Raw genomic sequence first — 57671 nt, forward strand, 5'->3', positions numbered from 1 at the left:
ACATTCAGGACATGCAAAGCGGATCCGTCATGCCTACAGGCGGCCATGGGCGCAAAAATCCGCTGGAAGTGCTGCGAAGGATCTATGGTTATCCGTATTCGGCGCATTCGAGCATGCCACTCAACAGATAGCTCGGCCGGTGGGTTCTGTTCAGCCGGTTGGTGGTCGTGCGGGAGAAGTTGTCCAGCGCCGTCAGTTGCCGTTCCTTCACACGCGCCCACAGTTCGTCCGAAACGATGGGCATGGCTGGAACCTCTGTCACGACCCAATTGCTTTTGTCGTTGAGGCGCGCTGTTCTGTGTTCGGTCTCGGGGCTCTTGCGGTAGTTTTGTTTGTTCCAGGTGATCCGGCCGATATAGAGTTCGTTATGGAGGATGCCGGTCTGGCGTTTGCCGTCGCCGCGCCAGTACTTATGCTGTGGCGCCGGCACGGCACGGGCATTCAGGTTTTGGGTAATCGCCGCCGGGCTAACGCCGTCGGCATACTGTTCGAAGATCCAGCGCACGATCTCCGCCTCGGCCGGTTCGATCTCTCGAAGGCCCTTGATCCGGTCGCCGTTGGCATCGCGCTGCTGGCCAAGTCGGTAGCCATAGCTCACGCGGGTTGTCGCCTTGCCTTTACGGGCCGCAGTCTTCATGCCTTCGCGGGTGCGATAGCGGATCTGCTCGACCAGTTCATGGCTGAGCGTGGAGCGCATATGCAGTTCCATAGGGCTGATCTCCTGCCCAGCCTGAACCGTCCAGATTGCTGTGTAGTGGTAGTTAAGTTCCTTGAGGATCTTGGAACCATGCTCGACATCGCGCGACCGCCGATCGGCGGTAACACAGAGCACGACATCGATCTGCTCGCGCTTCACATGGGTCAGAACCTGCTGAATGCCCGGGCGTAATGCGAGCGAGGTTCCGGTGATCGCTGCGTCGGTATAGGTTTCGATAAGCTTCCAGCCCTTCGCCGCGACGAACGTTTTGCCGAGCTCGATCTGCGTTTCGATCGAGCCCTGGTTCTGACGGCTGGTGGTGCAACGGGCGTAAAACAGAACTTTCTTGGTCGTAAGGTCCTCGCGGGTCGTATGGGGACAGAAGGGGACATCGTAGCCTGGCGTGGATCGCTTGGGAGCCCGCGCCATTGCCAGGTCATCATGTCCTGACGGTGGTGCGTGATGGAGCAGTGTTGAGCGCGCTGCCCCTAGATCGAGAATTGAGGGCGAGGTGGTCTTGCGCGGCAATAATTGTCGCGCGGAGGTGGCTAGTATCCCATCGCCGTGCGATAGGCGGCGGCCGCGTCGGTGTTGCCGGCGAGACGGTTGTCCGAACCCTGTATCAGGATCTGATCCTTGACGTTCTCGCGGCTGCCAAGCCAATACCAACCCGTTTCATTGGGCCGGGTCACGAAAACCTCGTGCGGCATGATCTTGATGCGCGCGGCGTTGGTCTCCGCCTTGATCGCCTCGCGGAAAAGCCGCTCGACCTTAACGTCCGCGCTCGTCTTGGGCGCGGGTGTTCTGTCGCCACCTTGACGACCCACCCACGCCGGAAGGTCAGAGCAAAAAAAAGCGCCACCGGGAAAACAAGGTACCAGCCCATGTCCCGCCAGCGGTCACTACTAGACGCGGACGCGGCTGCAAAATTCGTGGCAACCTCCCGCGAAACCCAGCGGATGTCTGCGTTATCGTCGGTGGCCGTTGCTACGGGGGAGCCTCTGGAGGCAGCCAGGTTTTTCAATGCCTCCAAATCAACGCCACCTTCAGCCGTACCGAAGGTGAGGATGACGGTGCTGCCGTTCAGCGCCTGTTCTGCTGCCGCCTCGACCCCGTCCGTGAGCAGAAGGACCGTGCCAGCTGTTCCATCCGCCGACATCAGGGTAGTCGCCAGCTTCAGCGCGGCAGTTGTATCCTTACCCGGTTTCGGCATGACGCGTGTGGCAAGCGCATCGGTATAGGACGCGATCAGGTCCGTGTCATTCGTCAAGGGCACCACGAGGTGGGCAGTTCCGGCGTAAGCGATGACAGCAGTCCGCGCGCCGGATCGGGAGGCAAGAATATCCCTGATTTTCAGCTTGGCGCGCTCGATCCTGCTCGGGCTAACGTCTCTCTCGTCCATGGTCCTCGACAGATCGACGGCAATCACGAGGGAAGCCGTGTCGGACACAAACGGTGGGGGCTCACGCTGCCATGTCGGTCCCGCGACGCCAAGGATCGCCAACGCGAGGACCGCAGCCAGCAACAACGACGGGCGGGCATGGGTCTTTGCATCGGGCTCGACGATCAGGTTGTGCAGCAGATGCGGTGCGATCAGACTTTTCCAGCGTTCGTGCAGGTCTTCGGAGCGGGATGCGAGCCAAGCCACTAGGGGGGGCACAAAAAGGGCGAGCAGCCACCAAGGGCGCAGGAAGTGGAAATCCGCGATCATGCAACGGTCCTCCGCCTTCGCATGAGACCTGCTAACCCCGAAAGGACGTACCAACCCGTCAGGAGGATCACGGATGCGCCGAGCGGCCAGGCAAATAGCTCAATCCGAGGACGCCAGGACATCGTCTTTCGATCTTCAGGTGTGATCCGGTCCAGCTCGTGGTAGATCGTAGCAAGTTGCGTGGAATCTCCGCCAAAGAAATAACGACCGCCTGTCTTTGCGGCGATCGTCTCAAGCGTCGTCGTATCGAGCTTGTCTTCGCCCGTGGCGCGAGGGTCGCCTATGCCGACGGCATGGACAATCACGCCCTTTGATTTTGCGATGTCCGCCGCCTTGAGCGGTGGCATCTTGCTTGCCGTGTCGTTTCCATCCGTCAGGATAATGAGCACCTTGTCTGGCACTGTCGTCCTTTCGAACATGCGAATGCCGAGCCCCAAGGCATCCCCGACCGCTGTTCTGGGACCGGCCATCCCAGGCACCAGATCGTCGATCATCGTTCGCACTAGCGCGTGGTCCATGGTGAATGGAGCGAGTGGATAGGGCGCATCACCGAAGACTATCAGACCGATGCGGTCGCTGGGACGCTTCTCGACGAAATTGGAAACGACATCGCGGACGGCGTCGACTCTGGCCGCAACCGTGCCATCAGGGGCTTTGAAATCCTTTGTATCCATCGACTGCGATAGATCGAGGGCAAGCAGGATATCGCGCTGTGGTTCGACCTTTTCGATCGGCGGTTCGACGAATTGCGGTCGTGCCAGAGCGACCACGACCAAGACCCAAGCAAGCGCTTCGATCACCGTTTGCCAAAAGGCTCGCCTTGGCATCACCGATCCCTCTGTAGGTGTCACACCTGCCGCCTTCGCTACCTTGTCAAAAAAGGGCAGGCGTATCGAAGCGGATGTCTCTCGATGAGGGGGAAACAGCCACCACACAAGCAGCGGAAGCGGGAGCGCAAGTAAAAGCAGAGGCGTCGCGAGTTCATACATGATGTTTCTCGATCCATCGTCTCGCATCTCCTCCAAGCCTCTCGGGAGGTGGCCTCATCATCGTAGCGTCACGATATTCGAGATCGTCGACCATTCTTCCGAGAAGCCCGGAGTCGTGTCCGTTTCCGTGTTTTTCCAGAAACCGTGACCACGTTTTGCCCGACAATCGACTGACTGTTCTGCGATCCCATGCTGCGATGGCGACACGCTTCAGGATAACGGCGATATCCTCGACTGCGGTCTGGCGGGTCTCAAGTTGTTCGAGCCGTTTTTCGATTCCGTCGAGCAACGCAAGCGCCTCCCTGCGGTAGGCGTTGCGACGATAACGGCGCAGCATGGCGAAGATCCACACGAGGAGCACGGCTGCGACCACCACTACGAGGAGCAACCATCCCCATGTTTGCGGCCACCAGGAAACTGGCGGCGGCAGAACGATGTCCTTCATCGACCGTAGGGAAACCTGCGCCAGAGGATCGACAACGGCAGATTCTTCCATCACCGCCTCCTTTGCTGCCAGGCAGACTGCGCCAGAAGGTGACGCAGCTGAGGCGAGGTCTCTTCCGCAGCAGAGATCGGGAGCATGGGAAGGCCAAGCTCTTTCTGCCAGGCGCGCAGCTCCCGACCGCGATTGCGGGCAAAGGCATCAATTGCGGTCCGGGTTTCCTGCTGTTTGAGAGGAAGTACGGCCTGCAGCGCGCCGCCGCTGACGACGAGATTGGCGGATGCCGGCAGATCGAGTAGAAACGGATCGAAGACAAGCAAGCAGATCACGTCGTTGTGCAAGGACATCCGCAGCAGAAGATCCCGCGTGCGATCCGTGTGCCCGTCAAAATCGGTTATCACCACAATGAGATGATCGTGATGCGCGATATTCGCGACTGTGCTCAAGATCTCATCGAGCTGATCAGCCGTGGAGATGGACGTCGCGTGCGCATTCAACGTCGAGTTCCGTTTTGAAATACGGTCGGCGAGCGCGATGACGGCGTTACGGCTGCGATGTGGCTTGATCTCGTCAATATCGACATCGCCGAAGACAACCCCCCCGACCCGATCACCAGAGCCGAGAACCCGCCAGGCACAGAGCATCGCCGTCTCTGCGGCCGTTACTGATTTCATCGAACGACGGCTTCCAAAAAACATGTTGATCCGCTGGTCGACGACGATGAGCGCCGGGCGTTCTTTTTCCTCGGAATAGACGCGGACGGCGGGCCTTGAGGTGCGCGCCGTCACCCTCCAGTCAATGGAACGGATGTCGTCGCCCGGAAGATAGTCGCGCAACTCCTCGAATGTCAGCCCCCGGCCCCGCATTGCAGAATTCATCCGCCCGGCAAGCTGCTGGTGATTGCGCGCCTTCTGAACGAAGCTCAGGTCGCGGGCTTGCGCTTCCAGTGCCACGAGTTGGTCGGTTGAGACATGAACGCCTTCTGGGAGAGCTGTCGGTTTCATCTGGCCTCCCTCATGACACCGCGACGAGTTCGGTGATCCTGTCGATCACCTTGTCGGGCGAGGTGTTGGAAGCATGGGCCTCGTATGAAAGGATCAGACGGTGACGGAAGACGTCGTTGACGATCGTCTTCACATCGTCCGGTGTGACATAGTCGCGACCCTTCAGCCATGCGTAGGCGCGGGAAACCTTGTCGAGACCGATTACGCCGCGAGGGCTAACACCGACCTGCAGCAACTTTGCCAGATCCTTGTCGTAACGGCCCGGATAGCGTGTCGCGAAGACGAGGGCGACCATGTATTTTTCAACCGGGTCTGAGACGGTTACCGCCCCGATTTCCTTCCGCGCGTCGAAGACCGCTTGCGGGTTCAACTTTTGCTCAACTGGCGCTTTGCTGGCGCCATGAGCCTCATTTTCCTCATTTCGATTGAGCCTCATGATCGCTGCTTCCGATGCCTCGTCCGGATAGCCGACCTCGATATGCATCAGAAAGCGGTCAAGCTGGGCCTCGGGAAGGGGATAGGTACCCTCCTGTTCGATCGGATTCTGGGTCGCCATGACCATGAACAGAGGCGGGAGTGGATAGCTTTTGCCGCCAACAGTAACCTGCCGTTCCTCCATGGCCTCGAGCAATGCCGACTGAACTTTGGCGGGTGCGCGGTTAATCTCGTCGGCAAGGATGAGATTGGAGAAGATCGGGCCTTGCTGAAACTTGAACTCCCCTTTGCCTCCCTCGGAGAAATAGACGTCCGACCCGGTGATGTCGGCCGGAAGGAGGTCAGGCGTGAACTGCACGCGGGAAAGCTCGGCATCGAGGTTTTTCGCCAGGCTTTTGATCGCTCTCGTCTTGGCTAACCCCGGCAAGCCTTCCACGAGAAGATGGCCATTCGAAAGCAGGCCGAGCAGCAGACGTTCGACCATGGCCTCCTGGCCGATAATCGACTGGCTCATGCGTTTGCCGAGGTCGAGAATATCGTCGCGTGCTGTCATTGATGCCTCGCAGGATCGAGATCGGGTGCGCGCCACCTTGGCGATGGCGCGCGTCCAGCCTAAGGAGGTTACTTCTCGATCCCGCGGTCACGGAAGGACTGATCGATCGCTTTGTCCACCTGGGCGCGCACGCCCTCGATGTTGAAGCTGGCGACCCGCTGGCTCGGTGGATACTTCACGAACGTCTCGAGAAATGCCGCGCCTTGCAGCTGACCTTTGACGAGGAGATAGTCGTTCCTCGCCAGGAAGTCGTTGTACTGATCAGACACGATGTCGGCCCGCTCGTAGGGATCCATCCGAAGGTTGAAGAGCTTCGGAATTCGCCATGTGGTAAATGGCGTCTGCCAAACCGCGAAGCCGCCGGGTGCCGGCTGCTCCTTAAAGACGACCTTCCAGTCGTCGTAGCGGGTCGCGACCAGATCGCCGTCGTCATCGAAATAATAGAAGTCCGAGCGAGCACTCTTGTCGCTTTTACCTGTCAGGTAGTCGATCTGGTTATAGCCATCCAGGTGATTGCGGAAGCTGGTCGCGCTGCCGGTCGGCGTCCAACCCGACAGAAGACGGCTTTTGACGTCAGGGTCGCCTGCTGCCGCCAAAAGTGTTGGAAACCAATCTAAACCGGAAAACATCTGGTTGGATATTTGGTCTGGCTTGATGTGCCCGGGCCAACGAACCATGGCGGGCACACGGAATGCGCCCTCCCAGTTGGTGTTCTTCTCGCTGCGGAATGGCGTTGTCGCAGAATCCGGCCACGACCACTGGTTCGGCCCGTTGTCGGTCGTGTAGACGACGATTGTGTTATCGGCGATGCCCAGATCGTCCAGGGCTTTAAGGAGCTTTCCGACGTCGCCGTCGTGTTCGACCATGCCGTCCGCATAGTCATTGCCCACCATTCCGCTCTGTCCGCGCATCGATTCACGCACATGAGTGAAGGCGTGCATGCGGGTGGTGTTCATCCACGTAAAGAAGGGTTTGTTTGCCTTGGCCTGCCGTCCGATGAAGTCGATCGCGGCGGCCGTCGTTTCGTCGTCGATCGTTTCCATACGTTTCTTGGTCAGAGGACCTGTATCCTCGATCTTGCCGTCAGCCGAGGCTTTGACCACTCCGCGGGGCGAATAAGCCTTTAGGAACTCTGTATCGTCCTTGGGCCAGAACGGCGCCTCCGGCTCTTCCTCGGCGTTCAGGTGATAAAGGTTGCCGAAGAACTCATCGAAGCCGTGCCTGGTCGGAAGATACTCGTCCTTGTCGCCCAGATGGTTCTTGCCGAACTGTCCGGTTGCGTAGCCCAACGGTTTCAGAGCTGCAGCGATGGTGATGTCACCGGCCTGCAGGCCCACAGGGGCGCCGGGGGCGCCGACTTTGCACAGGCCAGTACGCAGGCAGGTTTGCCCGGTAATGAAGGTCGACCGTCCTGCCGTGCAGGAGTTTTCGGCGTAGTAGTCGGTGAACTTCAGGCCTTCCTGGGCGATGCGGTCAATGTTTGGCGTCTGGTATCCGACGACCCCGAACGAGTAGGCGCTGATGTTTGTCTGGCCGACGTCGTCACCGAAGATGACCAGTATGTTCGGCTTTGCATTGGTGGGGGCGCCGGGCGCTGTCGTCGCAGCCGGCGCAGTCTGTGCCAGCGCAGGAAGTGGAGCGAGAGACGTCGAGGTCAATGCGATCGTGAAGGCGGCGCTCGCTGTGAGGATGCGTTTCGGGAGGCTGGTCATTGCGCTCCCCCGTCGTTGCTGACTTCGTAGGCCATTCGCGTTCTCCTTGGTTAAGCCGAAGGCGTTTGCTGACGGGACCTTCTGAAACAACGGACGTGAATTGAAGTACGCAACGGTTACGGCAGGGTAACATCGACACCTCTTACCGAAGTCGCGGCCTGATTTTCACTGCGTGAGGGGCTGAGAGTCGTTGGCACTCGTCAGCGTGTCGTTGACGTCGATAGGAGGTGGGCGCGAAGGGCTATCGAGACCGGTGGCCGGAGCGGCGGCAGCAGCCGCCGCAACGTTGCCAAGGGTGCGGACAGTCCCGCCGACGACCGCGGTCGCCCCTTCTCCGAATGTGACGTTTGAATCTGTCAAAGGCTGACCGGTCATCAGCCGCTGGCCGATAAGCTGCACGATCTCCGGGCTCTGGGCGAACTTGCCGTGGTGAAGGCTGTCGTCGGTCTTCACTTTGGTGAGATCGATAGCGGTGATGCCGGCTCTTTCCAGGCGCGACCGGTATGGCTCAATCGTCGGATCAATGCCGCCCAGCCGCGCCACGCGCCCGGTGATCAGGCTCGACGCCGCCAGCGCCCGATCGTCCTGAGACACGAATATCGTGAACCTCGGCTTTGGTGCTCCCATCTCCACATACTGTTTGGCGAACACCTGGATATCGATATCGGGGGAGGCGAAGATGACATTGTTGATCTTCGAAACGACATGACCGTCACGGATACCCATTTGCCGCAGCGCCTCCATCGCCAGCCACGTACCCATCGAATGTGCGAGCACAGTGATGTCTTTGAGGTTCGGGTCCTGGGCGAGAAGCCGAAGCGATTGTTCGAGCGCTGTTCTCGAGTAGTTCGTGCTCTCCTTGTCGTATTCGTAGCCTAAGAGGCTCGCGCGTGATGGCCATGTGAACAGGATCGGCGTCGCCTCCATTTTTGAATCGTGGACGATCTGGGCCAGCCGGAACACGGAATCCTCATAGGTGTTGTTGAAGCCATGGATGAACACCAAGGCATGGCCGCCTTGTACGTGCGCGCGAAACCATGCGCGGCCCTCGGATAGGGTGCTGATCTGCTTGACACGGGTGACAGCAAAATTCGTGGCGGGATCCGGTGGCAGTCGCTTCGGCCACCGTACCGATTCTTCCGGCCGCTTCGGCGGAATAGAGACGGCGACCTCCGTCATGTAAGGCTTCGGGCTACACTCGCCGCTGAAGAGCGTTCGGGGATCGCCCGAATGCTGACGTGTCCGTGGCAACCAGCATCTCCACCTTCGTCACCCCCTGCGTCGTCGCGGTGGCTGCCACTGGCTGCATCACGACAGTGGGGTGTCCGCAGGCTGTGAGGAAGAGGCAGGATAGGGCTGGCAGGAGCGCTTTCGCATAAGCCGTAGTCTTTCCCGAGATCGACCACGTCATGGGCACACTAGGCTGGTCCGGGCGGTGTCAAAGTACGTAACGGTAACATTCGATGTTACGGCCTTTGTAACCGTTGCGTACTTCCAAATCACGAGTGCGATCGGCACGCTCTCGCTGGGCACATATCGTCCAAGGAGTAGAAAAATGTTCGTATCGAACAAAATCGGTATAGCGTTGATTGCGGCCTCATTCCTGATCCCCTTGCCGAATGCTCAGGCGGCATCGCTGAGCGACGAGCAAATCAGTCAATCTTATATCTACCTCCTCGGTCGTTTGTTGATCACACGTCAACAGCAGCTCGACTTTCAGGAAGGCTTCGAATGGAACGAGCTAGTTCACCGGAAGCCTGGCGCCGTCGACTGGCCGAATCCCAACCTCGATGTTGCCTATTCGGAAGCGTGGGTGGCGGTGGACGAAACGAGCTGCACGATCGTCACAGTGCCCAAGATCGAGGACCGCTATTACACGGTGCAGTTTCTCAACGGATGGGGAGAGACGCTTGCCAATATCAACGAACGCGTCTTTCCAAACAGACGTTCGGGTGAATTTGCGGCGTGTCTGCGCGGAGCAGATGTCGATCTTCCGCCGGACATGATGCGCATCGATCTTCCCGTCGGGCATTCACGGGTCCTTGCACGCGTTGCGCTGGGCAGCGATCCCGACCGTGCCGTCGAACTGCAGCACCAATTCAAGCTGGCGGCCACAGGAAGCCCGAAACTGCCCGATATACCGAAAACCCCAATCTTCGAGCTGGAACATCTTCCGGCTGTGGAAGCGTTCGAGGCGGCAGAGATAGCTCTTGATAGCGAACCCGATCTCAGTCCCGGGCTGGAGCAACTGCAGCGGGACGCCCGCGCTGTTGCGGCGATCGTCAAGGACGCGGGAGAGCGCGACCGGATCGATGCCGTCATCAGGCAACACGCATTCCCTGAAATCGTAAGGGCAGGCCTGACAATCGGTCATGGCGTGATCCAGAACGGTTGGGCAAGACCCGGCGTCGTTGGCGAATATGGTCTGGACTATATCGCGCGCACACTGGTCAATAACGGTGGCATCTGGGCGAACGTCAAGCCGGAGGTACTGTATTATCGCGGCGGAAAGGATGACCGTGGGGACGATCTTACTGGGGATCACGCCTACAAGATGACCTTTCCCAAGGATGCGCTACCGTCGCGGTTCGCAAACTACTTCTGGTCGGTCATTGCTGTCGACAACGTTCGCTTCCGGGTCCTGCCCAACCCGATCAATCGGTTCCTGCTCAACGAGCAAACGAATCCCAAATATGGCCGCGATGGGTCGCTGACCCTCTACTTTGCAAACGAAAAGCCCGCGGATGCTCCCGATGGAAACTGGTTGCCGATCCCGAAAGGCCAGAAGTTCAGGCTGACATTTCGATTTTACGGGCCGCTCGACGGTGTCGCCAACGGGACGTACTGGCCTCCGGTACTCGTTAAAATCAATTGACGTCTGGACGTCGCGAGACTGGCCGATCGACCGGGGTCGCGACGAAAGCACCTCGTGATCCAACCTTCTGAAGGGAAAAACTGATGAAGTTCGAGGTTGCAGTTCTTGGACTTATCTCTGCATCGGTCCTGTCGATCTCGCCGGGCGCTGTTGCGGATCCCCTGCCACTATCGCCAGTCTGGCACTCGCAAATGCCGGACGGTCCCGACACGACGACAAAGATCACCGAACAATACGCACGCTCGGTGGCCCGGGACGCCTATTTCTGGGCGTGGCCGATGATCAACATCTATAACCGCCGGCTTGCGTTCAGTCAGTCTCCAAAGGTTGGTCTGATGAATGGGGTACTTCCGTTTGCCCCGATCAACTCGATGGCGATGCTTTCCGATTATGTGAAGGCTGATCAGCGTTGGGTGGCCTGCCCGAACCAGGACGTTGTCTATGGGGCAGGTGTTGCTGCCCTTGAGCAGACGCCTATGGTGCTGCAGGTGCCGGATTTCGGGGATAGATTTTGGGTCTATCAGATCGTTGATATTCGAACGGATAGCTTTGCGCAGCTCGGCGCGATGTACGGCTCAAAACCTGGATTCTATCTGCTCGTTGGACCGGATTGGAAGGGTGAGGTCCCCAAAGGGATCACCAAGGTTTTCCGTGCAAAGACCAATACGGCCTTCATTGTGCCGCGGGTCTTCCTGGACGACACGGTCGAAGATCGGGAAGCGATCCAGAAGGAAATCTCGAAAATCGACATGTACTCGTTGGGGCAGTTCGACGGAAAAATCAAAGAGCACGACTGGCGCACGTTGCCAGCGCTGGGTTCCCCCACGGCTGAGGGTGGGTCTGCCGAAACCAAGTGGGTCTTCCCCGAGACCTTCTTCAAGCAATTGCCTGAGGTCATGAAGGACGCCCCTCCATTGCCAGGTGAAGAAGCCCGGTATGTGCAGATTGGGGCAGTAGTTTCTGCGGCGGAACGCGATCCGGCGCTGATGGCGGCGATGATTGAAGAGGCCAAGAAGGCCGAGGCGGACCTGATCGATCCGTTGCTACAATTCCGGAATTGGGGGGTACAACTCGACGGTCACTGGTCGACGACCAACAACAATGCGGCGTTTGGAGCCGATTATTTTACCCGCACGGCGGTGGCAAAATCCAACATCCTCGTCAATGCGCCGACCGAAACGAAATACTTTTATCAGGACCTAGATGCGAATGGCCGCCGGCTGAATGGAGCGAGCAGCTACAAGGTAACGTTCCCCAAGGACAATACGCCGCCTGTTCATGGGTTTTGGTCGCTGACGGTGTACGATGCCCAGCACTTTTTCTCCCCCAATGAGCTCGGTTGCTACTCGCTGGGTACCAAGAACAAGACGCTGAAGATCGATGACGACGGGTCGCTGACGATTTACGTTCAGCCCACGTCACCAGGGAAGGATCTCGAGACCAATTGGCTTCCAGCACCCGCAGGCGATTTTTCTCTCTATCTTCGGGCCTATTGGCCGAAGATAGAGATTGTTGACGGTAGCTGGACGCCGCCATCGGTTAGGAGATAATGAGGATGGAACCAGGTTGAATCGATGTTAAAGCGAGAAATCGAACGCCGTTAGTGTTGGCGGATTTCTGTGAAAAAACAATGTTGCTATTCTCGCAGATTGTCGTGGTCGACGGTTCCAATCCCATCAAGAGCTTAATGGTTGCTTATCGAGTAGCGGCGTATATCCCATTGACATATCCTTCGTCGCACATTAATTTCGGGATATCCCATCTGTAGATGCCAGAGGAGTATGTCATGGAGCAGGGCGCGGTATTTCAGAGTAATCGTAGCCAGGCCATCCGGCTTCCAAAGGCAGTCGCTCTTCCGGATGATGTGAAGCGTGTCGATATCGTCGCGGTCGGGCGTACTCGAATCATAGCCCCGGCAGGTGAGGTTTGGGACAGCTGGTTTGAAGGCGCTGGCGCAACCGCCGACTTCATGAGCGAGCGCGATCAGCCTGCGTTGCAGGAGCGCGAAGCCTTCTAATGTTAAAATACATGTTGGATACCAACATCTGCATTTTCACCATCAAGAACAAACCACAACAGGTACGTGATGCGTTCAATCGCCACAGCGGCCAGCTTTGTATCAGTTCAGTAAGCTTGATGGAGCTGGTTTATGGCGCAGAGAAGTCGGCTAGCCCAGAAAGAAACTTGGCCGTGGTCGAGGGCTTAGCAGCTCGCCTGGAAGTTATGTCTTATGACGAGCTAGCAGCCACGCATACTGGCCAGTTGCGTGCTGAACTTGCACGAAACGGAACGCCCATTGGTCCATATGATCAACTTATAGCTGGACACGCTCGGTCGCGCGGATTGATCGTCGTCACAAACAACCGCCGTGAGTTTGATCGCGTGGCAGGCTTACGCGTCGAAGACTGGACCGTCTAACTCACTGCTGGGTTCCTGACCTGTTGTCCAACCTGACTGGGCTAGACTGAAATCTAACGGATCAGCGGTTCTGATCCCATCAAGACCAGGCGCCATCGGCCGCGTGCAGAAACTCGCGTGCAGCATTTCTCACCGCTCTCACCACGGCAGCGCACTGGACCTATACCTACTCGCTCAACGGCAACCTGCTAAGGCGAACCAACATGGGCACCCTATACCTTCCGGTTGGCAATGCGGTGCGTCCGCATGTGGCGACTGTGGTCGGCACGAAGTCGGTCAGCTACGACGACAATGGCAACAGGCTGGCCGACGGCACGCGCAAGCTTATCTGGCCAGCTTTGGCACTGGTGACCCAGTCCTGGTGCAGAAGGCAATCGAGATCATCCGGCAGGCAGTCGCGACAGCGATCCTCTCAGGCGTCGCGTCCGACATGTCGAGTGCTGAAGGCGTGGCGAAGCTAATTGCTGCTCCCAGAGTCGACATCCTTGTAAACAGCGTCGGAGCTGGCCTGTTTAGATCCTTCGAGGACCTCGCGAATGAAGACCGGCGTTCATGTATCACTTCAACGTCATGAGCGGCATGCGGCTTACCAAGCCATATCTGCGGGGAAGTTTGAAACGAGGCTGAGGCGTGGCGTGTTCATCAGCAGCGAGTTTGCTTTGCATCTGCCGAAGGAAATGATCGACTGCCCGAAGTTCGGAGCTTGGGATCACACCCTGGTGACCGAGTGGCACGCAAGCTATGGTCGGCACTGCTTCATGATCCGCTAGCAAGTCGAAAAGCGAGCCACCTGCATCTATACCGCCACGGATCGCATCCTAGTTGACGCACCCCTATATCTAAGGATTGCCTACCACTTCCGCTTGCATTTATCATGACACTCTGTCGGATATTTGAGTGTATTTGAGGACACAGCATGCGGCAAGCCTTACTAGGAGCAGGCGCCTTCTCCAGTATCATCAATGTTCTTGGGTTCGCCGGACCTCTGTTCATGTTGGAAGTCTACGACAGGGTCATACCAAGTGGGAGCCTGCCAACGCTTGTAGCTCTTCTGATCCTTACAGTCGGGCTTTATGCTTTTTCTAGTTTCCTTGAGGTCGTGCGCACGCGGGTTCTTTCACGAATGGCCGGACTGGTAGACACATCACTGTCGATCCGGGTGCTCGGCAGTATCGCAGGCGCGTCCCTAAAGACCAGAATCACTGGCGACGTCCTTAAACCCGCCCAGGAGATGGACCAGATCCGGGCATTTCTCGGCGGAGCCGGGCCGGGTGCTCTCTTCGACCTCCCGTGGATGCCGGTCTACCTCGCCGTATGCTTTTTCTTGCATCCGCTGATCGGCTGGCTGGCATCCGGCGCGATGCTCATTCTTGTGTGCCTGACGGTCGCGACCGATATTCTGACGCGCTCCCGCACGAAGGCCGCGGCCATGGCCGCCTCCGTACGCAACCGGTTCGGCGAAGCTGCACACCGTAATGCTGAAGCGATCGCAGCAATGGGAATGCTTGGAGAAGTGCAAAAGCTCTGGAATGACACCCATTGTCGCCTGACAGCATTGCAACGTGAGACGGGCGATGTCGCGGCGATCTTCGCCGGTGCATCCAAGGCTCTCCGTCAGGCGGTGCAGTCCGGATCCCTTGCTTTGGGAGCATATCTTGTCATTCAGGGCAACATGAGCGGCGGGATGATCATTGCAGCATCAATCATTGTCGCCCGTGCGCTCCAGCCGATTGAACAGGTGATCGCCAACTGGCGAAACATGGTAAGCGCGCATCAGTCCTGGGTGCGCCTGCAGGACCTGTTTAAACTATTTCCCGATGTGTCGGAGCGAACGGCGCTACCCGTTCCCGAAAAAACGCTGATGGTCGAGGCAGTGTTCGCCGCTCCGCCCGGCGAACGCCAACGGATTACCGTGCAGAATGTCAGCTTCAAGGTTCATGCCGGGACGGTGGTCGGGATCATCGGACCGAGCGCTTCGGGGAAATCATCACTTGTGCGGGCAATAACGGGCGTTTGGCCGCTGGCCCGTGGCAAGGTCAGCCTAGATGGCGCCAGTCTAGATCAATGGCCTGCGGGCGAGCGTGGAAAGCTTATTGGCTACATGCCGCAGAGCTCCGACCTTTTTCCGGGGACTATAGCCGAGAATATTGCTCGACTTGATCCACGCGCCCATGATGGCGCAATCGTCGCGGCGGCGCAGGCCGCTGGCGTGCACGACATGATTGTTGCGTTCGCTGAGGGCTATGAAACACAGGTCGGTGATGGCGGGCTGAGCCTTTCAGCTGGTCAGCGCCAGAGGGTCGCTCTTGCACGGGCGCTGTATGGGGATCCCTTTCTTGTTGTCCTCGACGAGCCGAATTCCAATCTTGATGCGGATGGCGACAAGGCATTGGCAGAGGCGATCAGCGCCGTCAAACGCCGTGGCGGCGTCGTCATCGTCGTTGCTCACCGTAACAGCGTGTTGGCCCAGATCGATCTCCTGTTGGTGATGGAAAGTGGGTTCGCAAAAGCATTTGGTCCACGCGATGACGTTCTGAAGGCGATCCAGCAACAGAGAGCAAGGCTACCCCGCTCTACACCCGGTCCGAACCTGACGGTCATCGAAGGCGAGGCCCAGCCATGACGGACAACACCGATACGGACGCTTTGCTGTCGCGCTCTTTGCGCCGCAACCTGATCGCCGGGACAGTGGGAGTTGCCGTTCTGTTCGGCGGCGTCGGCGGCTGGGCTGCCTCGACGGAACTGTCCGGTGCGGTCATCGCCAACGGCATCCTCGTCGTCGACGGCAATGTGAAAAAAGTCCAGCATCCTACCGGTGGCATCGTCGCGGACCTCCTTGTCAAGGAAGGCCAGTTGGTCAGCGCCGGCGAGGTGATTGTCCGTCTCGACGCAACAGTGACACGCGCCAACTTGGCAGCCGCGTCGAAGAACCTCGACTATTTCTATGCCCGACAGGCCCGGCTTGAGGCGGAGCGAGACGGACTTTCAGGTGTAGAAACCCCCATGGTCTTGTTAGAGCGGCTTTCGGCCGAAAAAGCTGAAGCGGTGATGATCAGCGAGCGCCGTCTGTTGTCTGACCGGCTCGCATCGAGAGATGGACAGAAGGCGCGGCTGAGAGAACAAGTGCAGCAGCTTCGCGAGCAGATCAGTGGTCTCGATGTTCAGCAAAGGGCGAAGGGCGAGGAAATCGACCTCATCGAGAAAGAGCTTGAGGGGCTTCGTCGGCTATATAACATCGGCGGCATCACCATGAGCCAGGTTAACGCTCTTCAACGCAATTCGGCTCGTTTGCGCGGAGAGCGTGGGCAACTCATCGCGTCGATCGCCTCCGCGAAAGGGCGTATTTCCGAGATCGAGCTTCAGCTTCTTCAGGTTGATCAGACGATGCGGGCGGAGGTCGCGGCCGAACTTCGCGATGTTGCGAATGAACAGGCCAAGCTTGTCGAGCAGGAAGTGAAGGCGCTCGACCAGCTGAAGCACATTGAGATCGTCGCGCCGATCGGTGGTACTGTCCATCAGCTTGTCATCCATACGGTTGGAGGCGTGATCACCCCGGCTGAGGTGCTGATGCAAATTGTTCCGCAGGGGAGCGCGCTCTTGGTCGAGGCCCGTATCGCGCCGCAAGACATCGACCAGCTCGGCCTCGGACAAGCCGCACTCCTGAGGCTTACGGCGTTTAATCGAAACACAACGCCGGAACTGACCGGCTCAGTCGTTCGCGTTTCCGCCGACCTGGAGACGGACCAACACACCGGCTTCAGCTTTTACCGGGCCGCGTTATCAATCCCTGACGAAGAGCTATCGCGATTATCAGGCTTGGCGCTCGTTCCGGGGATGCCAGTGGAAGCCTTCATCCGCACCGGAGAAAGGACCGTCGTGTCGTACTTCGCAAAGCCCATTCGCGATCATCTGCAACGTACCTTTAGGCAGGAGTAGCTTGGATGCATGGGATAAACATTACGGAGTCTGAACAGACCCATCTTCTTTCAACAAATTTCCACAGGACCTCGCCAGACCTGTCTTCAGCGTGATGGTTGCTGAAAATTTTACGACGATAGAACTATGCACCAAATTGAATTTAACCTCTCCCTGAGAGAGCGTAAACCGGAGAAAGCCAGATGAATATCACTGGAACAAACGCGAACGACACTCTCACTGGCACTGAAGGCGTAGATGAGATTTACGGTCTCAATGGAGACGATGTTCTTAACGGGGCGGGGGGCAATGACACATTGATTGGTGGCGCCGGTGCTGATCAGTTGATCGGTGGCGAGGGTATCGACACTGCCAGTTACGAAACTTCCGTTACCCTGAACTTCAAGACGGGCGTCCATACCGGCGATGCTGCCGGAGACACGTTCTCCGGTATCGAGATATTCAAGGGTAGCGCCAATGATGATATTTTTGTCAGCGACGCCGCAGCGCATAAGTTTGATGGTGGTAATGGTAATGGTGTCGACACTGTCGACTATTCGGGTTCCTCGTCTGCCGTCAATGTAAACCTGATTACGGGTATCGGGGCAGGAGGCGATGCGGACGGCGATAGCTATACCGCGATAGAAGTTGTCAAAGGTTCAGCCTTCAACGACACGCTCACGGGATCTTGGCATATCTTGGAAGGAGGGGCTGGAGACGACATCTATGTGGTGAGCAACAGTTCGGCCAAGATCGTCGAAGCAGTGGGCGGCGGTGACGATGAGATCCGCACCAGCGTGACATTCGCCATGGACAACACCATGGCCAATGTCGAGCGGCTGACCTACACGGGGACAGGTGCTGCCACACTCACAGGCAACGATAGCGACAATATCATCACCGGCGGCGTTGGCAACGACACGCTGAAAGGTGGCGCCGGTGCTGATCGGTTGATCGGTGGCGAGGGCATCGACACGGCAAGTTATGATGGCATTTACAAACCTGTCACTTTGAACTTCAAGACGGGCGTCCATACCGGCGATGCTGCCGGAGACACATTCTCCGGTATCGAGATCTATAAGGGCAGTTGGGGCGATGATGTCTTCATCAGCGACGCCGCAGCGCATAAATTCGATGGTGGGGATGGCCGCGACACTGTCGACTATTCAGGTTCCTCGTCCGCCGTCAACGTAAACCTGAGCACGGGTATCGGGTCAGGAGGCGATGCCGAAGGCGATGGCTATACCGCGATCGAAATCGTCAAAGGTTCTGCCTTCAACGACACGCTCACGGGATCGTCCGGGCATACCCTGGAAGGAGGGGCTGGAGACGACATCTATGTGGTGAACGACAGTTCGGCCAAGATCGTCGAGACAGTGGGCGGCGGTGACGATGAGATCCGCACCAGCGTGACATTCACAATAGCCAACATGGCCAATGTCGAGCGGCTGACGTACACGGGGACCGGTGGCGCCACGCTTACCGGCAATGATAGCGACAACATCATCACTGGTGGCACTGGCAACGACACCCTGATCGGTGGAGCTGGAGCGGATCAGCTGAATGGTGGCGCTGGCGGCGATATGTTGAACGGTAGTGCTGGTGCCGATCTCCTTAACGGAGAGGCTGGCAACGACACGCTGAAAGGTGGCGCCGGTGCTGATCAGTTGATCGGTGGCGATGGCATCGACACGGCAAGTTATGATGGCATTTACGAACCTGTCACTTTGAACTTCAAGACGGGCGTCCATACCGGCGATGCTGCCGGAGACACATTCTCCGGTATCGAGATCTACAAAGGCAGTTGGGGCGATGATGTCTTCATCAGCGACGTCGCAGCGCATAAATTCGATGGTGGGGATGGCCGCGACACTGTCGACTATTCAGGTTCCTCGTCCGCCGTCAACGTAAACCTGAGCACGGGTATCGGGTCAGGAGGCGATGCCGAAGGCGATGGCTATACCGCGATCGAAATCGTCAAAGGTTCTGCCTTCAACGACACGCTCACTGGATCGTCCGGGCATACCCTGGAAGGAGGGGCTGGAGACGACATCTATGTGGTGAACAGCGTTTTGCCCAAGATCGTCGAAGCAGTGGGCGGCGGTGACGATGAGATCCGCACCAGCGTGACATTCACCATGGCCAACATGGCCAATGTCGAGCGGCTGACGTACACGGGGACCGGTGGCGCCACGCTCACCGGCAATGATAGCGACAACATCATCACCGGCGGCACTGGCAACGACACCCTGATCGGTGGAGCTGGAGCGGATCAGCTGAATGGTGGCGCTGGCGGCGATATGTTGAACGGTGGTGCTGGCGCCGATCTCCTTAACGGAGAGGCCGGCGACGACACGCTGAAAGGTGGCGCCGGTGCTGATCAGTTGATCGGTGGCGATGGCATCGACACCGCAAGTTATGATGGCATTTACGAACCTGTCATTTTGAACTTCAAGACGGGCGTCCATTCCGGCGATGCTGCCGGAGACATATTCTCCGGTATCGAGATCTACAAAGGCAGTTGGGGCGATGATGTCTTCATCAGCGACGCCGCAGCGCATAAATTCGATGGTGGGGATGGCCGCGACACTGTCGACTATTCAGGTTCCTCGTCCGCCGTCAACGTAAACCTGAGCACGGGTATCGGGTCAGGAGGCGATGCCGAAGGCGATGGCTATACCGCGATCGAAATCGTCAAAGGTTCTGCCTTCAACGACACGCTCACGGGATCGTCCGGGCATACCCTGGAAGGAGGGGCTGGAGACGACATCTATGTGGTGAACGACAGTTCGGCCAAGATCGTCGAGACAGTGGGCGGCGGTGACGATGAGATCCGCACCAGCGTGACATTCACAATAGCCAACATGGCCAATGTCGAGCGGCTGACGTACACGGGGACCGGTGGCGCCACGCTCACCGGCAATGATAGCGACAACATCATCACCGGCGGCACTGGCAACGACACGCTGGTCGGCGAAGACGGGAATGATCAATTGATCGGCGGCGTTGGCAACGACACGCTGAAAGGTGGCGCCGGTGCTGATCAGTTGATCGGTGGCGATGGCATCGACACCGCAAGTTATGATGGCATTTACGAACCCGTCACTTTGAACTTCAAGATGGGCGTCCATACCGGCGATGCTGCCGGAGACACATTCTCCGGTATCGAGATCTACAAGGGCAGTTGGGGCGGTGATGTCTTCATCAGCGACGCCGCAGCGCATAAATTCGATGGTGGGGATGGCCGCGACACTGTCGACTATTCGGGCTCCTCGTCCGCCGTCAATGTAAACCTGAGCACGGGTATCGGGTCAGGAGGCGATGCCGAAGGCGATGGCTATACCGCGATCGAAATCGTCAAAGGTTCTGCCTTCAACGACACGCTCACTGGATCGTCCGGGCATACCCTGGAAGGAGGGGCTGGAGACGACATCTATGTGGTGAACAGCGTTTTGCCCAAGATCGTTGAAGCAGTGGGCGGCGGTGACGATGAGATCCGCACCAGCGTGACATTCACCATGGACAACACAATGGCCAATGTCGAGCGGCTGACCTACACGGGGACCGGTGCTGCCACACTCACCGGCAATGATAGCGACAACATAATCACCGGCGGCACTGGCAACGACACCCTGATCGGTGGAGCTGGAGCGGATCAGCTGAATGGTGGCGCTGGCGGCGATATGTTGAACGGTGGTGCTGGCGCCGATCTCCTTAACGGAGAGGCTGGCAATGACACATTGATTGGTGGTGCCGGTGCGGATCAGTTGATCGGTGGCGAGGGTATCGACACTGCCAGTTACGAAACTTCCGTTACCCTGAACTTCAAGACGGGCGTCCATACCGGCGATGCTGCCGGAGACACATTCTCCGGTATCGAGATCTACAAGGGCAGTTGGGGCGATGATGTCTTCATCAGCGACGCCGCAGCGCATAAATTCGATGGTGGGGATGGCCGCGACACTGTCGACTATTCAGGTTCCTCGTCCGCCGTCAACGTAAACCTGAGCACGGGTATCGGGTCAGGAGGCGATGCCGAAGGCGATGGCTATACCGCGATCGAAATCGTCAAAGGTTCTGCCTTCAACGACACGCTCACGGGATCGTCCGGGCATACCCTGGAAGGAGGGGCTGGAGACGACATCTATGTGGTGAACAACAGTTCGGCCAAGATCGTCGAGACAGTGGGCGGCGGTGACGATGAGATCCGCACCAGCGTGACATTCGCCATGGACAACACCATGGCCAATGTCGAGCGGCTGACCTACACGGGGACCGGTGCTGCCACACTCACCGGCAATGATAGCGACAACATCATCACCGGCGGCACCGGCAGCGACACGCTTAAGGGCGGCAATGGTGGAGATTTATTGATCGGCGGCGCTGGCAACGACACCCTTATCGGTGGCGCCGGTGCGGATCAGTTGATCGGTGGTGAGGGTATCGACACTGCCAGTTACGAGACTTCCATTACCCTGAACTTCAAGACGGGCGTCCATACCGGCGATGCTGCCGGAGACACGTTCTCCGGTATCGAGATCTACAAGGGTAGTAACGACGATGATGTTTTTATCAGTGACGTCGCCGCACACAAGTTCGATGGAGGGTCTGGTATCGACACAGTCGATTATTCCGCTTCCGGTTCAGCGGTAACCATCAACCTGAGCACAGGTGCAGGCTCCGGCGGCGATGCCGAAGGCGATAGCTATACCTCGATCGAAACCGTCAAAGGTTCCGCCTTCAATGACACGCTCACGGGATCGTCCGGGCATACCCTTCAAGGAGGGGCTGGAGACGACATCTATGTGGTGAACAGCAGTTCAGCCAAGATCATCGAGGCGGTGGGCGGCGGCAACGATGAGATCCGCACCAGCGTGACATTTACCATGGACAACACTATGGGCAATGTCGAGCGGCTGACCTACACCGGGACCGGTGGCGCCACACTCACCGGCAATGATCGTGACAATACTATCTCCGGCAGCATTGGAAACGACACGCTGGTCGGCGAAGATGGGAACGATCAATTGATCGGCGGGGCTGGCAACGACACCCTGATGGGTGGAGCTGGAGCGGATCAGCTGATTGGCGGCGATGGTACTGACGTCGCTAGCTACCAGCAGTCATTGTCTGAGGTAATTCTTGATTTCAAGACGGGCGTTCATACCGGGGATGCAGCCGGCGACGCGTTTTCCGGTATCGAGAGCTACAAGGGTAGTAGCTACGATGATATATTCATCAGTGACGTCGGCGCACACAAGTTCGACGGCGGGGCTGGTATCGACACAGTCGATTATTCCGCTTCCGGTTCGGCAGTCACTATCAACCTGAGCACAGGTTTAGGCTCCGGCGGCGATGCGGAGGGTGACACCTTCTCAGCTGTAGAGGTCGTCATCGGCTCCGACTTTAATGATACGCTTTCGTCGGCAACAAGCGGGCACATTCTCAGGGGGCATAACGGCGACGATCACTACATCGTTGGGCATCAGGGGGTTGTCATCGACGAAGACGATTCCGATGGCGATGATGAAATAATCACAACAATCACAACCTTCAGTATGGCTAGTTACGGGGGGGTTGAGCGCTTGACCTACAACGGCGCCTCTGCAGCGACCCTTACAGGGAATGCCAGAGATAACGTCATCACCGGTGGTAGCGGTGGTGATACCCTTCTGGGCGGTGACGGCGCAGATCAGTTTTTTGGTGGCAATGGCTTTGACACGGTCAGTTATTCCGACAGTGCGGAAGCCATGACCTTCGATTTCGATTGGGGCGAATTTACAGGAATTGGTCGGTGGGATACTTTCAATAGTATTGAGAGTTTCCGTGGAACTAACTTTGGCGACACCTTTATAGCAAGCGTCAACGTTGAAAACATCGACGGCGGCAATGGCGTTGATTTGCTGAGTTATCGAGAAGCGACGGAAGGCGTATCAATCAACCTCGCAACCCGGGAACATACCGGATACGCTTTGGGGGATATCTTCACCAACATCGAAATTATCGAAGGCAGCGAATATGATGATTCTTTTGTCGGGAGCACTGCCGACAATATCTTCATAGGTGGATACGGAGCAGATAGCTTCGATGGTGGATCCGGTGTTGACAGCGTATGGTACGTTACAAGCGGAAGCGGCGTGACTATTAACCTCGCTAATACCAACCTCAACAGCGGCGAGGCGTCAGGTGACAGCTTCACGAGTATCGAGCGCTTCACTGGGTCGCATTTCAACGACACCCTCACCGCCACCAATAATGTAGCTTGGCTAGCTGGCGCTGGTGGTGATGACATCATACGGGGTGGCGCGAGCGCAGATATACTCTTTGGCGGCAACAGTTCTGATCTCGGTGCCGCTGAAATCATCACCGCCATAAATCAGGCCGACCTGATTTATGGCGGTGATGGCAACGACGAAATCTACAGTGCGGGACACTTTCGAGGAACGAGCCCCTTCGGGGAAGGCATAGATGCTGGCACGGTGATCTACGGTGAGGCGGGCAATGATCAGATAGTTATGAGCAGCGCAGATGCTTACGGGGGCATCGGCAATGATACAATTACCGTCTGGGGAGCCGGCACAGCGTTTGGAGGTGACGGCGACGATACGCTCAACGGTGAGTACCTAGATTTCCAACTCTATGGCGGGAGCGGAGCCGATAAACTTAACCTGACAATCGGTCGAGGTTTTGCCGACGGTGGAGAGGGCGGGGACGTCTATAGAACAACTACAGTGTTGCGGTCCACCATCCGGGACACTGGAACAAGCTCCGGCGACATTGTTCACTTGGGACGAGTGGAAAACGTTAGCGATCTCGTCGCGAACAGGGAGGGAAATGACTTGGTGATCTCTTCACTGCGTGACAAATTCACATATCCCGATAGTGTCGTTGTCCTTGAGGACTGGTTCAACGGTCACGACACAATTGAAGCATTCGTGCTCGCGGACGGAAACTACATCTCTGGTGATTTCATCATTTGATAACCGACTCATGTCTTGATTGCTACCACAGGTAGAAACATTATGGCGGACTTTAATATGATGAGTATCAGACCAATCGATGCAGCGATTCTCGCAGAAGTGAAACGTCAAGAAACGACCTCAAGACCACAGACTGTCCCACTAACCATTCGGCCCGAAGCTCTTAATGTGAAGCTGGGGGACTTCGATCATGAGACCCAAGAATCAATCAAGAAGTTGTTAGAGTGGATGCGAGTAGACCCATCCGGGCTAGATACTGGACCTGCCCAACGCGATGTCTCGGACAAGGAGATATACGAGGCTATCAGCCAAGCCGATATCACTGCACTGGACGACGACAAGCTAGAGGAACAGATCGATATCTTCAGCTATGTGGTTCAGAGTGGCCGCATGGAAAGCTTTTCTATCTTGGGCAGAAATGGTGATCAGACAACCACATCGATTTATGAGTATCTGACTTGGCTAACGACGCGCAGAGAGGAAATGAAGGACGACGGAACATATTCGCCGAAATTGATGCGCCCCGAGTAGCAGGGTGCCAGGGCGACGCCGTCATTTGCTTCATCCTTAACACACGATACTGCATACAATAGTGACGGCTAGCCCACCTCTACGTGCACGAGAAGGCTCCGGGAAAGGCCAAGGAGATAAAACTGGCGCAAGCGCCGGCTGGAGAGTTTTCGCTTTACATGCGAGCTTATGGACTGAAGACGGCCGTTGTCGGCGGATCTTGGTCTCCTCCGACAGTCGTCCGCGCCGGCCTTTCGTTTCTTGTCCTGATGGACGTCGAATGCTGTCGATCAGCTTAGCTGGTCGAAACACAGCGAGGCACTCGGCTGTAAGGTATTGCAATCGCTACGATCTCGATTAGCGGGTCGGTGGTTCAAATCCGCTCAAGAGCTTAAAACTTGGGTTTCACGATTAATCTGGTGCCCGCTCTGACGAGGCCGTGTCCCTGAGACCGCGGATCCAACGAGGCCCGGCTGCCAACACGCGTCAAAAATCTCCACCGCCTATTGCTTTGGGCGGTCGTCCTGTGAGAGAGGGCTTTAAACCTGCTTAGAACACTCATGTTTGCGGGTAGTGGAACTCTCGGATAAGATCGAAGATGGCAGTCCTGCCGCCAGCGCGCATACTTCTTACGGAGCCATTGGCTTCAGCTCGACGCGGTTAGTCTGTCGGGATGTCCGCCGCGCTCAATGCCATTTTTGCCTTGCATCGCCGGTCCCTTCTCTGGACCGTGATGAGGATCGTGCGTGATACGCATACGGCGGAGGACCTTGCTCAGGAAACCTACGTCAGGACGAAAGCTGCGCTCGACACGAGACCGATCGACCATCTGGAAAGCTACCTCTATCAGACGGCTCGCAATCTTGCGCTCGATCATCAGCGCAAGCGAAGCTTCCGGGGCCGGTTCGAGCAGGCGGAATATTCCGCCGAAGACGTTGAGAATGTAGCCAGTGGCGAGCCGTCGGCCGAGGATCGCATTCTCGAAGCCGAGAGGCAGCGCATATTCGAGCAGGAGCTAGCCAGATTGCCCCGTCGCGCTCGCGAGGCGTGGGCTCTCTCGCACGTCGACGGCAAAAGCTATCAGGAAATTGCCGACCAACTGAATGTGTCACGCAACACAGTCTATAATGATATCAAGCTCGTGGTCGCTCACCTTCGGGACGCGCTCGCACGGCTGGAGAGGGGCTGATCGAATGACGTGTGTCTCGCAACCCCGGACCGAAGCTCGTTTTTGCCTCCTCCTAAAAGCGGCCCGGCAATGTCGGCCGGCTTTTTTTGTGACGCCGCGGCACGTCAGCCGTCTAACCTATACGAGCCTTCGGTTCGTTGAACTCGGGACGGCCTGAATGGCAGGTAGAAAAACAGACGAGGGTGTGGGCACTCGCTCGACACGATCTGCGGATGAGGCGCTCGACTGGTTCATGCGCTTGCAGGACGATCATGCTTCCGAAACCTTGCTCTCGTTTGAAGCTTGGGAGCGCACCAGCCCTGAGAACGCTCGAGCTTATGCCGATCTCCTTCGAATGACATCAATGCCGTCTCTCTATCGGGCGACGGTGGCGGATAGGGCGCGGCTGGTCAGATCGGTTCAGCCCACTTCAGCACGCCGCAAGTTCTCCGGTTGGAAAGCCGGCCTTACCGTCGCGACAACCTTGATGGCAGGGATAGTCTGGGTCGAGCTACCATCGATACTGGTCGATTGGCGTGCCGACTATATCTCGGCAGTGGGGCAGCGTCATACCGTGACGCTGCCGGACGGTTCCAAGGTCGAACTCAATACCTCGTCTGCAATCGCGATCGACTTTGCCGGCGGAAAGCGCAGGGTCAGCCTCCTCAAAGGCGATGCATTCTTCGATGTCACCCATGATCCCGCCCATCCGTTTGTCGTGGCCGGCCGCTTCGCTGATGTTGAAGTCAAAGGCACCGCGTTCGGCGTTGCGACGACCGGACCGGCTGACACCGTCGTCCTCGAACGTGGACACGTCGAAGTTCGATCGACCGCAACAGCGCATGGAACGGCCGATCTTCAACCAGACCAGATGGTAACGGCAACTGAACGCGGCCTGTCTGAGGTGACGCCGACCGACCCATATCAGTCGCTTGCTTGGCGGGATGGGCGGGTAGTGTTTCACGATCGGCCCTTTGATCGCGCTTTGGCAGACCTGAAGCGCTACTATGACGGTCAGGTCTTCGTGGCCACGGGTCGCTTTGCCAATACGCTGGTGAGCGGTAACTACAGAACCGACGATCCGGATGCTGCAATTCGTACGTTGGCCACCTCTGCTGGGGCCCAAATTACCCGCCTTCCGGGCGGAATTCTGATCTTGCGGTAAAAACTCAACTTTTTTTGTGACGCCGCTGGATCCGGACGTCTTCACTATGAGGGCGACGTTTTCACGCGGGGTGCAGGCCGCTCTCGACAGCGAGTTTGAGGGTAGTCGATATGGGATTCCGAGGGGTTGGGAACGTGGGTGAAGTTTCCAAAATGCGGCGCGCACTGGCGACATCGCGGCTGGCGGCAGGGTTATTGGGGTCGACAATGCTTGGCCTTGGCGTTGTGGTTGTCGCCTCTTCAGCGCCGGCTCAAGCACAGCAGGTCGAAGGAAATATCGCCTTTCTGATCCCGTCTCAGCCATTGCCATCCGCCGTCGACGCGTTCAGCCGCGCAACCGGCTGGCAGATCGGCTACTCCTCAGCTGTCTCGCGCTCCACTGTAACGAAACCAGTGTCCGGCACGATGGCGCCGGCGCAAGCGCTTCAAGCGATGCTATCCGGCACGAATGTGCGCATCCGCATAACCGGCCCGCGAAGCGCCGCCCTGATTGACGCGGCTGAGCTGCAAGGCATGAACCTGCCGGCCGATGATGCAACCCTGCTGGCGCCTATCGTGCTGACAGCAACACGTGCCACGACTGAGGGCTCAGGCTCATACACCACGTCGGAGGCAACGATCGGAAAGGGCGAGCAGGAAATCCGCCGTATCCCGCAGGCGGTTTCGGTTGTAACCCGCAAGCAGATGGACGATCGAAACGTTGCGACCATCGAGGATGCGCTCGAAGATGCTCCGGGCATCTCGCTTTATGACAGCCCGATGGGTGCGCGATACATTTACTCGCGCGGCTCGCTGGTGGACACGACCCAATATGATGGCGTCGCCCGCACCACCTATTATTCTCAGGCCAACAGCTTCAGCGAGGACATGGCAGCGTTTGATCGCGTAGAGGTCCTGCGCGGTGCGGCCGGCCTGTTGCAGGGCGTAGGCAATCCCGGCGCGACAGTTAACATGGTCAGAAAACGGCCCCTCGACACACGGCAATTGTCCGTCACCCAAGATATCGGCTCGTATCAGAACTATCGCACCGAGTTGGATGCAACAGGCCCGCTCAATGACGATGGATCCGTGCGCGGACGGATCGTCGGATCATTCAATGACCGGGAATATTTCACGGATATCGGCAAGAGCCGCAACATCTTCCTTTACGGCATCCTCGAAGGCGATATCAGCGATGACACGACCGTCGCCTTCGGCGGCAGCTATAAGCACCGCACCTCGACACCTTGCTTCTACGGCCTCCCGCATTACAGCGATGGATCGGATATCGGGCTTCCGCGCGATACGTGCCTTGGCCAGACGTGGAACTTTTGGGACACCGACCAAATGTCGCTGTTCGCTGATGTAACACATGAAATCAACGATAACTGGAAGTGGAAGACATCTGTCGACTACTGGCACGAACAGCATGACGTAAAATACGAATTCTCTGACGGCGCCATCAATCCGATCACCCTGACCGGCTCGAACATGTATGCCGGCATTTTCGACATGGAGACATCAAACGTAGCCTTTGACAGCTACCTGGACGGCAAGGTCGATCTGTTCGGCCGTACCCATGAGGTTATCTTTGGGGCGAGTGCCAACCGCCTCGTCAGCAACAACGACTTCTCCATTGCAGCACTGGGCATTGCGCAGGACGTCTTCAATCCGATTTCGATCCCGGAAGTCGATAACAGCTACATCATCGCCAACCGCTACCGCGGCGGCAACACCCGCACGACAATCCAGCAGCAGGCACTTTACGGCATGACACGCCTGAGCGTGACCGATCCACTTACAGTCATTCTCGGTGGCCGCCTCAGCTGGTACAAGAACACACAGGATGATCGTGAGACCGGTCTGCAGTCCGCTGCGCCCTATCAGGAAAAGGGCGTGTTCACCCCTTATGCCGGCATCGTCTACGACCTCGACAATGATTGGTCGGTCTATGCCAGCTACACGGATATCTTCCAGCCGCAGAACTATGTAAACGCGGCAGGCCAAGTCCTAGACCCGATCCTTGGCGACAACTACGAAGTCGGTGTCAAGGGCAGCATCCTTGACGGTCGGGTCAACACGTCGGTTTCGCTCTTCCGCGGAACCACGGAAAATCGCCCGGTCTTTGATGAAGTCAATTACCCATGCGGTTCATCGCCCGATGGCGAATGCTATATCGCCGGCGGCAAGGTCCGAACCCAGGGGATTGAGCTCGAAGCGAGCGGCGAGCTGTTTTCTAATTTCCAGCTTGCTGCCTCCTATACCTACACGCACAAGAAAGTGCTGGAAGGCATCGACGACATCACGTTCCGTCCGACCTATACGCCCGATCATCTGGTCAAGCTCTGGGGTGAGTACAGCTTCACTGAGGATCTTGAAGGTCTGACCCTGGGTGGCGGCGTCCGCTTCCAGTCCGAGACGAGCCGGACCGTTGGAACTGCGAAGGTCACACAGGATCCTTATGCCGTCTTCAGTGCCCGTGTCGGATACAAGTTCACCGAAAACGTCCAGGCAGCCCTGAGCGTCGATAACCTGTTCGACAAGAAATACTACCAGACGATCGGCGCTCCCGGCTGGGGTAGCATGTATGGCGACCCGCGCACGGTCACGCTGAGCCTCAAAGCGAAGTTCTGAGGTGCAGTCATGCGGATAACGAGGTCCGCCGGCTTCGGCCGGCGCGCTTTCATGGGGGCAGTTTTGGGAGTGACCGTTTTATCCGGGCGGTCGGCTCACGCTGTGCAGTCTGACGATCCATTCCCGATCTCGATAGACCACGCATTCGGAACAACCATTATCCCGGCACGACCACAGCGCGTCGTCACGCTTGGCTGGGGTGGTGAGGATGCCCTACTGGCGCTTGGCATCAAGCCCGTTGCCATGCCGCGCTACGGGCAGTTTCCCGATGGCGTGCTGCCATGGGTCAGGGAAGCCATCGGCCCGGCTCGGCCCGCTTTGGTGAGCCAAGGACTGATCGACTACGAAGCCCTTCTTCTCCTCAAGCCGGATCTCATCCTGGCGGTCCGAACCAACATCAATGCCCAGGCGTGGCATCGGCTTCAACGGATTGCGCCAACTGTCGCCTTCCGCTCCGGTCCCTTGCAGGCGGACTGGAAGGAAATCACCGAGCTCGCGGGTGTAGCAAACGGGGTTTCCGAGCAGGCACGAGATTTGATCTACGCAACCGAGCAGCGCCTGTGCGATCTCAGCGACGTTAATCCGATCATTCGCGGCCGCAGTTTCGTTTTCGGAGACTATTTTCCCGGCAGCAATGCGCTTGGCTTCTATCTGCCGACGGATGGACGTGTGGCCTCACTGCTGGATCTCGGTCTTGCCGTGGCACCCGGTGTCGCGGACATTGCTGCCTCGACGAGCGAACGCATCGGGACCAGTATCAGCCTGGAACTGCTCGACATGATGGAGACCGATCTTCTCATCCTTTGGTTTCCCCCAGGCGCCCGACAGGAACTGGAAAATAACGAGCTTTTCCGAAGATACTCGCCGGTTGTGAGGGGCGGATATATTCCGCTCGATGATCCTCTATCCATGTGGGTGGCCTGCAATCCAAGCGTCTTGTCCATCCCCTACGGGTTTCCTCAATTCGTCGAACGGCTTGCGGATGCCGCGTCGCGCGCAGGAAGAAGAGAGCTATGAGCGTAGAGCCCATGCAGGCGACAGTCCTGTCGCGTGAATACCTCAGCCCCTCGATGATCAGGGTCAGGCTGGGTGGCGATGAGCTGCGGCATTTCGAAAGCTGTGGCAGCCCCGACGAGTTCATTTGGCTCTCGTTCCCCAAGCCGGATGGCACCACAAGCGGGCGGTATTATACCGTAAGGCTTTGGGAAGAGGACACGCGTTGCCTGACCGTCGATTTCGTCAAGCATGACGTTGGGATCGGCACCGATTGGGCTTGCAACGCCTCTGCCGGGGACCGGATCGACATCTATCTTCCGCGGTCGCGCTTCAGCCCGCCTGCAGAGGGCTCCATTCTCTTGCTCGGTGATTTCAGCGCTTTGCCGGCGATCGCCCGTATCATCGACGAGGTGTCGCCCGATCGAGCCATTGTGGCTCATATCGAAATTCCGACTTTGGATGATCGCCTGGACCTTCGCGCAGGGGAGAACATCACCATCTTTTGGCACGAGACGTTCGGACAGAGCGGCAGGACAACGAGCCTTACCGAGATAGCCGTAAATGCTCTTCCGCCAGAATGCCTGAGCTATGTCTGGATTGCCGGCGAGGCGAAGGCTGTTGCTGAATGTCGCAGGCATGTCCGTGACGCGTGGCGTGTCGCCAAGGATCGTATTACCGCTGTCGGTTACTGGGTAGAGGGGCAAGCTCGCGGATGAGGGAGTGTCAATCGCGTCCAGGCGACGCCTCGCCTATCACTCCCAAAATTCGCCTGGCCGGATGGTTGATGCTTGCCTTTCTGTCCATCGCAATGGTCGTCATCATCAGCCTTTCGCTCGGACCACGTTACATTCCGGTGGTGACCCTCATCGACATTTTTCGATCCGGGGACGGCAGTTCGACTGCGTCCTTCATCGTTCTCGATTCCCGCTTGCCTCGTACCTTGCTGGGATTGATCTGTGGCGCGGCGCTCGGTGTCGCCGGCGCACTGATGCAGGCGGTGACACGCAATCCTCTGGCAGACCCGGGGATACTCGGCGTTAATGCAGGGGCTGCTTTTTCCATGACGCTGGCGGCAGGCTTATTCGGTGTGCAGGCAATCGATGCCTATATCTGGGCGGCGTTCGCTGGTGCGGTCGTCGTTTCACTGCTTGTCTTTCTCCTTGCTGGAGGAAATAAGCCAGGCTCATCTGCGGCAGCATCTCCGATCCGTCTCGTGCTTGCAGGCGTCGCAGTTTCGGCGGTTCTGGCAGGTATCGGCTCGTCGATTACGCTGATCAATCCACAGGCCTTCGATGTGATGCGTGTGTGGGCAGTTGGTTCGCTTGCCGGTCGCGACATGCATGTCGTTGCAGCTATAGCGCCCTTCATCGCCGCCGGGCTTGCCGTCGCTCTTCTGGTTGCGCCATCGCTTAATGCGATCTCACTGGGTGAAGATCTGGCACGCTCCGTCGGTGCCAATATTGCACTCACCTATAGCCTTTCAGTCGTCGCAGTCACCCTGCTGGCCGGCGCAACGACGGCGGCGATCGGTCCGATTGGGTTTGTCGGCTTGATGGTACCGCACGCGGTCCGCTGGCTGGTCGGACCCGATCAGCGAAAGATCATTTTGCTCACACTGATTGCCGGCCCGGTTCTTCTTTTGGCCGCCGATGTCCTGGGCCGCCTGATCCTGCGACCCGGTGAGCTTGAAGCCGGTATCGTTTCGGCATTCGTCGGGGCGCCTGTCCTCATTCTTTTGGCACGCCGAAAACAGGCACGTGGCCTATGAATGACCATGAGAAGACAGTGGTCGAGTTCGGCCGATCGGTGCTGCGGTTACGCTGTCTGAGCGAGCGACTGTCTGTTCGCGTCGATGCAGCTAGGCTTGTGGTTGGCGCCGGCATCCTGCTGATGGCTGGGATTGTGACGATAACCTCATTGATGAGCGGCACATATCCTATTCCAGCCATTCAGGTGGTTCGGACACTTTTAGATACTGAAGATGAAACGCTGCGGATGATCGTGGTGGAATGGCGCCTGCCGCGGGTGGCACTCGCCTTCCTGCTGGGCTCCTGTCTTGGCATGAGCGGGGCGATCTTCCAGTCGCTGACCCGCAATCCGCTGGGTTCCCCCGACATTATCGGCTTCTCGGCCGGGTCCTATACCGGAGCGCTGATCGTCATCCTGCTCTTCTCCGGCGGATATTATGAGACGGCGGCGGGCGCATTGGTGGGTGGCATCGCCACCGCATCGTTGGTCTACCTTCTGGCCTGGCGCCAGGGTGTTCAAGGTTGTCGGCTGATCATCGTCGGAATTGGCGTTGCTGCCATGCTCGGCGCCTTCAATGCCTGGATGATCCGTGAAGCGGATCTGCAGGTCGCGATGTCGGCGGCGATCTGGGGGGCGGGCTCGCTCAATGGGCTTGGGGTTGAGCAACTGATCCCGGTCATGCTTGCGGTTGCCATTCTCGTGCCGGCAACACTTCTCTTTTCCCGGCCACTGCGTCAGCTCGAGATGGGTGATGACATGGCACGTGCGTCAGGCGTCGATGCGAACCGCTCACGGCTGGTCCTGATGGTGCTCGGCGTCGCGTTGACGGCGATCGTCACGGCCGCCGCCGGCCCGATCTCCTTCATCGCACTCGTCGCCCCCCAGATCGCCCGCCGTCTCACAAGATCCGCCGGCCCCACGCTCGGCACTTCAGGCCTTGCGGGCGGACTGCTGCTCCTGATCGCCGATTGGGCCGCGCAGCATGCGCTGGGTGTCCAGCTTCCGGTCGGTGTCATGACCGTCAGCATCGGCGGGCTCTATTTCCTGTTTCTTCTGTTACGCGAGGGTCGCAAATGACCGATATCGGTTTGCCAACTGACATTCGTGATCGGCTTCAGGCCGATACGCTGACGCTGCGCTATGACCAGCGGACGATCTCAAGCGATCTGTCGGTGTCGATCCCTGATGGCGCTTTTACCGTCATCGTCGGGCCGAATGCCTGTGGCAAGTCGACCTTGCTCAAGGCCCTGTCGCGCCTGATCCGCCCGTCCGATGGCCAGGTGATCCTCGATGGCCGCGATATCCATCTCATGGCAGCCAAGGACGTGGCCCGAAGCCTTGGCCTTCTGCCGCAAAGCGCGATTGCACCAGATGGGATCTCGGTCGCTGCTCTCGTTGCGCGCGGTCGCTATCCGCATCAGTCCTTCCTACGGCAATGGTCGAGCGCCGACGAGGCAGCCGTCGCGAACGCGATGGCCGCAACCGGTGTCACCGACTTCTCTGGCCGGCTTGTCGACGAACTCTCGGGTGGTCAGCGCCAAAGGGTTTGGGTAGCAATGGTTCTGGCGCAGGAAACGCCGATCCTGCTTCTCGACGAACCGACGACGTTCCTGGACATCGCCCATCAGATCGAACTTCTCGATCTTCTTGCCGATCTGAATGACGAAGGCCGCACGATCGTCGCGGTCCTGCATGACCTCAATCACGCCTGCCGCTACGCCTCGGATCTCATCGCGATGAAGGATGGCGCAATCGTCGCCCAAGGCAAGCCCACCGAAATCATCAGCACTGATCTGGTCGAAACCGTCTTCAATCTCTCCGCAATCGTCATATCGGACCCCGTGACCGGCAGTCCGATGATCGTGCCGAAAGGTCGCCGCTCCATTGAAGCCAAGAAGCATTGTGCGTCCACCGATGGTGGCAGTAACTTAATGGCTTAGGATTTACTGCATGACAGGTTGAGTGTTCGAAGTGGTTCAAAGCGGTAGTTCTTTGGAGGGCTGCCTTCCGACATGGCGCCGGTCGCCGTCCGCCTAACGCCGGCGATATGTTCTCAGAGCTTGGGCTGCGCTAGGTGATCACCATTGACGCGCTCATCATCCTCTCCCTTTCTTGCAGGCCAATCGGGGAGCTAAAAGTATCTATTCCTAGGTCTACCTTTTGAAGCGTTCGAATTTCGTGGCTCTCAAAACACGCCTAGGGTTGTGACACCTCGGTCACGTCGCTGATGCGTCATACGCGGTCATTTGAGCGTGTGCATTTCCCTTTATTTCCGCGTCAGCTATGAACCGAATGATCATTTAGCCAAAATGGGCCAAGACATAGATGACGGGGAACCGAGCCAGTCCTGCACAAGATGCCTTAGATCTCGCCGAGAAACTCCGGCAGGCGCTTGGAACGTTTGTCCGTGCAATCCGATCGCAAGCAGATACACCGACGACATCACAGTCCGAAACGCTCTCCCTTCTAGACAAGAATGGTCCTTTGAGCGTTGCGCAACTGGCAGGCCTCCGCAAAGTCAAGCACCAGAGCATGCGGCTTGTCGTGAGGCACCTGGAAGAGAATGAACTCGTTGACAAATTGCTTAATCCTGCGGACGGGCGCAGCCAGCTCTTGGTCATCAGCGCGAAGGGGAAGGATCAACTCTCCCAATCTAGGGAAGTCAGGACTGCGAAGATCGCGAGCCGGATCGAAGAGAGGCTGTCCGACCAGGAAAGGCAGACGCTTCAGGCTGCAATCGCCATTATCGAACGCCTCTCCTAGCCTTTAATATCATGCCTTTGCCAAAGCAGCCAGGACATTGGACAAGGTGTTGATTCCCCAATGCTCTGTATACCTACCGTCCTGAACGCGCACGATATCGATGACGCTGATGACGACATCCTTCCCTGTCGGCGCAACACTCATCAATGTGCCGGAATGAATGCCGCTGATGGTCTTACGTGTCGTTACCCTATCTCCTTCGGCGATCTGATCGTGGATTGTTACCTTCAAGTCCGACAATGCCGGGCGGAGAACGTTCTGGAATGTATTCCACATGCTTTGAGGGCCGTTCGGCATTCCCGATGGTGCGGCGTGATTGACGAAGTCCGGAGCCATCAAGGCTCGGAACTCATCTTCATTCCCGTTCTGAATTACCTCGAGGTTGAAGCGGCGAACCACTTCCTTGTTTTCGGAGGACATGAGAGTTCCTTTCCGTAGATATAGATCGCATATATACAGTTTAACTGTATATATGCGATCTAAGCCTTGTTGGGCTCTTTTGCAAGTGATGCGCAAATTGACGGTTTGATTTTCGCGACATCGCAGATTCTTGTCGCCTCGGTCATATGTCCGAAGCGCCAACTACGGCCACCGACAATGTGAATCCCATCTGAAATCGCGACGTCGGCACTAAACAGATCACCGCCGCTCAGGCTCTGGAGACAACGCCTTTTGTGTCACGCACTGGTGGCTGACCAAACAGCCGACCATACTCCCGCGTGAATTGAGGGACGCTTTCGTATCCGACCTTGAACGCAGCCTGAGTTGCTGATGCGCCTTCGGACATCATCAGTCTGCGGGCCTCGATGAGACGCAGATGTTTCTGGAACTGGAGTGGAGACAGCGAGGTGACATCCCGGAAGTATCGGTGGAAAGAGGATATTCCCATTCCGGAGATTGACGCCAAACGTTCGACCGTGATCGGTTCAGCAAATTCGTTGCGCAGGACAGCGACCGCGCGAGCAACGCGTTCGACGTGGCTTCCCCTCATTCCGAGGCGGCGGATTGCATCTCCATGCTTACCTGCCAGCAACCAGTAATGCATCTCGCGCATCAGTTGGTACTCAAGTACGGCGCGCGATGAGGGGCGTTCGAGCAGTCGCATCAGCCGCAACGCCGCGTCGGCGATTTCCGCATCCGTGGGGCCGACCTTAACCGCGGCCTGGTCACCCACCAGCACGACACGCATCTCCAAAGCGAGCTCTGCGATAATGGCCGGGTCGAGTTCCATGACCAAAGAGTAATAAGGCGAGGCGATACTGGCGCGGGTGATCTGGCTCACAGTTGGGACGTTGGCAGTAATCAAAAGCGTGTCTCCGGCCGCGAACGGATACTGTTGCGTCCCCATTGTCACCTGCTTCGCACCTTGCACAACGAGACAGACCAGCGGCCGCGATATGTCGTGAATGAGACCACTGGGCGCAGTTGCCCTGACAGTAGACAGCCCGGTTATAGCCGTCGGAGCAACCCCGGCAGGGTTGGCATTGGCGTCGGCATGCCGGCGGACGGTGTCAAAAAGTGTTTCCATGGTGCCACCATATGCTCGAACGGATATGCCCACCAGCCCTGCTGGAGGATTAGGCAAGACATTGCCAGCTTCTGGCAACAAACCTCGGGCGATCACGGCGATAAAGGGAGGAAGCCACACTGAAGTGGTCGCCAGGAAGGACATTATAATGACCAAGATTACTCTCATCACCGGCAGCAGCCGTGGTCTCGGACGCAACACCGCCCTTAGTGTTGCACGGGGCGGCGGTGACGTCGTCGCTACCTACCATAGCAGCTCGGACGATGCGGACGCGGTCGTCGCCGAGATCAAGGCCATGGGCCGCAAGGCGGTTGCTCTTCAGCTCGACGCTGGCAAGGTCTCCTCATTCGATGCGTTCGCCGGGAGATTGCGCGCTGCGCTTGGTGATATCTGGCAGCGCGATACCTTCGACGCTCTCGTCAACAACGCGGGCCACGGCGACTACGCGCTCATCAGCGACACCACTGAAGAGCAGTTCGATCGCCTGGTCGACGTGCATTTCAAGGGCGTCTTCTTCCTGACGCAGAAGCTGCTGCCTCTGTTGGCCGACGGTGGTCGCATCGTCAACCTGTCCTCCGGTCTGACGCGTGTTTCGGCTCCCGGCTGGTCGGCCTATTCGGCCGTAAAAGGTGCAATCGAAATTCTTAGCATCTACATGGCCAAGGAACTCGGCAGCCGCGGCATTGCGGTTAACACCGTCGCTCCCGGTGCTATCGAAACCGATTTCTTTGGCGGCGCCGTGCGTGATACGCCCGACTTCAACAAGTTCTTTGCGGACATGACGGCCCTTGGTCGTGTCGGCGTTGCCGATGATATCGGCCCGATGATCGCCAGCCTTCTCAAGGAAGACAATCGCTGGATCAATGCCCAGCGCATCGAAGTGTCGGGCGGCCAGGGTATCTGATAGCCAAGTCTTCATCGGGCCAATGCAACTAGGTTACCGGGCCCGATGTTTATCATTACGAGCAGCAAAGGCGCCTCTCGATGCCGAAAATGATGATCCATACTCCGGCGGGAATATTCGCCGCATTGTCCCGCGAACAGCTTGTCACGGCGCTGACAGATCTGGCACTGGAATGCGAGAACCTGCCAAAAACACCGTTCGTGCGAAGCACTGTGTGGATATACTTCAACGAGTATCCTGCGGACTCGGTATACATGGCTGGAAAGCCAGCTACCGCGAAAATCATCAGTCTCGTAATCTATGCCTTAGAAGGCGGACTGGACGAGCCGAATAAAAGGAGGCTGATCGCCGGCGCAACCGCTCTGCTCGGCCGCCACGCTGGTTTGGAAGGTCGTATTCCCGCCTATGTCGTTATCAGAGAAGTACCCGAGACCAATTGGGGCATCTTTGGTGAACAAGGAAACCTGGAGGCATTGCGTAATATGGCCTCCGATCTGTCGCCGCTTTAACAGTCGCTCTGATAGGGACGGTCGCGTAGAGGCTCCCTCTGTCCGGGCTGGAGCTCTAACGAGGTGCCCCACTGGTCAGTCGCTTCCGCATTGATCGCTTATAGTTGCGAGCTGTTTGGAAGAGCGCTTCGGTAGACGCCAATTGATGATGAAACAGTGGCATGAAGAGGATCGCGAGTGGCGTTCACTCCTGACAATTTCTGGCAAATAATCGAGCTATACGGTCATCGAGTGCGCGCCATTTAGATCCATGTTTACAAGAAGGTTAAGATTATGATTGAATTGTCTCCCGCTGCTCTCGAAGCATTTTTTAGCGATGCGGACGAGGCTCCCATCTTGATGTTGAACCTCATCAAGTTCGAACCCGATGGCGGACGGGAACGTTATCTCCGATACCATCAGATGGCGAAGCCGGTTCTGGCTCGATATGATGTCAAGATCATCTTCGGCGGTGAAGGCCTGCCGATACTCACGGCCGGTCCGGCACCAGGCTGGGATGCCATTGTGCTGGTTCGTTACCCGAACCGATCGGCCTTCAAGGCTATGGTCTCTGATCCAGAATATCAGGTGGCGTTCCAGGTCGGCGCATCAGCGATTGCGGATATCGCGCTGCAACCCACGCACTATATGAACGACATACTCTGAACCGGGTGTGTGTCGGGATTGGCTCCAGGTGAAGTGACTGTCGTGTTCATAACGGCCAATCCCGAAATGCTGGAGGATCACGTTCAGAAGGCTCTCGGTGTCATCTTGAAACCGCTGGAATTGATAAAGGTGATCAACTACGCAATCGACTGCCGGTGCGGTAAAGAGGCGATACGCTATCAGCATTGGTGATGTGGATGACGGTCTTGCCGTGGCGGATGGTCAAGGCCTTCGCGACATCCTGATGCGCCTCGATTCGGACGCTCTCTCTCTGTCGTTTAGGCGTAAGAGACCAACACAGCGCCTGCTAGGCCTGCGCCTGGTGGCCTTGGGCGAAGATTTCAGATCTCTTCACAAACCTGGAATTATCGTTTGTTGAGCGCGGTGTTATGTCTTCGAACTCCGGTGAAGACTGAGCCTCGGGGACGGCATTGGAAGCATTCAAATGCTGGGCTACAATATCGTGGTTCAACCATTGGACCGGGCCTTGCGGCGATGAGGATGCGCCGAAGATCAGTTGCCCGGTTGCTTCAACGACAAGCGTGCTCAGAACGTCGCTGATCAGGAACTTGCCGTCGCGGTGCATCGCTGCGATTTCGTTGGAGGTTCCGATCGTGAGGTCAGCCTGGGCCTGGCTATTGGGCATTGGCCATTTGGCGAAGTCGTAGAATGGCACCATCACATCACTTGCCTGGAGGTTTCCAATTTTGGCTACGACATCTTCCAACGTGAAGCTATCGGACAATAGCTCCTCACAAGCCCGCCATTGCTCGTCTGCCCACTGACCGCCGTTCTCCTTCCTGAGTGCAAGAAGCAAGGGAATGAGCGGCAGCTCGATTCCAGTGAACACGTCCGACGAATTCGTTCGAATTTCGGGGCAGTTATAGACGGTTGCCTTCACGCCACGGGCCCATGCATCCTCGGCAATCCCTTCGAGACGGATCTTTGCATAGCCTTGTGTGTAGTTCGTGTAGGTCTGCCAGCGGTATTCGCCGTCGATCAGAATGCTCGTGCCGTGGTAACCGTACGCGGTATAGCGGACCTGCCCACCTGAAGCTTCGATACGCCCACGGATTGCGGAGCTGGCTTCGATGAGGTGGCGAAACGTATTTGCGGAAACCTCGTCGAAATTCCGCAGGATCAACTTCCCCATGTCGCTGTCGATCAGCGACTGCGATGACATATGGCGCGCGCCTGTTCCTTTATAGATCCGGTTTGCGACAACGAGGAAAACTTTAGCTTTGGGGATGCCCCCGGCCATCGTGTGGGCGAAGAAAACGTTGCTGCCGTCTGGTATCATTCCATCGATCACCGTCATCACCTGCGCCAGGGCATCGGTAAAACGTGCAGTGGCGACGGCCTGGCACTTCTCGATGTGAGCCCAATCAAGCTTTGAGCGCTCCCAGCTATCGAGTGCGAGGTCGGCCAGAAGGTCTGTCGGCGTTGAAAAACCCTCGGGTGCATCGAGATCGAAGCCCGCCATCAGAGGAATGTTGATGATTGTGCCGCCCAGCCGCTGTTCCGCTTCCAAAAGCTCCTGCTCGGTCAGGGCTCTCAGATCATTGTTCTCGTCTCTACGTCCGACTGTGATACCAACAATGCGCATGCCGGCTCTTCGAGCCTGATCGACGAGTCCGGTCGCATAGCCGCGGCCAAAAAGCTCGCCGAAGAGCACGAAGACATCGCCGCCTCGAAACAACGTGTTCTCGGAAAGGGTTTCCACAGGGATCGGTTTTTTCATCGCATGAATTCTTCAAACAGGTGGGTCGTCGAGGCAGCGCAGCGACGGTCGTTGAAGTCTACTTGGACAATGGCGACGTCAAGTGGAAGTCATTTAACGTAACGACGCATCGTGAAACGTGAAGGGAGGCAACCTGCGGTCTAGTCGCGGTTATGTTGTTCCGCGCCATTCTACGAGCGAATTGGATGCCCAGTGACTGGCATGTTGCGTTCAGTTACGTGGCGGAGACAGCGCAAATAGCGTCAGTCGCTTCTCCCGTATTATGGGTTGAAGCGGTCCTCGCGAGGACGGAAAATTTGACCCGAGAGCGAGGTTTCAAACTCGGCGACGATCGACTTGATCAGTTTTCCCGTGATCCTGTCCTTCTGCCAGAGTGCCGTCATCTCAACGGGGGACGGATCCCAGTCCGGCAGCACCCGTGCAAGCCTTCCCGCCGCCATTTCTGCATCGATCATGAAGTTCGGCAGGTTGGCGATACCAAGGCCGGCAAGAACGGCATCAATCAGGATCGTCTGTCGGTTCGCCGCGAATCCGATCTTCGGATGCGCTTTCGCCGTTTTTCCCTCCCGGTTCCGCAGATCCCATTCTACCAGATCGCGGCGGATAGAGACGGCAGGCACATTCACGAGGTCCTCCGGCACCCGGATATCCGCATGCATCGCCAAGAAAGCGGGACTGGCGACCAAGGTTCTCGGCAGACTGGCGATCTTCTTGGACATGAGGCCGGAGTCCGCAAGAGATCCCATCCTGACGACGAGGTCATATCCCTCCTCAATCAGTGATACTCGGCGGTCGGCCAGTGTCATGTCGATGACGACATCGGGGAAACGTGCCTTAAAGCTGATCAAGGCGGGGGCGAGTATCTCGGTTGCCATGTCAGGCGGCAGTGACATCTTCACAGTGCCAGACAGCGCAACTTTCTCGTCCTGAACCTCGGCGACGGCCTCTTCGGCGAGCATGAATGCGTCGTGGCTCCGGTCGAAGAGTTGCTGTCCATGTTCGGTCAGAACAACACCCTTCTTGGTCCGGCGAACGAGCCGGACGTTCAGTTTGTCTTCCAGAGCGGAGAGCCGTCGCGACAGTGTCGCCTTGGAAATACCGGTGGCGCGCTCGGCTGCGGCGAGGCCTCCCGCCTGGGCGACGCGAATAAAAAGAGCGAGTCCGTCGAAGTCATCGAATGTTTTCATGTTTCATAAATGGAACATGAAGTTGGCATTTTTCAAGTCTGCCAGACCGTGCGTTTCAGGAATATCTTCTGTTTCAAGCAATCACGCTTAACAATTTCCTGGAGATCACGTCATGTCCAAGCTCTTCACCGCCGAAAATTCAGCTCTTCTGCTTATCGACCATCAGGTCGGCACGATGCAGCTCATCAAGAACATCGATGTCGCACAGGCCAAGCGCATGTCGCTGGCACTGGCCAAGGCCGCAAGCATTCTCGGTATCCCGACCATTCTGACATCGAGCCAGGAAGATCGTCTGCAGGGGCCTCTTCTGCCCGAACTCCAGGAAATTCTTCCGGTAGAATTCGAGAAACGGGTCAAGCGCGAAGGCATCGTCAACGCCTGGACGGATACCAACTTCAAGGCCGCTGTCGAAGCCACTGGTCGCAAGAACCTCATCATGGCTGGTGTCACCACGGATGTGTGCCTCGTGTTCCCGGCGATCGATGCCGTCGGCGAAGGCTACAACGTGCGGGCCGTCATGGATGCTTCCGGTTCGCCGTATGAGCTCTCGGAAGACATGTCACGCCGCCGCATGCAGGACGCAGGCGTGATCCTGACCGCCACCAACACCATGATCGCGGAACTCGCGCAGAACTGGGGCTCCGAAAACGGTCAAAAGCTGATCCAGCTCCTGTTCACGGAAGTGCTTCCGCCAATCGGCAACTAACCAAAATGCGCCCGCTGCAAATAAGGAGAAACGAAATGAACATCAGGGTACCTTCGATCACCGGAACCGGGGTCGTGCCGCCTGAAACCCATCAGCAGCGGGCGCATGGTCCCTTCCAGCTCCGCCGCATCCGTCCGGGCATCACGCTTGGACAGTCAGGTGATCCCGGCTTCGGCGGACTCGGCACCATCGATCACGCCAAGCTTCAGCCTGGCCTTGTCGTGCGGATGCACGAGCATCGCAACGACGAGATCATCAGCTACATGCGCGCCGGCCAGATGCGCCACACGGACTCCGCCGGGCACAGCGAGGTCCTCTCGTCCGGGCGGCTGATGGTAATGAATGCAGGCCATGGCTTCTCGCACGAGGAAGAAGTCGTCGGCCGCGATCAGATCGAGATGCTTCAGATCTTCGTCCGGCCTCAGCTTTCGGAGATGACACCGGAAGTCCAGTTCGTGGAATTGGAAGAGGCGGAACGGAACGGCAAATGGCGGCTTCTAACGGGCCCTGCCGGATCTGAGGCACCGACGTTCGTTCGCCAGCAGGTCTATCTCTACGATGCACATCTTGCCGCCGGAGAGACGATCGACCTTCCATCACGTGATGGGTTCGATCGGTGGTTCTACGTCTTCGACGGTGTTGTGTCGGCTGACGAGATGCATGTCGCCAAATACACCGCGCTCATGGTCGGTGGCGGCCAGGAGAACGCCAGGATCACGGCATTGACGGATGCCGATGTGGTGACCTTCCTCGTCGATAGGACCGCTCAGTATTCCCGCGACGGCACCATGAGCGGCTGAATGCACAGGAATGATTGCTCCAGTTATGCAGCAGTCATTCCCATTTCCGAAGGCTTTATAACGTCCTCGCATCACCCGATCTTCATTAGCATTGCGAGGAGGTTCACCTCGATCGTGCGCGCCGGAGCCCTTCGGCGGCGATCAGATGCACGGCTTGCACGCGCCGGATCGGCTAGATCCTGCCGCGATCTATTCGATAACAAATCAAAGAGGAGACATTCCATGCCCTACACCGATCACACCAACGCCACACTGGCTGACCTGATTTCCCTGAAAGGACGCACGGCCGTTGTGACCGGCGGAGCCGCAGGCATCGGTCGGGCGATCTCCAAGCGTCTTGCCGAGGCAGGGGCCGACCTTGTGATCGGCGATCTGGACGAAGCCAAGGCGAGCGAGACTGCTGCCGAGCTTTCGATTTTTGGCGGCACGCACGTCGGCGCAAAGCTCAATGTCGGCGACCATGCGTCAATCACCGCACTCGCAGATCTCGCCGTGGGCAAGACGGGTCGACTGAACATCTGGGTCAATAGCGCCGGAATCTACCCGTCGAATCCCGTACTTCAGATCCCGGACGACGAATGGGACCGCGTCTTCGATATCAACGTCCGCGGCACATTCAACGGTGCACGCGAGGCAGCTCTGCGCATGGAAGACAACAAGGGTGTGATCGTCAATATCGTGTCGACCGCCGCCTTCAACTCCAGCAACGGTGCCAACCCGGCCCATTATGTTGCTTCCAAGCACGCTGTCGCAGGCCTGACGAAGAGCCTTGCAGTCGAGCTGGGACCAAGAGGGTTGCGTGCCGTTGCCGTTGCACCGACTCTGACAGAAACGCCTGGTGTCGCCACCAAGCGAATCGATCCCGCCGCCGCTGAAGCTTTGGTGAAATACGGTCAGTCGCTTCCGCTCGGTCGACTTGGCCAGCCGGACGATATCGCGCGGGCGGTTCTGTTCGCCGCTTCGGATTTCGCCGGGTTCGTGACGGGGAGCATCATTGCCGCGGACGGCGGTGACCTGGCGCGATAACGGTCGTCTCAGTCTTCTATGGACCCCGTCTGCTTAAGCGTCAGACGGGGTCGTCTGTTTCAGGCGCGCTTTCAGGAAGTCGGTGAAGCGCTACATCTTGGTGGGTCGGAGAAGAGTCTCCGTGTTGCCTTCCATATGGCGCTGATCCGGCTTGAGAGTATCGAGTTCGGGATGCCGAGGAACTCGGACGTACATTGAGAACCACTCAATCGCGCGACCTCGATGAACAGGTCCGTGTTGTTCAGAACTCCAGAAATCACCCCGTCGGGTTTGTTACCCCGCTCGAAGTCGGCTCGATCGCGTTGACTACGGCGCTCTCTTTTTGTGTGATCAGGCGGGCGCTCTGCTGTCCTGAGAGATGTGTCCAAAGCCAGCTCCACGCGACCGCAAAGCGTGATCGCGTCCCAATTAGGAAATAGACATGGGCGAGGCCCCAGACCCACCACGCTAACGACCCCTTCAACTTGAAGCGACCGAAATCAATCACTGCGGAACGCTTGCCTATGGTGGCGAGATTGCCCTGATGACGGTATTTAAATGGGGCGGGCGCGGACTTGTTCGCCAACCTTGCGCGGATAACCTGGGCGACGTATGCGCCCTGCTGTTTTGCCGCGGGAGCCACCCCAGGTACGGGTTTGCCGTTCGCCTGTATAACCGATGCGGTGTCGCCGATTACGAACACGTCCGGATCCACGGAAACCGAAAGGTCGCCGCTGACGATTGCTCGCCCCGCGCGGTCCGCTTCGATCCCCAGCCACTTCGCTGCCGCTGATGCTTGGACACCTGCTGCCCAAATAACCGTTCGGGAGGCGATAAACTCGCTGCCGATTGTCAGCCCTTCCTTGCTGATTGCGGTGACCGGCGTGCCAACCCTGACCTCCACTCCAAGCTCCTCGAGAGTGGCCTTGGTATAGGCTGACAGATCGTCGGTGAAAGCAGGCAGGACCCTTGGTCCCGCTTCGACAAGCAGCACACGTGAACGGGATGTATCCACGTTGCGGAAGTCCTTGGGCATGGTTCGCTTTGCGAGTTCCGCGATCATTCCGGCCAATTCGACGCCCGTTGGCCCGGCTCCGATAATGGCAAAGGTCAGGAGAGCGTCCCGCTCGGCATCGTCCTGGGCCATCTCCGCGCGTTCCAGTGCTACTAGACCGCGTCGTCGTATCGTCGTCGCGTCTTCCAGGGTCTTGAGACCCGGAGCGGCGTCTTCCCAGTCATCGCGACCGAAATAGGCATGTCGGGCACCGGTGGCTAGCACAAGGGTGTCATAGTGCAGTTTGGTGCCTGACCGGAGCATGACGGACTTTTCGGAACGATCCACGCCGATGACCTCGTCAAGGAGGGTCGTGACGTCCTTACGGTTACGGAAAAGCCGGCGGATAGGCCAGGCGATGTCCGATGTCGCAAGTACAGTCGTCGCAACTTGGTATAAGAGCGGCTGGAAAAGGTGATGATTACGCTTGTCCACCAGTGTGATCCTGGTTTTCGCGCCTTTGAGTTTATGGACGAGCTGGAGTCCGGCAAAGCCACCGCCGACGACTACGATCTTATGTTCCGCCATTATGTCTTCCAGGTTGTTTGTTAAAGACTGCGCCGAGCGGGCGGGACCGCGGCATTTGAAAAGAGATGCGCCGGTTTGGCTCGACGCATCCCCTGGAATTACCAGGCGCTCATGCCGCCATCGGCCAGAAGATCGGCACCCGTTACGTAGGATGCTTCGTCGGATGCGAGGAACAGCGCGATGGACGCAATCTCCTCGACCTTCCCGAGGCGGCCGAGCATGACGCGGCCGAGCATGTAGTCAGCCCATTCCTTGTCCCGTAGAAGCGGACGTGTCTGGTTGGATTCGATGACACCAGGGGAGATGGTGTTGGCACGGATGCCGAACTTGCCACCTTCCATGGCGAGGTGGCGTGTCATTCCGAGAATGCCGCCCTTGGCGGTGCTGTGGGCAATGCCAGGAAGCGTCTTGAGGCCCTGCCAGCCGGAGATGGATGCGGTGTTGACGATCGCGCCGCCGTTCTTCTTCAGGTGTGGCCAGGCCGCCTTCGTCAGGAGATAGACCAGGTTGATCTCCTCATTGAGCGTCTTGTGCCAGTCTTCGTCGGAGAGTTCGCCGAACCATCCGAAATACGCCATGGCGGCATTGTTATAGAGAACGTCAATGCGGCCGTAGGTCTCGATCGCCAGATCGACGAGCGCCTGGCACTGCACTGGATCGGTAAGGTTGCAAGGGTGGAGCGAAACCATGTCACCACCTGCTGCTCTTACTTCTTCTACGATCGATTCTGCACCAGCCGGGTAAACATCGCAGCCGATGACTTTCGCCCCCTCACGAGCGAACATCAAAGCCGCTGCACGGCCCATGCCTCCGCCTGTTCCTGTGATGATGCAAACTTTATCCTGGAGTCTTCCTACCACTGTTTTCTTCCTTGATCCGTTCGGCGACCAGCGGTCACGATGCCGACCAGGCAAAGCGACTTGGCGTCGCGCGTCCGCCCTGTGTCAGGCTCGGTCTCCGTCAACGATCTGCCATCTTGGCGACCCGGAATGCGCGAATGCAAAGATACCTGCGATCATCCGCCGCAGAAATGGAATAAAGATACCAGGTTCGGAAATAACTGATCCAATTATGGAGCAATCAAAGGTCGTCTTTTAGCTTCGTTTTGAGAAATTCTATGAACCGCTGCGTCTTTGCAGGAAGGAGACGCGTCTCGGTGACTGCAAAGAATGGCATCGGCGCACCACTCCAATTGGGTAGCAGTCTCTGCAGCTTACCTTGTTTGAGTTCGTCCGCGACAACCTTGTCAGGAAGGATGACGATCCCCTTATCGAGTGCAGCCAACCCGCGGATGAGAGCGACACTGTTCAGTCGAAACCGCCCATTGACCTTGGCCTCAACCGTTTCTTTGCCGTCGGTAAGTTTCCAGACATTGTCTTTCATCCAGTAAAGGCATTCGTGCTGGCCGAGTTCGTCCGGGTGCCTGGGTTCGCCCCGTAGAGCGAGGTAACCTGGAGATGCGTAGAGGAAGGGTTTGAGGCGCGCGACCGGTCGTGCGATCAGATGCGAGGTCCCGGGTTCTCCCATCTGGATGACGACATCGAACGGTTCGGCGACCGGGTCGACCGAGCGCTCGGTAAGTTCGAAGTCGAAGGTAATGCCGGGATACCGTTCAGAGAACTCGGCGATGATTGGGAGCAGGTATCCCGTCGCGAATTCAACCGGGAAGGACACGCGTAACAATCCTGTAGGCTGCTCCAGCATCTCGCCGAGTTGTTCGTGTGCGAGCTTCGCCTCGTCGACGATCCGCCTGCACCGCTCGAAGTAGATCAGCCCGGCTTCCGTCAGTTCAATCCTTCTCGTCGTGCGATGAAGCAAGCGGAGGCCGATCGTCTTCTCCAGATGAGCGACACGGCGCGATAGCGTCGAATTCGGAACACCGATAATCTCGGCCGCTCCCCGGAAGCTTCTGGCCTTTGCCACCTCAACGAACAGGGCCATGTCGTTCAACAGCTCCATGATTGCCTCGTCAATGGATCAATGAGTTCCAATATGGCCTATTACATTCGATAAGTGGAGCGGCCATTTTGAGGGAAATTGCAATATTCAGGAACTTCTCCCATGAGCGAAATCTTCACTCCCGTACGCGTCGGGCGCTACGATCTTTCCAATCGCCTTGTCATGGCACCAATGACCCGATCGCGGGCAGGTGATGACGACGGTGTCATCGCCGGGTATGTCGCCGATTACTACGCCCAGCGATCAGGGGCGGGACTGATCATCAGCGAAGGTGTCTATCCGTCGGCCAGCGGCAAAGGCTACGTCAGCACCCCCGGTATCGAGACCGACGCTCAGGTCGAGGCCTGGAAGAAGGTCACCGATGCTGTTCATGCGAAAGGATCACACATCTTCATGCAGATCATGCATTGCGGCCGCATCTCTCATCCGTCGATGCAGCCGGACAACGCGCTCCCCGTCGCCCCTTCTGCAATCAAGCCCGCAGGTCAGACCTGGACCGCCATTGGTCAGCAGGGATTCGTGACCCCACACGAACTGACTGTTCTGGAAATCCAAGGCGTTATCGCCGACTACCGTGCGACCACCCGGCGAGCACTGGAAGCAGGATTCGATGGTGTCGAGTTACATGCCGCGTCCGGATATCTTCCAGAGCAGTTTCTGTCCAATGGAAGCAACAAGCGCACAGACGAATACGGGGGCACGATCCGCAACCGCATCCGCTTCGTCCTCGAGGTACTGGCGGCCATGGTGGAAGAGGCGGGTGGAGATCGGGTCGGGATCAAGATCTCCCCCGAGATGAACTTCAACGACGTTGTCGATGACAACCCGCAAGCGCTGTATTGGGAACTTGTGGAAGAGCTGAACCAGTTCGATCTAGCCTACTTGCATCTCACGCGTCAGGGCACGCCGGAGATGAACTATCACACACTGCTTCGGCCGCGTTTCAGAGGTCCCTACCTGATGGGCGCTGGCCTGAACAAAAAGACGGCGGAGGCCGCAATAAGTGCGGGCAAGGCGGATGCTGTGGTGTTTGGTGAGTTGTTTCTGGCAAATCCCGATTTGCCAGAGCGTTTTCAGCAGGGCACGACATTCAATTCGCCTGACAGGTCGACCTACTATGGTGGTGACGAGAAGGGATACACGGACTATCCGACCCTGAAGGTAGCTGAACCCGTGTGACACTTTTGCTGGTGCTCGGTCTTCATTGCGTTGAGCGCCGGCGTCCCGATCAGAGTTGAACCGACGCAATGTAGTTCTCGACCGTCGCTCTCGCGCTTTCGCTCCGCCACAGAAGCCTCATCTCCATCTGCGGCAAGGGATCGGTCACTTCGAGATAGACGACGCCTCTAAAGTTTAGGGACTGCATGGGCGAGGGGACGAATGCGACTCCAAGTCCGGAGGACACATACGTCATCAGGCTCATGATGTGGCTCGTCCTGTAGACATGCTGGGGTGCCAGGTCCGGGAAAGAGGTCATCACTCCTGCGATGTTCGAGCGACCGTCTGGTTCGGCATAGACCGCAAGGTTTTCGCCGGAGACATCGGCCACCTTCGCATGACCGGCTTCCGCCAGTCGATGGTTGTCCGGGAGGGCAAGCAGCCACGGCCATGATCCCACCTTGCTCGAAGTCACACCCTTCGGCTCCTTCCCCGTCGTGGCCGCATATCCTACATCGATATCATCATGAAGTAGGGCATCGGAAACCTCGCTGCTCGGCATCTCCTTGAGGGTGACTTTGACGTTCGGCCATTCCGACGTGAAGCGCCTGATCGACGATGATATCAATCCCGCGATGGCCGCGTTCGCACCGTAGCCCAGCCTGAGTGTTCCGGTCTTGCCCCGGGCGAAATCCCTGACGGTATCGATCGCGGATCCGACCTGCACCAATGCCGCGTAGCTCTCCCGGAGAAATTCGCGACCTGCCTCGGTCAATTGAACGCTCCGCTTGGTACGCTCGAGCAACTCTATTCCAAACATATTCTCAAGCGACTTGATCTGGGCCGTGAGGGCAGGCTGCACGATGTTCAGCCTGGCGGCAGCCCGCCCGAAATGCAGTTCCTCGGCCACGGCGACGAAATACCTGAAGTGCCGGAGCTCGATGCCTGGATGACGAATGCCTGCTGTTTCCAATTGTAATCACTCCAGATGATTAATGGCGATCGAGAAGCTATTGGAAGTGATAACCCGAAATATGCTTACTGTCTTGGAAAAGGATAGAAGCATGCTCCAGCAGATCCCAAACAAGGGCCCGGCCGCCGTCGCCGTCCCACAGCAAGACACCGCGAACGCAAAAGCAACACGCGACTACACGAAGCTTCTGATCCCGTTGTCGGTAGTGGCGGCCGTCCTCGTGCTCGTCGGCGTGAGTTCACAGCGCTGGGACAGGTGGATGGCCGGAGCCGACACTCAGACCACGGACAACGCCTATATCCGTGCGGAACTCAGCCGTCTCAGTGCGCGGGTTTCCGGAAACGTCAGCGCCATCAACGTCGGCGACTTCGATCACGTGAAGGCTGGAGCTGTTCTGGTCGAGATCGATCCCGCCGACTATCTCGCCAAGCAGGCGCAGGCCAAGGCGGCTCTTGACGCAGCGATCGGACAGCTTGCCAATCTGGAAAACCAGAAGACCCTTCAGAAGGCCGCAATCTCCCAGGCAGAAGCACAGTCAGCAGTTGCGAAAGGCCAATGCCGATCTCGCGAAGAAAGAGGCTGACAGACAGGTAGCGCTTGCCGATAAGGGGGTTGGTACGCTGCAGAAGAATGAACAGGCACAGGCCGCCGTGCAAACCACTATAGCATCAGCGCTGGCGGCCGAGGCATCTGTTGCATCGGCACGGGCACAGCTCGAATACATCGGCGGTCAGGCCGATCAGCTTACAGCCAATGTGGAAGCCGCAAGAGCGGCACTGAAGACTGCCGATCTTTCGGTGTCCTACACCAGGATCATTGCGCCTTTCGATGGTGTGGTCAGCGAACGCCAGGTCCATGTCGGCGACTACGTCACGGCGGGGACGAACTCGATCTCGATCGTCCCGCTTCCTGATGTCTACATGATCGCCAATTTCAAGGAGACCCAGCTTTCCAGGATGAAGGAAGGTCAGGTGGCGACCGTGACAGTTGATGCACTGCCCGGCGAATCCTTCAAAGGTCACGTTACACGTCTGTCTCCAGCCTCCGGTTCGCAGTTCGCGCTGCTGCCCGCAGACAACGCCACCGGCAACTTCACCAAGGTTGTCCAGCGTGTACCTGTCAGGATCGATTTTGAGGCTTCGCCGACGCTCGAACACCTGCGATCCGGCATGTCGGCCGTAGTCACGATTTCGGTCGGCTCGGAAGGCCGTTGATGTCATGGGCGAAATTCTGAAGCTGGTCCTCCCGTTCCGGAGCACGGGGCGGGAAACTCATCACCCGATCCTTGCCGTCTGTGCCGTTCTGCTCGGTCCGTTCATGGTCGGCTTTCATAGCCGCCTGTTCGGGATCGGGCTCGTAGACCTGCGCGGTGCCTTCGGTCTAGGGTTTGACGAGGGTTCCTGGCTAAGCACGCTGGCGACGGCTCCCCAGATGGTGTTCGCGCCCGCTGTGGCATGGCTCGCGGCCGCGTTCGGGATCCGGCGCGTTATGGTCGGCCCCGCCCTGATCTACGCCACGATCTCGCTGATGATCCCATTCACGAGAGACTTTACGACACTCGCCGTTCTGCATGTCATCCACGGGTCGCTTCTGGGTGTCTTCGTTCCGGCGACCCTCATGATCATCTTCCGGAACCTTCCGATGAAGTGGTGGATCACCGCGATTGCGATCTATGCCTTTCGAGGCGCCTTCACCGTGAATTCCGGCACTGCGCTCCTCGACTTCTATGTCCAGCATTTCGGCTGGCAGTATCTGTACTGGCAGGATGTCATCCTTGCCCCGCTGCTTGCCTTCCTGGCCTACAAGGGTGCGCCGCGCGAGAACGTGAACATGGACCTCGTCCGGCATGCGGACTGGGGCGGCATGCTGTTTCTCGGCATGGGGATGGCGATGCTGTTCGTCGCGGTGGATCAGGGCAATCGGCTCGACTGGTTCGAGAACGGGATCGTGACCTCGATGTTTGCAGGCGGCCTGGTGCTGATCGTGGCCTTCTTCGTGAACGAGATGCTGGTCGAACGGCCATGGGCTCATCTGGGTGCCATAGGCGCGCGTAATGTCGTCCTCCTCCTGTCCGTCGCTCTGTTCTATCTGATGAGCAGCATGTCTAATTCGGCTCTGGTCCCGAACTATCTGACGGCAGTCGCCGGGCTTCGTCCGGAACAGATCGGTGCCACACTGGTCACCTGGGTCTGCGTTCCTCTTATGCTCATGACACCGATCGCTGTCTGGGCAATGCATCGCACCGATGGTCGCTTTCTGCTCTTCACGGGACTGTGCTGCTTCGCTGGCGCATCGCTCATCGGCACGGGCCTGTCGCCCGACTGGAACGGCGATAGCTTCCGGACGATGTGCGTGCTTCAGGGGGCGGGACACATCCTCACCTTTCTGCCCATCATCGTGCTCACGGTCGCCAATGGTGACCCCAAGAAGGCGATCGCGGTCGCCGCCTATATCCAGGTCATCAGGCTGCTGGGAACCCAGACGGCGCAGGCTTTGATGACGACCTATCTTCGTAAGGGAGAGCAGTTTCATTCCTATCTCACGGGACTGAATGTCGAGCGGGGATCGGAGTCCTCGGTCTCGGCACTGGCAGCGTTGGCCCACAAGATGGCGGGAGCGGGAGCGGCGCTGTCCCAGAGCCGTGCGACTGCGGTCTTGTCACAACAGGTGCAGAAGCAGGCGAACGTGCTCTCCTACATTGACGCGTTCTGGCTGACCTTCTTCTGCGCTGTCGGAGGCCTGGTCATTCTCGCCTTCGTCACCAAGGCGCCGAAGGGACCCTTGACCGCGTAGTACGGATTCTTCGTGCGGGAGGCACGAAAGGGAGAAAGACATGATCCAGAGAGCAGGATTGCATGGCGCGTCGCTGATGCTGGTCCGCCGCATCCTCGATGACTTCTGCGAGGAACACAGGATGGCCATATCTGACCGGACAGCGGTCGAGGCCGCGAGACTTCTTATCGGCCTTGCCGTATCCGAGCAGGAGGAGCCGATGGCGATGCGCCAGAAAGTGGAGGACTGGTTCAGTCGTTCGCAAAGGAATGCATGATCGCAGATGTGGTGTTCCAATTACGGAACACGAGAACGGCAGATTTCGAATCTTGAGCTTTATCAAGCCACCGATACATTCATATTCGAAACAACTGGACGAAATCCATGACCGACCATTCGATCACGACCATCCCCGCAGATACGCCTCTCCCGGCAGACGACCTGAGCCGTTCGCTGACTGTCGTGTTGCCGGATGATCCATCTATCCCGCACATCTCACAGGCAGGCAACGTCTACACCATCCTGGTATCAGGCGAGCAGACGGAAGGGCGCTACACCCTGATCGACATGCTTGTCCCTGATGGCGGCGGCCCGCCCCCGCACAGGCATGACTTCGAAGAGATGTTCACTCTGCTCGAAGGCGAACTGGAATTCACCTTCCGCGGTGAAACGCAGACCATTCGCGCACCAGCGAGCGTGAACATCCCCGCCAATGCCCCGCACCGTTTCGCCAACCGATCCGGAAAGACGGCGCATATGCTCTGCATGTGCACACCTGCGGGACAGGAGGAGTTCTTCCTTTCGATCGCGGAGCGCATTCCTGATCGTCAGTCTCCGGCCCCCAAGCCCGACGCTGCCACGCAGGCCGAAAAGAAGCAGCTCGCGGAGACCCTGGCCCCCAAGTATCGCACCGAGTTTCTCACGACCAAATAATCGCTCGGCAGGTCCGCGGCGGGCCTGCCGATCCACCTATCCATCGCCGAAGGATTGAACTCGACCGAAAGGTCGAGGGCTTCCACACGCGTATCAAAGAGAGTGATATCCATGACCAAGACAAGACCACTGGACGGCTTCGGTTCTGTGACCGGGGTGCCGAAACTCCCCAAGGGCTTCCGCGACGTGTTCAGTAGCCATCGTGTCGATGCCAACGGCATTGGCCTCCATGCAGTTATCGGCGGGCAGGGGCCTGCCCTGTTGCTGCTCGGTGGGTGGCCGCAGAACTGGTTTGCCTGGCGCTACCTCATGCTTCCGCTCAGCCAGCATTTCACGGTCATCGCCGTCGATCCCCGCGGTGTCGGTCTGTCCGAAAAGCCGTCCGACGGCTACGATGCCGACACCTTGTCCGCCGACATGTTCGCACTCATGGACGCGCTCGGTCACGAGAAGTTTTCGATGGTCGGCCATGACGTCGGTCTGTGGATCGGATACGTGATGGCGGCCGACCGCCCGGATCGCATCGAGCGCATCGCTCTCGGCGAAGCCATCGTCCCCGGTCTGTCGCCGTCGCCTCCGCTGCTCAGTGACGACCGCTGGGTCAGCGATTTCCTGTGGCACTTCAACTTCAACCGCGCGCTCGGTGTCAACGAACGCCTCGTCGAAGGTCGCGAGGACCTTTATTTCGGCTACCAGTTCGACACCAAGTCGGGTTCTGCGGAGAAGTATCCTGCCTACGGCAAGGAGTTCTATATCGAGACCCTCCGCCGGGTTCCGGGCGCTCTCAAGGCCAGCTTCGACTACTACCGGGCTATCGATCAGTCGATCCCGCAGTATCGTCGCCGCAAGGAAACGATGATCGATATCCCGGTTCTCGCATTCTCTGGTGCTCTTGCATGCGGTCCGATGGTCGAGAACGAGTTGCGTACAGTCGCAAGAAACGTGGAGTCCGTTATCATCCCGGACTGCGGTCACTACCCAGCCGAGGAGCAGCCCGAGGCTCTTCTGGATGCACTGCTGAAATTCCTGCGGCCCGCCAACAACTGATCTGAGCCGCTGCTCCACGAACTCGATCGAACACACAAGAGGAAAATTCCGTGACTTCCAAACCAAAGATTGCCATCATCATCGGCTCTACCAGACCCACGAGACTTGCCGACAAGCCCGCTCAATGGATGCTCAAGCAGGCGCAGGCGAGGGGCGATATCGACGTGGAGATCGTTGATCTTCGCGACCATGAACTTCCGTTTTTCAACGAAATGGCATCGAATCTCTGGATGCCGAGCCAGAACTCGGAGGCAATCCGCTGGCAGGAAACCATTGGTCGCTTCGACGGCTACATCTTCGTCGTTGCCGAATACAATCATTCCATCACGGGCGCGCTGAAGAACGCCCTCGACCAAGCATACAAGGAATGGAACCGAAAGCCTTTCACTGCTATCGGCTACGGCGGGGTTGGCGCAGCGCGTGCCGTCGAACACCTGCGTGCGATTGGGACCGAACTGCAGATGGTATCCACCCGGTCTGCGGTCCATATCGGCGGCGGAGATTTCATGGCGATTATGCCGCGAGGTGGCGACAAGGCCGTCGAAGATATTGAGGCTAATCTGCTTCACTCGGCGAAAGCGGCACTTGACGAATTGATCTGGTGGGCGAAAGCCACAATGGCAGCCAAGAGCGTTGAGCTGTAGTATTCAATAAGCCGCTGGAGCGCAGGGGTGCGGGACATATGCCGTTCCGCATCCTTGATGCAAAATCAGAGGTCTGTGGAGGTCTGTTTTTTCCAGATCCGACCTCGCTCATTTTCCAGATAATTACCGAGGTCCATAACGGGGCTTAAGGCGGAAAATGCTCTATTTTTCAGTATTTCAGAAGTTTAGACAAATTAAATCGCGGGTCTATGGTTCGTGTCCGTTCAAGGCAAAAGTAGGTTTGGCGAACAGCGGCTCGGCGCGAGATGCCGTCCCACGCGATTGCAGCTTTGCGCCTTCATTTCTGCCGTCACGTAAAGTTCGAGCGTATCCTCCAAGCAGACGTAGATTAGGCACTCGAAACCGCCCTCTCACATGCGCTTACTCGACCTGAGCGTCGATCCAATCGCGCGTCTGCTCAAGAACCTCATCAGACAATTCGGGGTCATCGACCGCTCTCGCGAGGATGACGGCTCCGATCATTGCCGCCCAGCTTCCGATCGCTGCCCGGCGCTTGTCGACCGCGCCATCGTCCGGAAGCGCTTGCTCGATACGAGCAATCTGTGTCCGTAGACCTTCGGTCATTGCGCCTTTCGCCGCGGGCGTCTGGTGACGAATGGCAGCGGCCAAGCCCGCCGTCGGGCATCCATTGCCGGGATTATCCCGATGGCGAGGCGCCAGATAAGACCGGACGAAATCGCTGAACTCGCCATTGCCGAAGCTGTCTGCTGCAAGCGCGTGCGCCAGACTCTGCGCAACCAGGTCGTCCTTCGATGTGAAGTGTCCATAGAAGCCGCCATGGGTCAGGCCGGCTGCCTTCATGACCTCCGCAACGCTCACCGCATCGAACCCTTTGTCCTTAAACGACCGGCTGGCGACGTCCAGGATCCGGCGACGGTTCTCTGCCATCTGTTCTCGGCTGACCTTCATTTTCAATATTCTCCGCAACACCCGTTGACATTTACATGATAGCCATCATATTTAATTACAATCATGATGATCATCATGAATATAGGATCAATGACAGAAAAGAGCAATCCGATGAGCCAAGTTTCCGCAGTCCTCATTACCGGCGCCTCCACGGGCATCGGCGCCACCTATGCTCAACGGTTCGCGCGCCGCGGCCATGATCTCGTACTGGTCGCCCGAGACGCGGTGCGCATGGAAGCGCTTGCGGGCCGCCTGCGCCAGGAAACGGGAGTCACGATCGATTTCCTCCAGGCCGATCTCACTCAGCCGACTGATCTTGCCAAGGTCGAGACGAGGCTTCGCGACGATGCGCGCATCGGCATCCTCGTCAACAATGCCGGAACGGCGATCGGCGGAAGCTTCGTCGACCAGAGCGTCGATGACATGACGAAGCTCGTTGCGCTCAATGCTACCGCGCTCGTCCGACTGTCCAGCGCTGTTGCTCCCCGACTTGCCAAGGCAGGCGAGGGCGCGATCATCAATATCGGTTCGGTCGTCGGTCTGGCGCCCGAGTTCGGCATGACCGTCTACGGTGCGACGAAGGCTTTCGTGCTCTTCCTGTCGCAGGGGCTGGCGCACGAGCTCGGACCTAAGGGCGTGTACATTCAGGCCGTACTTCCCGCCACGACTCGCACTGAGATCTGGGATCACGTCGGCGCAGACGTGAACGCCATGAGCAATGTCATGGAAGTGGGCGATCTGGTGGATGCCGCCCTCGTCGGCTTCGACAATCGCGAGCCGATCACCATCCCGCCGCTGCACGACGGCGGACAGTGGGACGCATTCGATGGAGCCCGCAAAGCGATGCTCGGAAACCTTGTCAACGCGCTTCCCGCCGAACGCTATCGCACTCCCGCCTGAGCATCCCCAGTCAGCAAGCCCCCACTGCAGAAGAAACATCACAGGTACATCATGACCAGCAGCCCTCTTTTCGAACCCGCCGCCCTCGGCAACATCCCCCTTTCAAACCGGGTCGTCATGGCGCCGCTCACACGCAACCGTGCAGGCGCGGGCTTCGTCCCCGGTGCCCTGACCGCCGAGTATTATGCCCAGCGCGCCTCGGCTGGACTGATCATTTCCGAAGCGACCCAGATTTCTCAGCAGGGGCAGGGCTATCAGGACACGCCCGGGATCTACACACAGCCGCAGATCGATGGCTGGAAAAAGGTTACGACTGCCGTTCACGAAAGGGGCGGCCGCATCGTTCTGCAGCTCTGGCATGTCGGCCGCATCAGCCATGTCGATCTGCAGCCCAATGGCGATCAGCCGGTTGCGCCCTCGGCCATTCGTGCGGCGACCAAAACCTTCGTCAACAATGCCTTCGTTGATGTGTCCGAGCCCCGTGCCCTGGAAATCGATGAGCTCGCCGGCATCGTCAACGACTTCCGCAAGGCTGCATCCAATGCCATCGAGGCGGGGTTTGACGGGGTCGAAGTGCACGGGGCCAACGGCTACCTGCTCGAGCAGTTCGCCAAAGACGGCGCCAATGTGCGCACCGACGCCTATGGAGGCTCCGTCGAGAACCGCGCGCGTCTGATGTTGGACGTCACTGCGGCGGTGGCGGAGGAGATTGGTGCTGAGCGTACCGGGATCCGGATTTCGCCGGTCTCGCCCGCCAACGGCATTTCCTGCAGTGATCCCCAAGCGCAGTACGACTATATCGTCAATCAGCTTGATGCACTCGGCATCGCCTATATCCACGTCGTCGAAGGTGCTACCGGCGGCCCGCGCGATGTCGCTCCCTTCGACTACGGATCGCTGCGCCGCCGCTTCAGCAAAACCTACATCGCCAACAACGGCTTTGATCTGGAACTAGCGACGTCGCATCTGGCTGACGGCAGGGCGGACCTGATCGCCTTCGGACGCCCGTTCATTGCCAATCCAGATCTGGTGGAAAGGCTGCAGAGCGGCGCAC

At 57.9% G+C, this 57671-nt stretch carries 52 protein-coding genes and 1 pseudogene (1 of these 53 running past the window's edge); 35 read left to right on the forward strand and 18 right to left on the reverse strand.

The annotated features are described in order from the left end of the window. Positions 1-88 precede the first annotated feature (88 nt). The 9 genes and pseudogenes from GGE33_RS23305 to GGE33_RS23345 all read right to left on the reverse strand — a co-directional run bounded on the left by GGE33_RS23305 (position 89) and on the right by GGE33_RS23345 (position 8852). Positions 89-1126, reverse strand: a complete 1038-nt coding sequence (locus GGE33_RS23305) for a recombinase family protein (protein ID WP_246436427.1) — start codon at positions 1124-1126, stop codon at positions 89-91. Between the two features lie 119 nt (positions 1127-1245). After that, positions 1246-1389, reverse strand: a complete 144-nt coding sequence (locus GGE33_RS23310) for a hypothetical protein (RefSeq protein WP_183828630.1) — start codon at positions 1387-1389, stop codon at positions 1246-1248. After that, entirely contained in the window at positions 1386-2408 is a 1023-nt protein-coding gene (locus tag GGE33_RS23315; protein ID WP_183828633.1) for a VWA domain-containing protein, read from the reverse strand. The genes GGE33_RS23310 and GGE33_RS23315 overlap by 4 nt, the downstream gene beginning before the upstream one ends. Continuing rightward, a complete protein-coding gene (locus GGE33_RS23320) occupies positions 2405-3397 on the reverse strand; it encodes a vWA domain-containing protein (protein ID WP_183828636.1) in 993 nt (330 codons plus the stop codon). Before GGE33_RS23320 ends, GGE33_RS23315 begins: the two co-directional genes overlap by 4 nt. Next, positions 3390-3893, reverse strand: coding sequence for a DUF4381 domain-containing protein (locus tag GGE33_RS23325; RefSeq protein ID WP_183828639.1), 504 nt, complete (start codon positions 3891-3893; stop codon positions 3390-3392). Before GGE33_RS23325 ends, GGE33_RS23320 begins: the two co-directional genes overlap by 8 nt. Then, positions 3893-4843, reverse strand: a complete 951-nt coding sequence (locus GGE33_RS23330; protein ID WP_183828642.1) for a DUF58 domain-containing protein — start codon at positions 4841-4843, stop codon at positions 3893-3895. The genes GGE33_RS23325 and GGE33_RS23330 overlap by 1 nt, the downstream gene beginning before the upstream one ends. Positions 4844-4853: 10 nt before the next feature. Then, entirely contained in the window at positions 4854-5831 is a 978-nt protein-coding gene (locus GGE33_RS23335; protein WP_183828645.1) for an AAA family ATPase, read from the reverse strand. A 68-nt stretch (positions 5832-5899) separates the two neighbouring features. Beyond that, complete coding sequence (locus GGE33_RS23340; protein ID WP_183828647.1) at positions 5900-7543, reverse strand: arylsulfatase; 1644 nt, start codon at positions 7541-7543, stop codon at positions 5900-5902. Between the two features lie 165 nt (positions 7544-7708). Next, positions 7709-8852, reverse strand: a pseudogene (locus GGE33_RS23345) (alpha/beta hydrolase). A gap of 126 nt (positions 8853-8978) precedes the next feature. Between GGE33_RS23345 and GGE33_RS23350 the strand changes: the two are divergent. From GGE33_RS23350 to GGE33_RS23440, 19 genes are all read left to right on the forward strand, one after another. Then, positions 8979-10418 (forward strand): DUF1214 domain-containing protein, encoded by a 1440-nt coding sequence (locus GGE33_RS23350; protein ID WP_343062634.1) that lies wholly within the window; start codon positions 8979-8981, stop codon positions 10416-10418. Positions 10419-10501: 83 nt separating this feature from the next. After that, positions 10502-11968, forward strand: a complete 1467-nt coding sequence (locus GGE33_RS23355) for a DUF1254 domain-containing protein (RefSeq protein WP_183828649.1) — start codon at positions 10502-10504, stop codon at positions 11966-11968. 236 nt (positions 11969-12204) lie between these two features. Further along, positions 12205-12435: a type II toxin-antitoxin system VapB family antitoxin gene (gene vapB / locus GGE33_RS23360; protein WP_183828652.1), complete on the forward strand. Its 231-nt coding sequence runs from the start codon at positions 12205-12207 to the stop codon at positions 12433-12435. Next, positions 12435-12836 carry a type II toxin-antitoxin system tRNA(fMet)-specific endonuclease VapC gene (gene vapC, locus GGE33_RS23365; protein ID WP_183828655.1) on the forward strand — a complete coding sequence of 134 codons (402 nt, stop codon included), beginning with the start codon at positions 12435-12437 and terminating at the stop codon, positions 12834-12836. Before vapB ends, vapC begins: the two co-directional genes overlap by 1 nt. Before the next feature lie 203 nt (positions 12837-13039). Further along, positions 13040-13297, forward strand: coding sequence for a hypothetical protein (locus GGE33_RS23370; RefSeq protein ID WP_183828658.1), 258 nt, complete (start codon positions 13040-13042; stop codon positions 13295-13297). A gap of 75 nt (positions 13298-13372) precedes the next feature. Beyond that, entirely contained in the window at positions 13373-13606 is a 234-nt protein-coding gene (locus GGE33_RS23375; protein WP_183828661.1) for a hypothetical protein, read from the forward strand. A 146-nt stretch (positions 13607-13752) separates the two neighbouring features. Further along, a complete protein-coding gene (locus GGE33_RS23380; RefSeq protein WP_183828665.1) occupies positions 13753-15459 on the forward strand; it encodes a type I secretion system permease/ATPase in 1707 nt (568 codons plus the stop codon). After that, complete coding sequence (locus GGE33_RS23385; protein ID WP_183828668.1) at positions 15456-16772, forward strand: HlyD family type I secretion periplasmic adaptor subunit; 1317 nt, start codon at positions 15456-15458, stop codon at positions 16770-16772. The genes GGE33_RS23380 and GGE33_RS23385 overlap by 4 nt, the downstream gene beginning before the upstream one ends. A 182-nt stretch (positions 16773-16954) precedes the next feature. Then, the gene (locus tag GGE33_RS23390; protein ID WP_183828673.1) at positions 16955-23731 is read left to right on the forward strand and encodes a calcium-binding protein; all 6777 of its coding nucleotides are present in this window, start codon (positions 16955-16957) and stop codon (positions 23729-23731) included. A 42-nt stretch (positions 23732-23773) separates the two neighbouring features. After that, positions 23774-24262 (forward strand): hypothetical protein, encoded by a 489-nt coding sequence (locus GGE33_RS23395; RefSeq protein WP_183828676.1) that lies wholly within the window; start codon positions 23774-23776, stop codon positions 24260-24262. A gap of 652 nt (positions 24263-24914) precedes the next feature. After that, positions 24915-25430: an RNA polymerase sigma factor gene (locus GGE33_RS23400; RefSeq protein ID WP_183828679.1), complete on the forward strand. Its 516-nt coding sequence runs from the start codon at positions 24915-24917 to the stop codon at positions 25428-25430. A 157-nt stretch (positions 25431-25587) separates the two neighbouring features. Next, complete coding sequence (locus GGE33_RS23405; protein WP_183828682.1) at positions 25588-26574, forward strand: FecR family protein; 987 nt, start codon at positions 25588-25590, stop codon at positions 26572-26574. 134 nt (positions 26575-26708) lie between these two features. Beyond that, positions 26709-29186, forward strand: a complete 2478-nt coding sequence (locus GGE33_RS23410) for a TonB-dependent siderophore receptor (protein ID WP_183828686.1) — start codon at positions 26709-26711, stop codon at positions 29184-29186. Between the two features lie 102 nt (positions 29187-29288). Then, on the forward strand, positions 29289-30203 hold the full coding sequence (locus GGE33_RS23415; protein ID WP_183828690.1) for an ABC transporter substrate-binding protein: 915 nt from the start codon (positions 29289-29291) through the stop codon (positions 30201-30203). Continuing rightward, the gene (locus GGE33_RS23420; RefSeq protein ID WP_183828693.1) at positions 30200-30898 is read left to right on the forward strand and encodes a siderophore-interacting protein; all 699 of its coding nucleotides are present in this window, start codon (positions 30200-30202) and stop codon (positions 30896-30898) included. Before GGE33_RS23415 ends, GGE33_RS23420 begins: the two co-directional genes overlap by 4 nt. A 68-nt stretch (positions 30899-30966) precedes the next feature. Continuing rightward, positions 30967-31950: a FecCD family ABC transporter permease gene (locus GGE33_RS23425; RefSeq protein ID WP_246436429.1), complete on the forward strand. Its 984-nt coding sequence runs from the start codon at positions 30967-30969 to the stop codon at positions 31948-31950. Then, positions 31947-33008, forward strand: coding sequence for a FecCD family ABC transporter permease (locus GGE33_RS23430; protein WP_183828700.1), 1062 nt, complete (start codon positions 31947-31949; stop codon positions 33006-33008). The genes GGE33_RS23425 and GGE33_RS23430 overlap by 4 nt, the downstream gene beginning before the upstream one ends. Next, positions 33005-33871 carry an ABC transporter ATP-binding protein gene (locus GGE33_RS23435; RefSeq protein ID WP_210303874.1) on the forward strand — a complete coding sequence of 289 codons (867 nt, stop codon included), beginning with the start codon at positions 33005-33007 and terminating at the stop codon, positions 33869-33871. The genes GGE33_RS23430 and GGE33_RS23435 overlap by 4 nt, the downstream gene beginning before the upstream one ends. A gap of 385 nt (positions 33872-34256) precedes the next feature. Next, on the forward strand, positions 34257-34694 hold the full coding sequence (locus GGE33_RS23440) for a MarR family winged helix-turn-helix transcriptional regulator (RefSeq protein WP_183828703.1): 438 nt from the start codon (positions 34257-34259) through the stop codon (positions 34692-34694). Positions 34695-34703: 9 nt separating this feature from the next. Here GGE33_RS23440 and GGE33_RS23445 read toward each other — a convergent pair whose 3' ends face one another. Together GGE33_RS23445 and GGE33_RS23450 are read right to left on the reverse strand one after the other, a co-directional pair. Beyond that, entirely contained in the window at positions 34704-35114 is a 411-nt protein-coding gene (locus GGE33_RS23445; RefSeq protein WP_183828706.1) for an ester cyclase, read from the reverse strand. Between the two features lie 229 nt (positions 35115-35343). Next, on the reverse strand, positions 35344-36222 hold the full coding sequence (locus GGE33_RS23450) for an AraC family transcriptional regulator (RefSeq protein ID WP_183829125.1): 879 nt from the start codon (positions 36220-36222) through the stop codon (positions 35344-35346). 148 nt (positions 36223-36370) lie between these two features. On the opposite strand from GGE33_RS23450, the gene GGE33_RS23455 reads away from it, so the two are divergent. From GGE33_RS23455 to GGE33_RS23465, 3 genes are all read left to right on the forward strand, one after another. Then, complete coding sequence (locus tag GGE33_RS23455) at positions 36371-37126, forward strand: SDR family NAD(P)-dependent oxidoreductase (protein WP_183828709.1); 756 nt, start codon at positions 36371-36373, stop codon at positions 37124-37126. A gap of 80 nt (positions 37127-37206) precedes the next feature. Further along, on the forward strand, positions 37207-37635 hold the full coding sequence (locus tag GGE33_RS23460) for a tautomerase family protein (RefSeq protein ID WP_183828713.1): 429 nt from the start codon (positions 37207-37209) through the stop codon (positions 37633-37635). Positions 37636-37908: 273 nt separating this feature from the next. After that, positions 37909-38280 carry a DUF1330 domain-containing protein gene (locus tag GGE33_RS23465; protein ID WP_183828716.1) on the forward strand — a complete coding sequence of 124 codons (372 nt, stop codon included), beginning with the start codon at positions 37909-37911 and terminating at the stop codon, positions 38278-38280. Between the two features lie 307 nt (positions 38281-38587). Here the strand turns inward: GGE33_RS23465 and GGE33_RS23470 are convergent, their stop codons facing one another. Further along, the gene (locus tag GGE33_RS23470; protein ID WP_246436430.1) at positions 38588-40021 is read right to left on the reverse strand and encodes an enoyl ACP reductase FabMG family protein; all 1434 of its coding nucleotides are present in this window, start codon (positions 40019-40021) and stop codon (positions 38588-38590) included. A gap of 260 nt (positions 40022-40281) precedes the next feature. Beyond that, entirely contained in the window at positions 40282-41208 is a 927-nt protein-coding gene (locus GGE33_RS23475) for a LysR family transcriptional regulator (protein ID WP_183828719.1), read from the reverse strand. 112 nt (positions 41209-41320) lie between these two features. Between GGE33_RS23475 and GGE33_RS23480 the strand changes: the two genes are divergently transcribed. From GGE33_RS23480 to GGE33_RS23490, 3 genes are all read left to right on the forward strand, one after another. Further along, on the forward strand, positions 41321-41914 hold the full coding sequence (locus GGE33_RS23480; protein ID WP_183828722.1) for an isochorismatase family protein: 594 nt from the start codon (positions 41321-41323) through the stop codon (positions 41912-41914). A gap of 35 nt (positions 41915-41949) precedes the next feature. Then, positions 41950-42714, forward strand: a complete 765-nt coding sequence (locus GGE33_RS23485; RefSeq protein ID WP_183828725.1) for a pirin family protein — start codon at positions 41950-41952, stop codon at positions 42712-42714. Positions 42715-42936: 222 nt separating this feature from the next. Further along, a complete protein-coding gene (locus GGE33_RS23490; protein WP_183828729.1) occupies positions 42937-43740 on the forward strand; it encodes an SDR family NAD(P)-dependent oxidoreductase in 804 nt (267 codons plus the stop codon). 256 nt (positions 43741-43996) lie between these two features. On the opposite strand, the gene GGE33_RS23495 is transcribed toward GGE33_RS23490, so the two are convergent. From GGE33_RS23495 to GGE33_RS23505, 3 genes are all read right to left on the reverse strand, one after another. Further along, positions 43997-45301, reverse strand: coding sequence for an NAD(P)/FAD-dependent oxidoreductase (locus GGE33_RS23495; RefSeq protein WP_183828732.1), 1305 nt, complete (start codon positions 45299-45301; stop codon positions 43997-43999). 98 nt (positions 45302-45399) lie between these two features. Next, the gene (locus GGE33_RS23500) at positions 45400-46161 is read right to left on the reverse strand and encodes an SDR family oxidoreductase (RefSeq protein ID WP_183828735.1); all 762 of its coding nucleotides are present in this window, start codon (positions 46159-46161) and stop codon (positions 45400-45402) included. Positions 46162-46381: 220 nt separating this feature from the next. After that, positions 46382-47260 carry a LysR family transcriptional regulator gene (locus GGE33_RS23505; RefSeq protein ID WP_183828737.1) on the reverse strand — a complete coding sequence of 293 codons (879 nt, stop codon included), beginning with the start codon at positions 47258-47260 and terminating at the stop codon, positions 46382-46384. A 102-nt stretch (positions 47261-47362) separates the two neighbouring features. On the opposite strand from GGE33_RS23505, the gene GGE33_RS23510 reads away from it, so the two are divergent. Beyond that, positions 47363-48439, forward strand: a complete 1077-nt coding sequence (locus GGE33_RS23510) for an alkene reductase (protein WP_183828740.1) — start codon at positions 47363-47365, stop codon at positions 48437-48439. A gap of 49 nt (positions 48440-48488) precedes the next feature. Here the strand turns inward: GGE33_RS23510 and GGE33_RS23515 are convergent, their stop codons facing one another. Further along, positions 48489-49391 carry a LysR family transcriptional regulator gene (locus tag GGE33_RS23515; RefSeq protein ID WP_183828743.1) on the reverse strand — a complete coding sequence of 301 codons (903 nt, stop codon included), beginning with the start codon at positions 49389-49391 and terminating at the stop codon, positions 48489-48491. A gap of 22 nt (positions 49392-49413) precedes the next feature. On the opposite strand from GGE33_RS23515, the gene GGE33_RS27585 reads away from it, so the two are divergent. From GGE33_RS27585 to GGE33_RS23545, 7 genes are all read left to right on the forward strand, one after another. Then, entirely contained in the window at positions 49414-49974 is a 561-nt protein-coding gene (locus GGE33_RS27585; RefSeq protein WP_246436431.1) for an HlyD family secretion protein, read from the forward strand. Next, a complete protein-coding gene (locus GGE33_RS27590) occupies positions 49934-50605 on the forward strand; it encodes an HlyD family secretion protein (RefSeq protein ID WP_246436432.1) in 672 nt (223 codons plus the stop codon). Before GGE33_RS27585 ends, GGE33_RS27590 begins: the two co-directional genes overlap by 41 nt. Before the next feature lie 4 nt (positions 50606-50609). Beyond that, on the forward strand, positions 50610-52184 hold the full coding sequence (locus tag GGE33_RS23525; RefSeq protein WP_183828746.1) for an MFS transporter: 1575 nt from the start codon (positions 50610-50612) through the stop codon (positions 52182-52184). Positions 52185-52224: 40 nt separating this feature from the next. After that, on the forward strand, positions 52225-52440 hold the full coding sequence (locus GGE33_RS23530) for a hypothetical protein (RefSeq protein ID WP_183828749.1): 216 nt from the start codon (positions 52225-52227) through the stop codon (positions 52438-52440). Between the two features lie 107 nt (positions 52441-52547). Next, positions 52548-53096: a cupin domain-containing protein gene (locus GGE33_RS23535; protein ID WP_183828751.1), complete on the forward strand. Its 549-nt coding sequence runs from the start codon at positions 52548-52550 to the stop codon at positions 53094-53096. Between the two features lie 111 nt (positions 53097-53207). Then, positions 53208-54143, forward strand: a complete 936-nt coding sequence (locus GGE33_RS23540) for an alpha/beta fold hydrolase (protein ID WP_183828755.1) — start codon at positions 53208-53210, stop codon at positions 54141-54143. Positions 54144-54193: 50 nt separating this feature from the next. After that, on the forward strand, positions 54194-54787 hold the full coding sequence (locus tag GGE33_RS23545; RefSeq protein ID WP_183828757.1) for an NAD(P)H-dependent oxidoreductase: 594 nt from the start codon (positions 54194-54196) through the stop codon (positions 54785-54787). A gap of 381 nt (positions 54788-55168) precedes the next feature. Here the strand turns inward: GGE33_RS23545 and GGE33_RS23550 are convergent, their stop codons facing one another. Next, positions 55169-55717, reverse strand: a complete 549-nt coding sequence (locus tag GGE33_RS23550) for a TetR/AcrR family transcriptional regulator (RefSeq protein WP_183828760.1) — start codon at positions 55715-55717, stop codon at positions 55169-55171. Positions 55718-55828: 111 nt separating this feature from the next. Between GGE33_RS23550 and GGE33_RS23555 the strand changes: the two genes are divergently transcribed. Together GGE33_RS23555 and GGE33_RS23560 are read left to right on the forward strand one after the other, a co-directional pair. Next, complete coding sequence (locus GGE33_RS23555; RefSeq protein ID WP_183828763.1) at positions 55829-56617, forward strand: SDR family NAD(P)-dependent oxidoreductase; 789 nt, start codon at positions 55829-55831, stop codon at positions 56615-56617. A gap of 51 nt (positions 56618-56668) precedes the next feature. Then, positions 56669-57671, forward strand: partial view of an alkene reductase gene (locus GGE33_RS23560; protein ID WP_183828766.1) — the 5' portion only. It continues 92 nt past the right edge of the window; 1003 of the gene's 1095 nt are visible here — the first part of the coding sequence; the start codon lies at positions 56669-56671; its stop codon lies beyond the right edge, outside the window.

The organism is Aliirhizobium cellulosilyticum (genome assembly GCF_014198105.1).
Classification (GTDB): domain Bacteria; phylum Pseudomonadota; class Alphaproteobacteria; order Rhizobiales; family Rhizobiaceae; genus Neorhizobium; species Neorhizobium cellulosilyticum.

Coding starts and splice junctions, on each gene's coding strand:
- GGE33_RS23305 (WP_246436427.1), bottom strand. CDS start 1,126: ATGGCGCGGGCTCCCAAGCGATCCACGCCAGGCTACGATGTCCCCTTC.
- GGE33_RS23315 (WP_183828633.1), bottom strand. CDS start 2,408: ATGATCGCGGATTTCCACTTCCTGCGCCCTTGGTGGCTGCTCGCCCTT.
- GGE33_RS23320 (WP_183828636.1), bottom strand. CDS start 3,397: ATGTATGAACTCGCGACGCCTCTGCTTTTACTTGCGCTCCCGCTTCCG.
- GGE33_RS23325 (WP_183828639.1), bottom strand. CDS start 3,893: ATGGAAGAATCTGCCGTTGTCGATCCTCTGGCGCAGGTTTCCCTACGG.
- GGE33_RS23330 (WP_183828642.1), bottom strand. CDS start 4,843: ATGAAACCGACAGCTCTCCCAGAAGGCGTTCATGTCTCAACCGACCAA.
- GGE33_RS23335 (WP_183828645.1), bottom strand. CDS start 5,831: ATGACAGCACGCGACGATATTCTCGACCTCGGCAAACGCATGAGCCAG.
- GGE33_RS23340 (WP_183828647.1), bottom strand. CDS start 7,543: ATGACCAGCCTCCCGAAACGCATCCTCACAGCGAGCGCCGCCTTCACG.
- GGE33_RS23355 (WP_183828649.1), top strand. CDS start 10,502: ATGAAGTTCGAGGTTGCAGTTCTTGGACTTATCTCTGCATCGGTCCTG.
- vapB (WP_183828652.1), top strand. CDS start 12,205: ATGGAGCAGGGCGCGGTATTTCAGAGTAATCGTAGCCAGGCCATCCGG.
- vapC (WP_183828655.1), top strand. CDS start 12,435: ATGTTAAAATACATGTTGGATACCAACATCTGCATTTTCACCATCAAG.
- GGE33_RS23370 (WP_183828658.1), top strand. CDS start 13,040: ATGGGCACCCTATACCTTCCGGTTGGCAATGCGGTGCGTCCGCATGTG.
- GGE33_RS23375 (WP_183828661.1), top strand. CDS start 13,373: ATGAAGACCGGCGTTCATGTATCACTTCAACGTCATGAGCGGCATGCG.
- GGE33_RS23380 (WP_183828665.1), top strand. CDS start 13,753: ATGCGGCAAGCCTTACTAGGAGCAGGCGCCTTCTCCAGTATCATCAAT.
- GGE33_RS23385 (WP_183828668.1), top strand. CDS start 15,456: ATGACGGACAACACCGATACGGACGCTTTGCTGTCGCGCTCTTTGCGC.
- GGE33_RS23390 (WP_183828673.1), top strand. CDS start 16,955: ATGAATATCACTGGAACAAACGCGAACGACACTCTCACTGGCACTGAA.
- GGE33_RS23395 (WP_183828676.1), top strand. CDS start 23,774: ATGGCGGACTTTAATATGATGAGTATCAGACCAATCGATGCAGCGATT.
- GGE33_RS23400 (WP_183828679.1), top strand. CDS start 24,915: ATGTCCGCCGCGCTCAATGCCATTTTTGCCTTGCATCGCCGGTCCCTT.
- GGE33_RS23405 (WP_183828682.1), top strand. CDS start 25,588: ATGGCAGGTAGAAAAACAGACGAGGGTGTGGGCACTCGCTCGACACGA.
- GGE33_RS23420 (WP_183828693.1), top strand. CDS start 30,200: ATGAGCGTAGAGCCCATGCAGGCGACAGTCCTGTCGCGTGAATACCTC.
- GGE33_RS23425 (WP_246436429.1), top strand. CDS start 30,967: ATGCTTGCCTTTCTGTCCATCGCAATGGTCGTCATCATCAGCCTTTCG.
- GGE33_RS23430 (WP_183828700.1), top strand. CDS start 31,947: ATGAATGACCATGAGAAGACAGTGGTCGAGTTCGGCCGATCGGTGCTG.
- GGE33_RS23435 (WP_210303874.1), top strand. CDS start 33,005: ATGACCGATATCGGTTTGCCAACTGACATTCGTGATCGGCTTCAGGCC.
- GGE33_RS23440 (WP_183828703.1), top strand. CDS start 34,257: ATGACGGGGAACCGAGCCAGTCCTGCACAAGATGCCTTAGATCTCGCC.
- GGE33_RS23445 (WP_183828706.1), bottom strand. CDS start 35,114: ATGTCCTCCGAAAACAAGGAAGTGGTTCGCCGCTTCAACCTCGAGGTA.
- GGE33_RS23450 (WP_183829125.1), bottom strand. CDS start 36,222: ATGGAAACACTTTTTGACACCGTCCGCCGGCATGCCGACGCCAATGCC.
- GGE33_RS23455 (WP_183828709.1), top strand. CDS start 36,371: ATGACCAAGATTACTCTCATCACCGGCAGCAGCCGTGGTCTCGGACGC.
- GGE33_RS23460 (WP_183828713.1), top strand. CDS start 37,207: ATGCCGAAAATGATGATCCATACTCCGGCGGGAATATTCGCCGCATTG.
- GGE33_RS23465 (WP_183828716.1), top strand. CDS start 37,909: ATGATTGAATTGTCTCCCGCTGCTCTCGAAGCATTTTTTAGCGATGCG.
- GGE33_RS23470 (WP_246436430.1), bottom strand. CDS start 40,021: ATGAAAAAACCGATCCCTGTGGAAACCCTTTCCGAGAACACGTTGTTT.
- GGE33_RS23475 (WP_183828719.1), bottom strand. CDS start 41,208: ATGAAAACATTCGATGACTTCGACGGACTCGCTCTTTTTATTCGCGTC.
- GGE33_RS23480 (WP_183828722.1), top strand. CDS start 41,321: ATGTCCAAGCTCTTCACCGCCGAAAATTCAGCTCTTCTGCTTATCGAC.
- GGE33_RS23485 (WP_183828725.1), top strand. CDS start 41,950: ATGAACATCAGGGTACCTTCGATCACCGGAACCGGGGTCGTGCCGCCT.
- GGE33_RS23490 (WP_183828729.1), top strand. CDS start 42,937: ATGCCCTACACCGATCACACCAACGCCACACTGGCTGACCTGATTTCC.
- GGE33_RS23495 (WP_183828732.1), bottom strand. CDS start 45,301: ATGGCGGAACATAAGATCGTAGTCGTCGGCGGTGGCTTTGCCGGACTC.
- GGE33_RS23505 (WP_183828737.1), bottom strand. CDS start 47,260: ATGGAGCTGTTGAACGACATGGCCCTGTTCGTTGAGGTGGCAAAGGCC.
- GGE33_RS23510 (WP_183828740.1), top strand. CDS start 47,363: ATGAGCGAAATCTTCACTCCCGTACGCGTCGGGCGCTACGATCTTTCC.
- GGE33_RS27585 (WP_246436431.1), top strand. CDS start 49,414: ATGGCGATCGAGAAGCTATTGGAAGTGATAACCCGAAATATGCTTACT.
- GGE33_RS23525 (WP_183828746.1), top strand. CDS start 50,610: ATGGGCGAAATTCTGAAGCTGGTCCTCCCGTTCCGGAGCACGGGGCGG.
- GGE33_RS23530 (WP_183828749.1), top strand. CDS start 52,225: ATGATCCAGAGAGCAGGATTGCATGGCGCGTCGCTGATGCTGGTCCGC.
- GGE33_RS23535 (WP_183828751.1), top strand. CDS start 52,548: ATGACCGACCATTCGATCACGACCATCCCCGCAGATACGCCTCTCCCG.
- GGE33_RS23540 (WP_183828755.1), top strand. CDS start 53,208: ATGACCAAGACAAGACCACTGGACGGCTTCGGTTCTGTGACCGGGGTG.
- GGE33_RS23550 (WP_183828760.1), bottom strand. CDS start 55,717: ATGAAGGTCAGCCGAGAACAGATGGCAGAGAACCGTCGCCGGATCCTG.
- GGE33_RS23555 (WP_183828763.1), top strand. CDS start 55,829: ATGAGCCAAGTTTCCGCAGTCCTCATTACCGGCGCCTCCACGGGCATC.